We start from the raw sequence: 57,671 nt of genomic DNA, 5'->3' as shown, positions 1-57,671 counted from the left end.
GCGCCGACGATCACGCTCGTCACCACCTTCTGATGCAGCAGCCATGCAAGCGCGATCTGCGCGACGGACACGCCCTTGCTTTCCGCCATGCGGCGCATCACGTCGATGCAGTCGTACGCACGTTCGACGTTCACCGGCGGGAAATCGAACTTCGTGCGGCGGCTGCCTTCTTCCTTGCCGCCTTCGCGCGTGTACTTGCCCGACAGAAAGCCGCCCGCGAGCGGACTCCACACCATCAGGCCGACGCTTTCGCTTTGCAGCAGCGGCACGATTTCCCGTTCGAGGTCGCGGCCGGCGACGGTGTAATACGCCTGCAATGATTCGAAGCGCGCAAGGCCGAGGCGCTCGGAAATCCCGAGGGCCTTCATGATCTGCCACGCCGCCCAGTTCGACACGCCGATGTAACGCACGTGACCATGCTGCACGAGCGTATCAAGTGCGCGCAGTGTTTCTTCGATGGGCGTCGCGGGATCGAATCCGTGAATCTGGTACAGGTCGACGTGATCCAGTTGCAGACGCTTCAGGCTTTCCTTCACGCCGTCGATGATGTGAAACCGCGACGCACCGCGCGAGTTCACGCCCTTGGTGCCCGCCTCGCCGAAAATCTTCGTCGCCACGACGACGTTCTCGCGCGGCACCTTCAGGTTCTTCAACGCCTGACCGGTGATGATTTCCGAGCGGCCGTCGGCGTAGACATCGGCGGTATCGATAAAGTTGATGCCCGCGTCCAGCGAGCGGCCGACGAGCGTGTCCGCATCCACTTGCTGAAGCTGACCGATGTTGTCCCAGATGCCGCCTGTACCGCCGCCGAACGTCATCGTGCCGAGGCAAAGCTCCGAGACGAACAGACCGGTATTGCCGAATTTCTTGTAGCGCATGCTTGCTCCTGTGTCCGCGTTGAACGTCAGCGTAAAGCGCCCGCGAAAATTGACGAGCGTTCGCCAGCTCGTGCAGTATCGTCCGGCAACGCGGACCGTTCATAGCCTGATCCTGTCGGATCATTGCCTTTTCCTGCAAACGGTGGCCTCTCGTGCGCGCACGATCGCGCTTGCGCGAGTAAGCTATCGACACTCTTCCACGCTTACATTTCCGCGGACATCATGGCGCTGAACGACACGCCCGGCCTCGCCGGCAGAGATGCTCACGATCCACCTCGCGACACCCGCCACGGCGGTTCCCTCGACGCTGCGCTCGACCATGCGCGCGTCGACCTCGTCTCGCTGCTCGACCGTTTAACGGCCGGTTGCGAAGGCTCGCTCGAAACGCCGGTGCCGGGCGTGTACCTTCATCGCATCACGAATCCGGGCGGGCCGAAGCCCGGCATGCAGACGCCCGCGCTCGCGCTGATCGCGCAAGGCAGCAAGCGCGTGATGGTCGGCGACGATGTCTACGTCTACGACCCGATGCACTATCTCGTTTCGTCCGTCGATCTGCCGGTGATCGGGCAAGTCACGGCCGCGAGCGAAACCGAGCCGTATCTCGGCATGCGGCTCGATCTGGATGTCGACGAAATCACCTCGCTGATTCAGGACCAGAACCTTCCGCCTGCAACGCAGACGGAAGCCTCGCGCGGCCTCTATGTGAACCGTCTCGGCAGTTCGATGCTCGACGCCGTGCTGCGGCTGCTGCGTCTCATCGATACCCCCGAAGACGTGCCGATCGTCGCGCCGCTCGTGAAGCGCGAAATCCTGTATCGCCTGCTGATGAACGGCTCCGGCGCACGCCTGCGCCAGATTGCGCTGCAGGACAGCCAGACGCAGCGCATCGCCAAGGCCATCTCGCTGTTGCGCCGGAACTTCGATCAGCCGCTACGCGTGGAGGACATCGCGAAGGACGTGCATATGAGCGTGTCGTCGCTGCATCATCACTTCAAGGCGGTGACCGCGATGAGCCCGCTCCAGTATCAGAAGCAGTTGCGCTTGCAGGAAGCGCGCCGGCTGATGCTGCTCGATATCGCCGATGCCGCGACCGCGGCGCATCGCGTCGGGTATGAAAGCGCCTCGCAATTCAGCCGCGAATACAGCCGCCTTTTTGGCGCGCCGCCGCTGCGCGACACGCGGCGCTGGCGCGATGCCGCAGCCGGCGCATAGGGTTATATGAAGCGCGCAGGACGCCGCAAATTATTTCATCGCTCGTGGAATAGAACGGCAACGCCGAACGTTCCACGAACACCCCACCGTAGCGCCACGAAAAGGAAGATGAGATGAACAGGCAAATCGTGCTGGCCCTGACCGCGGTCGCGGCCGTCGGCTGCTTCGCGTCGCAAGCGTTCGCGGCGGCGCCGAAGGAATCGAATGGCGTCTTCGTCGACGAAAACGGCATGACGCTCTATACCTTCGACAAGGACACCAAGGGCAGCCCGAGCGCATGCACCGGCGGCTGCGCCCAGGCGTGGCCCGCCGCGATGGCGGCCGGTTCTGATCAGCCAAGCGGCAAGTGGACGCTCGAATCCGCCGACGGCGGCAAGCAGTGGGCGTACGACGGCAAGCGCGTGTACCGCTTCGCCAAGGACACGAAGCCCGGCGACAAGAACGGCGACAACTTCCGCGACGTGTGGCACGCGGTCAAGCCCTGAACGTCGTGATGCCCGCGCGAGACGGTTCGGCATGACCGCAAAGAGCTTCGAAAGCGATCTTCTCGCGCATCTTCCCCAGTTGCGCCGCTATGCCCGCGCGCTGGCCGGCGATCGCGCATGGGCCGACGATCTCGTTCAGGACGCGACCGAACGCGCACTGAATCGCGCGAGCGCCTTTCGTCCGGGCACGAACCTGCGCGCGTGGCTGTTCACGATCATGCGCAATCTCTATATCGACCAGTTGCGCGGACGCCGCGACATCGCCGTCGACGATGAAACCGCGCCATGGCGGCAGATGGCCGCGCCGCGCGGCGAAGTCGACGGCCTCGTGCTGCGCGACGTGCAGCGCGCGCTCTATTGCCTGCCGGTCGAGCAGCGCGAAGTCATGTTGCTCGTTTGTGTCGAGGAAATGAGTTATCAGGAGGCGTCGCAGGTGTTGAACGTGCCAGCGGGCACGGTAATGTCGCGTCTTTCGCGAGCACGCGAGCACATGCGCGTGATGCTCGGTGAAGATGCGGGACGCAAGGCGTCGTCGCTCAAGGTAGTGAGCCGGTCATGACGAATCACGAGCACGCATATCACGGCAACGAGCGCGACCTTCAGGCGCTGTCCGCTTATATCGACGATGAACTCGGCGACGCCGAACGCGCCGCCGTCACCGATCGCCTCGCGAGCGATCCCGCCAGCCAAGCGGCGGTCGCCGCCTATCGCGCGCAGGACGGCGCGCTGCGGGCGCTGTTCTCAGCCGATGAACCGGAGCCGCAAGTCATCGTGATGCGGCCGCATGCGCGCGGGCGCTATCTGCTTGCGGCGTGCTTCCTCGTCGTCGGCATTGCGTGCGGGTATCTCACGCATCTGCTGTTGCCGAATCTCGACGATACGCGCCCGCGTTTTGCCGAACGCGCAGATATCGCGTATGCGGTGTATGCACCCGAGCAGCGTCATGCCGTGGAAGTTGCGGCTTCGCAGCGCGATCATCTCGTGACCTGGTTGTCGAAGCGCCTGAACCGCTCGCTCACGATACCGTCGCTCGCGGAATACGGTTTTCAGCTCGTCGGCGGACGCCTGTTGCCGGGCGAGAAAGGACCGGCTGCGCAGATCATGTATCAGAACGCGGCGGGTGAACGCCTCACGCTGTACATGACGACGGTCGCGCGCAACGACGCGAAAATCCGCTCGTTGCGCGACGGTCCGCGCACTACTTACTACTGGACCTACGACAGCGTGGGCTATGCGATATCCGGGCAACTCGGCGAAACAAAGCTGCAGGCGATCGCCTACGACACATGCAAGGAACTCGGCGGCGATCCGGCGAAGTGGTAGCGCACGGTTCGATAAAAAGCCGCAGCGGACCCGACACGCTGCGGCTCGTGCATCAACGATGCGCCGGTTCCATGTGACGCGGATGATGGCGCTCCCACTCCGTCCGCTGCCAGTAGCGATGCCCGTCCCAGTAACGCTCGCCGTGCCAGCCTAGCTTGACCGCATGATGCGGTTCGTGATGCATTGCCGCCGATGCGACGTTCACGAGGCCAAGCCCCAGCGATGCGGCAACCGATGCGACCAGCAGGCTCTTCTTTGTCTTGTCGAACATGATCTTTCTCCTTCGATGGTCATGCGTTTTCGTGCGTGAGCGCATTGCCCGTCTTAGCGGTAGTAGTCACGATGATGGTGATAACCGCCGCCATCCCCCGGCAGAATGATGCAGCCCGACAACGTGCTTCCCAGCAGAACGCTCAGTACTGCAAGAATCGCTATCTTCTTCATGGGTTTCTCCCTGTGAATCCATGAAGCGAAATTTAGCCGCTCGCCAAATGACAAGCCGTGTTCCTTTGTAAGCAAACGTGTAGCGTGAAATATTTACGAAGGGAGACTGTGAGCGACAAGGGCGCACATGTGGACAGCGCCCACATTGGAGCGGGCGCAGAGAGAGGCGATACGGTAACCGGCTCGCTAGCGAACGATCTTCGGCTTGAGATTGGGCGTGAGCGCCACGCCGACGACATGACCATCGCGCACGCCGCATCGGCTATCGACGCGCGTCCATTGCGCCTTGCCGCGCGCTTTCGCAAACGCGCGCATCACGATGACCTGATCGACGGGAATCGGATTGCCCGCATCGAAGATGGGCGTTTGACTATCAATCTTCGCGGACAGCACGCGCCGGTCGGGAACGATCAACGTGTCGTACTTGGGCGCGTCTTCGACCCAGCGGTCGAATGCAGCGACGCATTGCACGACGGTGTCCGGAACATGGAGACGGGCGAGATACGAATAGTCTTCCGATGCGTCAGGCGTTTCTTGCGCCTGAACGAGCTGAAACGCAGAAGCCGAAAGCAGGAGCGCGGCAAGCGCCGAAGCGAAAGAGATTTTCATGCGATGGCGATAAGGATAGGCGGCAGGCCGCGCGGCGGAACGAGGCGCGCATCGCGGCAGCACGGCGATGACGACGACTGGCTCACGAAGCCACGCGTCTTTTCGAGATAGCGCGAAGTGTACCGCGCGATGTTTTTATGCGTCGAGTGAATCATGCATTCTGAATGCAAAACGAAAGCCCGCGCGGCGCGTGCTCGAAGTGCGCGTTGTATCCTTTCCGGCTGATGACGCAAGCCGGACTCTTCCATGAAAACAGTGCGATGGTCGCAGCAGGACGGGGCAGGGCTGGAGCATTTGGTATTCGACGCACGGCCCGACGGCGTACTCGTAGAGAGCGCGGTCGTGGGCGAGGACGATGGACAGTCCTTCGGGCTCATGTATCGCATTGAATGCAATATGCAATGGCAAGTGACGCGGCTCGCGATTCGGCTTGCCGGCAGCACCGCGCTCGATCTGCGCCGCCAGGCGGACGATCACGCCGTCCTGCACGCATGGACCGACGCGGACGGCGCGCCGCAACCGATACTTGACGGCTGCATCGACGTGGACATCACGGCTACGCCTTTCACCAACACGCTGCCGATACGCCGCCTGCGCTTGCAACCCGGCGAGCGGCGCGTGATTCGCGTCGTGTATGTGAGCGTGCCGTCGATGACCGTTCGCGCTGTCGAGCAGGCTTATACGTGTCTCGAAGCGCGGCGGCGGTATCGCTTCGAAGGACTCGATACGGGTTTCGAAGCGGAGATCACGACCGACGGCGATGGTCTTGTCATCGACTATCCTGGCCTTTTCAGGCGCATCCGGTAAAGGCGCACGAAGCCGAGAGCGGCGATAATGCAATACACCGACCGAACTTCTCGCGCGACACACACGATGAACACCACGCACGACACCACGAACGCCCCGCGCCTCACGAGCCTTTCGCATGGCGGCGGCTGCGGCTGCAAAATCGCGCCCGGCGTGCTTGCCGAACTGCTGAAGCGCACGACGCCGATGGCCGCGTTCCCCGATCTGCTCGTCGGCAACGATACGGCCGACGACGCCGCCGTCTACAGGCTCAACGACGAGCAGGCCATCGTCGCGACGACGGACTTCTTCATGCCGATCGTCGACGATCCGTTCGACTTTGGCCGCATCGCGGCGACGAACGCGCTCTCCGATGTCTATGCGATGGGCGGCAAGCCCATCCTCGCGCTTGCGCTCGTCGGCATGCCGATCAACGTGCTGCCGCATGAGGTGATCGCGCAAGTGCTGAAGGGCGGCGAAGCCGTTTGCGCGGAGGCGGGCATCCCGGTCGCGGGCGGTCATTCGATCGATTCCGTCGAGCCGATCTACGGACTCGCCGCGCTTGGCATCGTGCATCCGTCGCGGGTGAAGCGAAACGCAGCGGCGCGCCCCGGCGATGTGCTCGTGCTCGGCAAGCCGCTCGGCGTCGGCGTGCTGTCGGCGGCGCTGAAAAAGGACAAGCTCGATGCGGTCGGCTATGCCGCGATGATCGCCGCGACGACGAAGCTCAATCGTCCGGGCGCGGACCTCGCGCAACTCGACGGCGTTCATGCGTTGACCGACGTAACCGGCTTCGGCCTGCTCGGCCACACGCTGGAACTTGCGCGCGGTGCAGGTTTGACGGCGCGCATCCGTTATGCGGATCTGCCGTGGCTGCCGCAGGTGCGTGACTTCGTGAGCGAAGGCATTTTCACTGGCGCATCGGGGCGCAACTGGACGGCGTATGGCGCGGATGTCTCGCTCGCCGAGTCGATCGGCGGTTCGCTCGAAGCGGCCCGCGCATTGCTTACAGATCCGCAAACATCCGGCGGGCTGCTCGTCTCGTGCGCCCCCGAATCCGTCGACGACGTGCTCGCGATCTTTCATGCCGATGGCTTCGACCATGCTGCGGTGATCGGCGAAATGACAGACGGAGCGGGCCGCGTCGAGGTGCGATGAGCCGTCAACATCGACGACCAAGGTGGACATGAAGGAAGAATCGCCGAAAGCCATTTTTTACGCGCTGGCCGCGAACCTGGGCATTGCCGTCTGTAAGTACGGCGCGGCTGCGTATACCGGTTCGGGGTCGATGTTCGCCGAAGCCATCCATTCCACCGCGGATTGCGGCAATCAGTTGCTGCTGCTTCTGGGCCTTAAGCGGTCGCAGGCGCCGGCCAGTGCGCTGCACCCGCTCGGTTCGGGGCGTGAGGTCTATTTCTACTCGCTGATCGTTGCGCTGCTGCTGTTCTTTGTCGGCGGGGCGTTTTCGGTGTACGAGGGCGTGCATCGCCTGATGCATCATGAGCCGTTGTCGAATCCGATCGTCGCGCTGGTGATATTGGGCGTGTCGGTCGTGCTGGAGGCGCTTTCGCTGGCGGGCGCGTTGCGGGAGATTCGCAAGGGCGCGCCGAACAAGACGCTATGGCGATGGTTCCGCGAGACGCGCGAGTCGGAACTGCTGGTCGTCGCGGGCGAGGACGTGGCGGCGCTGGCGGGACTGGCAATCGCGTTCGCGGCGGTCCTTATGACGATGCTCACCGGCAACGCGGCCTACGATGCGGCGGGTTCCATCGGCGTGGGCGTGCTGTTGATGGTGATTGCGTTCCTGGTGGCGCGTGAAGTGAAGTCGATGATCGTCGGCGAATCGGCGAGTCCGGAAGTGCGCAAGGCGATCGACGCGCACTTGAGAGGACGGCCGGAGGTGACGCGCATCATCAGCCTGATCACGTTGCAATGGGGCAAGCACATCGTGGTGGCGGTGCAGGCCGAGATGATCGACTATCCGAGCGGCCGCGCGATGATCGATGCGATCAACGTCATCGAGGAAGATTTGCAGAATGCGTTTCCGCAAGTGCGATGGGTATTTTTCGAGCCGGACGTGGCGAATGAAGCGAGTAAGCGCGCGGCGGCGTGAATGTTCCGCAACGTCGTCTCAGAGTTTCGTGCTTCGGCCCCGATAGGGGCTTTCCAATGAACCGGCGCGATCCAGCGCCCAGGTGCGGTTAGTGCTATACCGACACAAGCGGTCACGGGCCGCCTCGTGCACCGCACGATGAACCTTCAATCAAGTTGACCCTTACAGAAGCTCACCCGGAGTTCGCGCGAAAGCGCCTCCGTGCATGGCGACACCCATCGCGTTAGCCTGCAGCATGCACACCCTCGCATCGAGTCCCCGAAATTTCGAGATCTTCATCCGGCCCATGCGCAAACTATTTCTTGCTTTCTATTTGATCGTCGTCGCGATCAACTTTCAACAAGCCAACGCAGCCACATCGCAACCGGCCTCGCAGCCCGCTGTCGCGCTGACGCCGCAGCAAGCCCGCGATGCGCTCTCGGTGCTCAACGATCCGCAACGCCGCGCTCAAGTCGCCGACACGCTGCGTGCTGTCGCCGCAGCCGGCGCGCTGGCCGCACCCGCGAGCGCAGCGCAGCCTGCATCGGCGGCAGCGCCGGCATCCGGTGCATCCGGCGTGCTCGCCAGTTCATTGACCGCGAACGGGCTCGCGTCGCAATTATCGCGTCAGGCGGGCAACTGGCTGGTGCATTTCGGCGCCGGTCTGCGGCACTCGGCGAGCGCGTTGCTCAACGTACGCTCAGTCGTGTACTGGTGGCGTGACCGCATCAATACGGAGCAGCAACGCGCGCTATTGGTCCACGTCGTATGGACCGTCCTGTTGTCGCTCGTGCCCGCTCTGCTGATCGAATTTTTCGCGTCGAGGCTCCTGCGCAAGCCGCGTGAGAAAGTCGCGGCACGTGGAATCGCGGATACCGAAGCGAACGAGCCGCAACTCGTGCACGAACAACGCGTGGCCGAGCGCGCCGAAGACACGGCGCAGCGCACCGGCGATGAAGTCGCGATGCACGTCGCCGAGCGCAAGGTCGACGCGGCGCGCGGAAAGCGTCATGCCGCGCATCACTGGACCTTGCTGCAGCGCCTGCCGAACGCGCTTTTGTATCTGCTCTACAACGTGATTCCGCTCGGCGCTTTCATGGGCGCGGTGGCGATCCTGATGTCCATCTTCATCGACGACAACACGACCGAAGCCCACGTCGCAGGCGCGCTCATCGACGTCTATCTGGTTTGCCGCGCCGTGATGATCGTCTGCGCGTTCCTCGTCGCACCGCGTGCGCACGGGCTGCGCCTGATACAGATGCGCGACCAGTATGCGATTTACACAACGCGCTGGCTGCGGCGCATCGTGATCGTCGGCGGGGCGGGCATTGCGCTCGCGAACGGCTGTGAGCCGCTCGGGCTGTCGGATGCGGCGCATATCGCCATCCTCAAGATAGTCACGCTCGTCGTGCATGTGATGATCGCGTGGGTCATCTTCGAATCGCGCAATGTCGTGGGCGAGAGCATCCGCCAACGGATGTCGGCGCATCGCTCGGTGGCGCTCGTCGGCAGTTGGGTCGCGGATGTGTGGGCCGGCGTAGCGATCTTCTTCGTGATGGCGATGTGGTTCGTATGGGCGCTCGGCGTGGAAAACGGCTACGCGACGCTGTTCCATCTGGGCGGCGTGTCGCTGCTGGTGCTCGTCGTGTCGCGCGTTGCGGCCATCGTCGCGTTCGGCGCGCTCGGACGCCTCTTCCGCGATAACGACGAAGAGGACTTCGCCAGCAAGTCCATTGCGCATCGGCACGCGTACCGCTACTACCCGGCGCTGCGCCGCATCGTGCAGACGGTGATCGGCGTGGCGACCGTGATCGCCCTGCTCGAAGTGTGGGGCGTGCACATCTTGCGCTTCTTTACGTCCGGCGGAGTGGGCAACCGGCTCGCGTCTGCACTGCTGACGATCGCGGTCGCCGCCGTTTTCGCGGTGCTCGTGTGGGAATCGGCCAACGTGTTCGTCGAACGGCGTCTGGAGCAATGGAACACAACCGGCGATCGCGTGCGCGCGGCTCGCCTGCGCACGCTCCTGCCGATGATGCGTACTGGTCTGTTCATCATCATCGCGATGGTGGTCGTGCTGACCGGTCTTTCGGAGATCGGCGTGAACACGGCGCCGCTTCTCGCGAGTGCCAGCATCTTCGGCGTGGCGCTTGGCTTCGGCTCGCAAAAGCTCGTGCAGGATTTCATCACCGGCATTTTCCTGTTGATGGAAAACGCGATGCAGGTCGGCGACTGGGTGACGGTTTCGGGCGTTTCGGGAACGGTCGAGTATCTGTCGATTCGCACGGTACGCCTGCGTGGCGGTGACGGCTCGCTCTACACGGTGCCGTTCAGTTCGGTGACGACGGTGAACAACACCAATCGCGGCATCGGCAATGCGGCGGTGCGTGTGTCGATTGCGCTTGGCCAGGACGTCGATCTCGCCATTTCGACGCTCAAGGAAATCGGCGCGGCGCTGCGCGACGACGAAGCGTTCCGCGACGGCATCCTGTCCGACTTCAGCTTCTGGGGCGTCGACGCCGTCGACGGTTCGACCGTCACGCTCGCCGGTCAGATCCAATGCCGGGATAGCTCGCGCTGGCCGGTGCAGCGTGAGTTCAACCGCCGCATCCTGAACGAGTTCACGGCGCGCGGCATCGAGATCGCGAATCCGCAGCGCAATTTCGTGATCGTCAACGGCAGCGGGCAGGATTCGACACTGGACATCCAGGACGACAGCGACAAGGCGGGCGCGGATCAGCGCGCGGAGGCGTCGAAGGCGGCGCAGCATCCGACGAACGAAGCGGCGGCCGGCAACGATGCCGCGTCGAGCGCGCCGCCGCCGCGCGGCGCTCAGAGCGGGACGTGAGTCGATGGACGCGCCGTTCGATTGAACGGCGCGGTTTGTACGGGCCGTAAAAGTCCGGTACACACGCTTCGATCGCCGCCGGTATCGGCGCGTTGCCGGCGCTCAGCGAATCAGCGTCAGGCCCGGTTCACCACAATTTCTCGCTTCCAGCTCGTCTAGCTAAAACAAGAAGCGCACTACGCACATTTTGCTGAACCGCTGCCGCGCAACGCGGCTTCGCGCCCGCCATTCGGAATTTGTAACTGGCGGGCAGTCGCCTCACACATGAAATCGTCATGTATGGCGAAGCGGCGTTCCAGTGCACGGAGTCTGCCGAAACACTTGGCATGGAACACATGTAACGCGCACACCGCAAAAATTACTCAATCACGCATTAGTCGGTAAAACAGGTTTTCACGGCGTTTTTACCTGTTTTTCACCGTCGATTTGCCTCTCGAAAATACCCGCGATACCTGTCAACCGAATCCGGCAATCCCTCGTTGATGCAGGCGTCAGGCGATTACTCCCATCAAAAACCAGCCTGTATCGCGCCGTCCTGAAAGTCCCATCATCCGACAAAACGACGCGGTCAACTTTGTAGGTCCAAAACTTACCGAGTCGAAGTGTTGTTTGCAACAAAATATTATTGAGATGGCCTTGCGTTCATTTCAGGCCGTACTTAGAATCCGTTTCACAGAGTTTGTTACGAGTTGTAACGGGTTGTATCAAAGTACGTAGCCGGTCGAAACCGGCACGGCGACGGAATAAAAAAGAAAGCGGCAACAAGCCGGCGGGATATTCGGGGATTTACTGGAAGCAGCAACCATGAACGGTCGCGAAACGCTGGAATCAATCCGGGAAATCAACTTGTCTTACATCATGCTCGCTCAGCGTCTGCTGCGCGAGGACCGGGCCATCGGCATGTTCCGGCTCGGGCTGTCGAAGGAACTGGCTGACTTGCTGTCCGGGCTCACGCTCGCACAGGTCGTCAAGCTCGCGCAATCCGACAACCTGCTGTGCGCTTTCCGCTTCAACGATCACACGATGCTGTCGGCACTGACGCAGCCGGCGAAAAACGCCGACATCGCGCCGACGCATGCAGCAATCCTGCTGGCTGGCCAGCCGGCTGAACAGTTCGCTTAAGTGATGACGGAGCGAGCCATGCTTAAGAAGAGCCTCACCGAAGACGCCCAGGAAGTATTCCGCGCCATCGCGCTGATCGAGCTTGGCGCGCGTATGCAAGTGCTGGAGAGTGAACTGACGCTCTCGCGCGATCGCATGATCCGTCTGTATCGCGAAGTGAAGGGTGTATCGCCGCCCAAGGGCATGCTGCCGTTTTCGGCGGACTGGTACATGACGTGGCTGGCCAACATCCACGCATCGCTGTTCTACAACACCTATACGTTCCTCAAGAACGAAGCCGGTTGTTCGCATCTCGATGCATTAACCAAGGGGTATCGGCTGTATCTCGAGCACTGCAAGCATAGCGGCGCCGAGGCGGTACTCGATCTTACGCGGGCCTGGACTCTTGTGCGCTTCTTCGACGCGGGCATGCTGCAGATGACGCCCTGCTGCCGCTGTACCGGGAAGTTTGTCGCACACAAGCATGATTTGCAGAACAACGTGGTGTGCGGGGCCTGCCAGCCGCCGTCACGCGCGGGGAAGACCAAGAAAGCGGCGGCCGCTAAACAGGCCGTTCAAGAAGCCGCTCTGGAGGGTGTGTCCATCAAGAACGAAGTGCCGCAAGCGCCGGATCATCCGGAGCAGATCGCACTCGAGAACGTTGCGGCTATGCAGTCGCAGCACGCGAGCCTGGTCGCACAGGCTGCTTAGGCGGTAGCGGCGCCGGTCGCCCAGCGAGGGCCATCCGCTGGATGGTGGACGACCGGCATGCCGCTACCGTTTTTTAATTCTCTTTGCAACGCGCCATTCGTGCGCGGAGCAGACATCTTCCGGCCCCAAGTAAAATGCTTCGACAGCACGCGCTATCGAAGGAAACGCCTTGGCTCAGGCCGCACAGACATCAAAGCAAGGCTTCTTGCTGACGCGTCATTGGCGCGATACGGCAACCGGCACGGAGGTCGAGTTCTGGCTCGCCACCGATGACGGCCCGCGCAAGATCCGCATTGCCCCGCAAACGCCAGTCGCATTCATCCGCGCGGAAGATCGCGAGCGAGCCGAGCCGCTCGTTCGCACTGTGCGCGATGCGCAACTGCGTGAACTGCCGCTCAAGGACTTTCGTCAGAAGCCGGTGCTTGGGCTGTATTGCCCTCAGTATCGCCAGTTGCTTGGGCTCGAAAAGACGCTGAAGAATGCGGGCGTCAATGTATTCGAAGCCGATATCCGCCCGACCGAACGCTATCTGATGGAGCGCTTCATCACCGCGCCCGTTTCATTCGATGGCGATGCGAGCGGCGGTGTCGTTCACAGCGAACTGAAGCCTGCTGCCGCTTATCGTCCGTCGCTAAAGCTGGTCTCGCTCGATATCGAAACCAGTGCGAAGGGCGCGCTCTATTCGATTGCGCTCGAAGGCTGCGGCGCGCGTCAGGTTTTCATGTTCGGACCGCCCAATGGCGATACCGAAGCCGCACGCGATTTCGCTCTCGACTATTGCGCGACCCGCGCCGAGATGTTGCAGCGTTTCAACGCGTGGATAGCGCAACATGATCCGGATGCGATCATCGGCTGGAACGTCGTGCAGTTCGATTTGCGCGTGCTGCAGAAACATGCCGACGATTACGGCGTGCCGCTTGCATTTGGCCGCGATGGCAGCGTCGTCGAATGGCGCGAGCACGGCATGAAGCGCAATCATTTCTTCGTGTCGATTGCGGGACGGCTCGTGATCGACGGCATCGAGGCGTTGCGTTCGGCGACGTGGAATTTTCCGTCGTTCAGCCTCGAATACGTGTCGCAGTCCCTGCTCGGCGAAGGCAAGGCGATCGACAGTCCCTATGCCCGCATGGACGAGATCGAGCGGCGCTTTCAGGAGGACAAGCCCGCGCTTGCGCATTACAACCTGACCGATTGCGAACTCGTTACGAAGGTCTTCGAGAAGACGGAACTGCTGCCGTTCCTGCTCGAACGCGCGACCGTCACGGGACTGGCGGTCGATCGTAGCGGCGGATCGGTGGCCGCGTTCACGCATCTGTACATGCCGCGCATGCATCGGCTCGGCTACGTCGCGCCGAATCTCGGCGACGTGCCGGAAGAAGCGAGCCCCGGCGGCTTCGTCATGGACTCGCGGCCCGGTCTCTATGACTCGGTGCTCGTGCTCGACTACAAGAGCCTGTATCCGTCCATCATCCGCACGTTTCTGATCGATCCCGTTGGTCTCGCGCAAGGCATGAGCGAAACGGATGCGACGCGCACCGTGCCCGGCTTTCGCGGCGCGCTGTTTTCGCGCGACAAGCATTGCCTGCCCGCGATCGTCGAGCAGGTATGGCAGGGACGCGAGGCCGCGAAGCGTCAGCGCAACAAGCCGCTTTCGCAGGCGCTCAAGATCATCATGAATTCGTTCTATGGCGTGCTGGGATCGAGCGGATGCCGCTTCTTCGATCCTCGCCTCGCGTCGTCGATCACCATGCGCGGCCATGAAATCATGCATCGCACGCGCGAACTGATCGAAGCGCGAGGCTATGGCGTCATTTACGGCGACACGGATTCGACCTTCGTCTGGCTGCGCCGCGCACGCGATGAAGACGACGCCGCGCGCATCGGCCGCGCGCTCGTCGAACACGTGAATGATTACTGGCGCAAGCATCTGCATGAAACATTCGGACTCGAAAGCGCGCTCGAACTGCAATTCGAAACGCACTTCACGCGCTTTCTGATGCCGACGATCCGCGGCACGGAAGAGGGCAGCAAGAAGCGCTACGCCGGTCTCACGCAACGTGCGGACGGCAGCGAAGAAATCATCTTTAAAGGGCTTGAGACGGTACGTACGGACTGGACGCCGCTCGCGCAGCGTTTTCAGCAAGAGCTTTATATGCGCATCTTCAAGGGCGAGCCGTATGCGGACTACGTGCGCGATTACGTCGACCGCACGCGGCGCGGCGAACTGGATGCGCTGCTGATCTATCGCAAGCGCCTGCGCCGCAGCCTCGCCGAGTATCAACGCAACGTGCCGCCGCATGTGCGCGCCGCGCGCAGCGCCGACGAGTTCAATGCACGGCAGGGCCGCCCGTTGCAATATCAGAACGGCGGATGGATAAGCTATGTGATGACGCTCGGCGGTCCCGAGCCGGTCGAAGCGCGTTCCGCACCGATCGACTACGAGCATTACGTGAGCAAGCAGCTGCAGCCCGTGGCGGATGGCATCCTGCCTCTCATGCGCGACGATTTCGCCGCGTTGATGTCGGGACAGCAAGAGCTGTTCTGAGCGTAGCCGTGGCTCGCCCGAAAACGCGGGCGCGGCATTTGCTGCCGCATCTCACGTTGCCTGCATCGGGAAAATCGACAATGGAAGCACGCACATGATGATGGCGTCCACGGAAATCAGCCGCTCGCAATTGCGCAACCGCATCGTGAGCGATCTTGCGCAGGCGATCTGGAAGTATCGCCTTCAAACGCTTGCCGCCGTCACGCTGATGATCGCATCGCGGCTCGCCGTCGTGTCGGTCCCGCTGATGCTGAAGCATGTGATCGACGAATTCAGCCGGCCGACGGCCAACGCCGTGTTTCCGGTGTTCGTGATCCTGACGTACGTGCTGATGCGCTATCTCGGCGACGTGCTCAACGAAGCACGCGACATCATATTCAGTATCGTCACGCAGCGCACCGTTGCATCGTTCACCGAACGTACGTTCTCACATTTGCACGGCATGGGTGCGCGTTTTCATGCGCAGCGCGAAACGGGCGGCGTCGTGCGCGACGTGCAGAAGGGCGCGGATGGCATCGGCTTTCTGCTGGGCGTCGCAATCTTCACCATCGTGCCGACGTTGATCGAGATCGCCACGGTCGTCGCGATCATGATGAGCCAGTATGCGCGCACGTTCACCATCGCCATCGGCATCACCTTCGTGTGCTATGCGGGCTATACGCTGATTTTCACGCGCTATCGCATGCGCTTTCAGCGCGCAGTGAACCGGCTCGAAGCGCAATCGGACAGCCGTCTCGTCGATAGTCTGCTCAACTATGAAACGGTGAAGCTTTTCGCGAGCGAAGACGTCGAGCGCATGCGCCTTTCGACGGTTCTCGACAAATGGGTCACGGCGCGCACCGCGAATCAGCGCGCGTTGACCATTCTGCACGTGGGGCAGAGCACCGTGATTGCACTCGGCATTGCCGCCGTCATGCTGCTGGCTGCACAAAACGTGGTGGCGGGCACGATGAGTGTCGGCGATCTCGTGCTGGTCAACGCTTATATCGTGCAGGTCTGCGCGCCGCTCAATACGCTCGGCTTCGTATTTCGCGAGACCAACGATGCGATCGTGAATGTCGAACGCATGTTCGAAATACTTCTTGCGCGGGGGCGTCGCGGCGAGGACGTCGACGAAGTCGATGCCAAGCCGCTCGAAGTTACAGCGGGCGAGATCGAATTTCAGCACGTCGATTTTGGCTACGATCCGGCGCGTCAGATTTTGCGCGATATCGATTTTCGCGCGCATCCGGGCAAAAAGCTCGCAGTCGTGGGCGGTAGCGGCTCCGGTAAATCCACGCTGATGAAGCTGCTTTTCAGGCTCTATCAGCCGACTTCCGGCGTTATCACCATCGACGGTCAGGACATCCGGCACGTCACGCAAAGGAGCCTACGCGAAGCAATCGGCATCGTGCCGCAAGACACCGTGCTCTTCAACGATACGATCGCGTACAACATCGCGTATGGGCGTCCGTCGGCCACCCGTGCGGACGTGGTGCGCGCGGCGCGTGCGGCACAGCTCGACAGCTTCATCGAACGCCTGCCCGATCACTACGACACGCGCGTCGGTGAGCGTGGCGTGCGGCTCTCGGGCGGCGAACGGCAACGCATCGCCATTGCGCGCGCCATCCTGAAAGACCCGCGCATCATCGTGTTCGATGAAGCGACTTCCGCGCTGGATACACGCTCGGAGCGCGCGATTCAAAGCGAACTCGACAGGCTTGCGCAAGGGCGCACGTCGATCGTGATTGCGCATCGGTTATCGACCGTGGTCAATGCGGACTGGATCCTCGTGATGGAACACGGGCGCATCGTCGAGCAGGGGCAGCATTCGGAACTGATCGAACGTGGCGGCGTTTATGCGCGCATGTGGTCGCTGCAATCGCAACAGGGCGAACTCGCGCAAGTGCAGCGCAAGGTGTCGGCGCAACCGGTTCATCTGGGCGCGCTGATCGCGGGCGTCGTCGATGGCTTGCACGAAGAGATCGTCGAACATGGCGTGCATCTCTACACGATGCTGCCCGAAGACGATCTGCGCGTGACCGGTGATCCGGGCGTGCTGCAACTCGTGATCGCGGACCTGTGCCGCACGGAAATACATGCGGCGGATCGCGGCGAACGCGTGGAATTACGCGTGGAGCGTGAAGCGAATCAGGTGCGGGTATGCGTGCTCGGGCGTCGCGCGCAGCCAGCGCCGCTATCACAAGAGCAGGCGCGCAGGCTCGAAGAAGCGTTGAGCGAAATGGGCGGCACGTTCACCGTCGGCTATGTCGACGGTCACCTCGCGTATGTCGCGATGATGCCTCTGCGTCCCGTCGTCGACGCAGATGGGCAGGCAAGCCCGCAAGCCGATGTCACCGGCAATCTCGACGGCCTCTGCGTGATGGTCCTCGACGATCAGGAAGCCGCGCGGGAAGCACTCGGCGCGGTGCTCGAAACGACGGGAGCAGGCGTGCGCCTCGTGGCATCGGGCAAGGAAGCACTCGAATGGCTCGCCGCTACGCCGACCGAACAGTGGCCGGATGCGTTTCTATGCGACATCGTGCTTGGCGAGGAAGACGGCTATCAGGTGTTGCGTCGCGTGCGGGAACTGGAGGCGAGCCGGCGCGTATCGCTCGATCAGCGCATGCCTGCCATAGCCTTGACGGGTCACACGCAGACCGAAGACCGCCTGCGGGCGCAGATGGCCGGCTTCCAGATGCATATGACGAAGCCAGTGCCTGCGGAACGGCTGATCGCCGCGATCAGGCAGGTCGCCGTCCGTACCGAAGCGTGAAGGATGACGAGGGCGCATCACATGGACGAGAAGACATCCGCACGCATCGATGAACTCAAGCCGACACAAGGCGCATTAGGGATGGAGCATGTGCGCGAGAAGATGCGTTTGACGAGCGAGCAGCCTGATGACAGGCGCGCGGCCTTCATGGACGAACATGCGCTGCGCCTCGTGCGCGGGCCGGGCGGGACGCTCCATGTGATCGATCATCATCACTGGGCGCGCGCGTGGCATGAGCTTGGCATCGAAGTCGTGCCGGTATCCATCGCATGCGATTTCAGCGATCGGGACCACGATGCTTTCCTTGCGGCTATGCGCGAGCATGGCTGGATTCATCCGTTCGATGCTCAGGGTAACGAAATATCGGTGGAAGCGTTGCCGCCTTCCATCGCCGCGATGCCCGATGATCCTTATTTGAGCCTTGCCGCCTTCGTGCGCATGGCGGGCATGTTCGAAGATTCGCCGGAGTTCAACGCGAAGTTCGCATGGGCCGATTACTTCCGCGAGCGCATACAGGGCGATTTCGCATCGACTGCGGGCTTCGCCAAGGCGCTCGCTCAGGCAGTCGCCGCTTCGCGTGAGGACGAAGCGCGCGAACTGCCGGGCTTCAGAGCGTAGCCATCGCGGAGCGCGTCTGCTGCGCCTCGATGATCTGCCGAAAGTACGCGGCGGTGCGCCGCAAGCCTTCATCGAGCACGGTCACGGGCTGCCAGTCCAGCAGCGTGCGCGCCTGCGTGATGTCAGGCTGACGATGCCACGGATCATCCATCGGCAGCGGACGGAACACGATCTCCGACTTCGACCCCGTCAGCGCCACGATGCGCTGCGCGATTTCCAGCATCGACAGCTCATGCGGATTGCCGAGATTGACCGGGCCGGTAATTTCATCGGGCATGTTCATCAGGCGAATGAACGCATCGACCATGTCGTCGACATAGCAGAATGAACGCGTTTGCGAGCCTTCGCCATAGACGGTGATCGGCTCGCCGGCGAGCGCCTGCATCATGAAGTTGGACACCACGCGGCCATCGCTCGGATGCATGCGCGGACCATACGTGTTGAAGATGCGCGCGATCTTGATGTTGAGTCCATGCTGCCGGCGATAGTCCATGAAAAGCGTCTCGGCGCAGCGCTTGCCTTCGTCGTAACAAGAACGCGGACCGATCGGGTTCACGTTGCCCCAGTACGCTTCCTGCTGCGGATGCACGCGGGCATCGCCATAGACTTCGCTCGTCGATGCCTGAAAGATTTTCGCCTTCACGCGCTTGGCAAGCCCCAGCATATTGATCGCGCCGTGCACGCTGGTCTTCGTCGTCTGCACCGGATCATGCTGATAATGAACCGGTGATGCGGGGCACGCGAGGTTATAGATTTCGTCGACTTCCACATACAGCGGGAACGTCACGTCGTGGCGCATCAACTCGAAGTTGGCGCTGTCGAGCAGATGCGCGATGTTGTCCTTGGTGCCGGTATAGAAGTTGTCGACGCACAGCACGTCGTGCCCTTGCGCGAGCAGCCGCTCGCATAGATGCGAGCCGAGAAAGCCCGCCCCGCCAGTCACCAGAATGCGCTTGCGAAATGCTTCTTTCATGACGATTCCCTTTGATGTGATTGCATCCTGATGCCCTAATTGCAGACGTGCCGCAACGTTGCTTCCCATTCGGCGGCGAAGCGGTCGATATGAAAACGCTCGAGCGCGAGCTTCCGCGCGCCTTCACCCATGCGTCGCGCCTCGGCGGGATCGCGCAGCAGGCGCTGCATCGCATCGACGAGCGCGTTCGTATCGGTATGGATGAAGCCGCTTTCGCCATTGCGAACGACGGTGGCAAGCTCCGTCGTCGCCAGGCCGATGATCGGCATGCCGATGGTCATCGCTTCGACGATGGCCAGGCCGAGACTCGTCCAGCGAATCGGATTGAAGAAGAAGCGGTATTGCGCGGTGAATGCCGCCAGTTCCAGATTGCCGACTTCACCGAGACCGCCCGCCGATTCGGCGTCCATGCCAACGAGATCGAGCGGAACGCGTTGGGCCGCATCCGCGAACACGTCGTTACCGAGCCTGCGCCCGCGTTGCCGCAAATGATTGATGACGACGATGCCGCGTTCCTTCTCGCCGCTATAACGTACGCCTTCGGGCACGACGACGCCATGCTCGATCACGCGCGTGGGCGTCTCGCCGCTGTCCCACATCAGGCGGTTGAAGTGCGTCACGTGCACGAGTAGGGTATTCGGATCGTTCACCCAATGGCGCTGCTCGAACGGATTTTCTTGCGGCGGATCATGTTCGATATAGACGCGCGGCAAGCGCCGTTGCGTATCGGAAAGAAGATTGATGCGATCGTTGTCCCAGTGTGTGCGATGCTGAAACAGCACGACATCGAACTCCTGTGAAGCCACTTGATCGGCGGGCACCTCATGCACGTTGTCGCCCCACGGCAGCACGCCGACCTTTCCCGCATAGCCCGGCGGATGACCGGGCTTCGTCACGAGATAGAAGTCGTGCTTCGCCTGGCTCAGGTAATACATGTAATTGCCGTGGACATGCCACGTAAGCACGCGCAGGCGTTTTTGATTAACAGTGGGCATCGGTTTCCAGTTTTTCTGCGGGCAATTGGATTCGAGCAGCATCGAGCACTTGTCCGACGCTGATGTTCAGTGCGCAGGGATGCCCATACGGGCAGTCCCGGAACGCACAGGGGCGGCACGGCGGATAGTCTGCGAGCACGCGATGACGTTCATGATCGAGCGGCGCCCAGCGTCGCGTGTCGCTGCCCGATGCAATGACGACGCTCTTCGTGCGCATCGCCGCCGCGACGTGGGAAAGGCCCGTGTCGTTGCACACGATGAGCCGCGCACGCGCAACCAGCGCGGCGAGTCCGCCGAGCGATGTCTTGCCGGTCAGATCGATGGCGTGAACGCCAGGCGTGTTGGCGATGCTCGCCGTGATGTCCGCCTCACCCGCGCTGCCGGTGAGCGCAACCTGCCATCCATCGTTTGCCAGCGCGGCCGCAACTTGCGCGAATCGTTCGGCCGGCCAGCGGCGCGACGGCAATTGCGAACCCGCATGAACGAGCACGAGGCGGGATGGCTCGAGTGCGTATCGGTCGATCAGCGCGTCGCACTCGCGCGTGTCGTCTCGCGTCAGCGGAATTTCAAGCTGCGTATCGCTTGCATCGATGCCGAGCGCATCCATCAGCGCGTTATAGCGAGCGACCTCCTGCAACGCATCGGGCCACGCAATGAACACCCCTTCACGCGCCGCTTCGTCCGGTTTCAGAAAGCCAGCGTTGAGGCGCGCATTCATCTGCTCGACGATGTCGTTGGCCACGCCGCCGCTGCCGTGCAACTGGATCGCCAGATCGAAGCGGCGCGCACGCATCGCATCGTAAAAGGCGGGCAAGTGCGCGTCCGTTTCCTCTTGCTCGGGAAAACCGATCGCGCCGGGAAACACGATCAGTTCATCGAGCAGATGCGCATATCGTTCCACGAAGCTGCGTGCCCAGGGCAGGCCGATCAACGCAATATGCGCCTGCGGATACGCACGACGCAACGCGCGCAACGCAGGTACGGCGCACAGCATGTCGCCAAGCTGAAGCGCCCTGAAGATGGCGATGCGTTCGACGTTCGCGGGTCTCATACGAACAGCACGCGGAATTTCACCGCGCCATAAAGCCGCCAATAGATCGAGAGGAATGGAATCCATAGGGACGTCCACGCCATTTCGAGTATGTGCGCGCGGGTCAGCGCCGTTGTTTTGAGGCGCTTCAGGCAGAACCACGCGCTCAACGCTAACCACACTTCCAGACCCAGCAGCCCCAGTGTGGCGTTGCCGTTGACGAATGCGAGCAAGGCGATCACGACCACCGCGAGTATCGCGTAGTAGAGCAAAGGCGGCGTGCTTCTGATGCGTTCCTTGAAGAGCGTGCGATGCTTCTTGTAAAGCAGCGCGTCGAACTGGCTCTTCTTCTGCTGCGAAAGACTCACGCCCCAGCGCGCGGGACGCACGGGATGCAGCACTATCGCGTGTTCGGAACGGACGATGTCCGCGCCGGTGCGCATCAGCTTGAACTGGAGATCGGAGTCTTCGCGCCACGCCGACGTGAAGCGCGCATCGAAGCCGCCGACACGCTTCAACGCCGATCGCGTAACGAAAGTATTGGCGGTCGCGAACTCCGTATGCGCAAGTCCCGCGGCGTCCTGTTCGTAATCGGTCGGTCGGGGGCCGAGCGGCACCACGATCCGCCCGGACACCGCATCCGCGCCCGCGCGCAGTTCTGCAACGCCACTGGCGAGCCACTGCGGATCGGGGATCGTGTCGTCATCGGTGAATGCGATCCATGCGGCGCCCGATGCGCGCCATCCCGCGTTGCGTGCGCCGGCCGGTCCCTGCGTCGCCGTCACCGGCACATAGCGGATGCGCGGACCCTGCTCGCATTCGCGTGCAAGCGATGCGACGCGCGAGCGCGTTGCATCGTCGGGACCGTCGTCGCACACGATGATCTCGTAGCGCGTCTTGTCATAGTCCTGCGCGATGATCGCGCGCAAACAACGCTCGAGCATGTCGGGCCGCTGATACGTCGGCACGACGACGGACACGTCGAACGCAGCACCCGTCCCAGTGCTCGCATCTTGCGCTGCGGCGTCGCGTGCAGCATCGCCTGCGCCGTCGTAGGAAAACGAGCCTGCGATGGTGCTCATGCAGGCACCCCCGGCTTCTCGATGAGGAACGGGCCGATCACGAGCGCATCGAGCGGCGACGTCCAGAACGATTCCACCGCATCGCGCGGCGAGTTGACCATCGGCTCGCCACGCGTGTTGAACGACGTATTCACGAGCACCGGCACGCCGGTGCGCGCCTTGAACGCGGCGAGCAGGTCATAGTAAAGCGGATGCTGCGAGCGATTGACGGTCTGCACGCGAGCAGTGCCGTCGATATGAGTAACCGCCGGAATGCGCGCTTTCATGTCCTCGCGCACATCGAAGACGAAGAGCATGAACGGCGCGACGCGTGCATCGACAAACCAGTCGGCTGCGTGCTCTTCCATCACGACGGGCGCGACCGGGCGAAAGTCCTCGCGGTCCTTGATTTCGTTGAGACGCGCCTGCATCGACGGATCGATCGGCGAAGCGAGAATCGAGCGCGCGCCCAATGCTCGCGGACCGAATTCCGTGCGGCCCTGATACCAGCCGATCACGCGGTTCGACGCAAGAATGTCGGCTGTTTCAGCGGCGATGTCGTTGAGCCTGCGATACGGCGTCTTGGACCACTTGAGGAATGATTCAATGTCCTCTTCGCTATAGCACGGTCCGAGATACGCATGATTCATACTCCAGCGGCGGCTACGATCACCTTGCTTCACGCGTTGCTGATAGTCGGTCCAGAGCGCGGCGCCCAGCGCGGTGCCTGCATCGCCCGCGGCCGGCTGGACCCAGATGTCTTCGAACGGGCCGCGATCGCGCAGGCGTGCGTTCATCACGCAGTTAAGAGCGACGCCGCCCGCCATCGCAAGATGCTTGAGACCGGTGCGTTCATGCAGCCACCGCGCCAGTTCCAGAGCGGTCTCTTCGAGCACGGCCTGCAGCGAATGCGCGATATCGTAGTGATGCTGCGTCAGCGGTCCGCCGCGCTCCCGTCGCGGGCCGAAGCGTTCGACGAGACGCGGTGCATCGACGGTATAACTGCCGTCATTGCGATATTTGACGATCTCGCGGAACTGATCGACGTACGCGGGCTTGCCGAAAGAGGCGAGCGCCATCACCTTGTACTCGTCGGACGAGTGCAGAAAGCCGAGATAGTCCGTCACGGCCTCATAAAGCAGCCCAAGCGAATGCGGCAATTCCACTTGTTTCACGCGCTGATATTCGCCATCGACGAACTGACCAAGGCTGGTTGTCACGCCTTCGCCGCGTCCGTCCATCGTCAATACAGCGGCATTTTCATAGGGCGCGGCGAGAAACGCGCTGGCTTCATGCGAAAGATGATGATCGACGTGATGCCACTGGAAGCGCGGCGCACGGCCGCCGCTGATGAAGCGCTTCTTCAAATGATGCGGCGCGCCGTCGATTAACTGGCCGCGCGCATTGGCGATATAGCTCAGAAACAGCGGGTCCCACGGCGACTCGGAAGGATTGGTGCTGACATGCTCCGACGGCATGAAGGGCAGCGTGATGGTTGCCTTCGCCTGCTTCGGCATGCCCGAGAACAGATGCGGATCATACGAGTAGGCAATGTGATCCACGTCCGCCAGTTCGATGCCCGCTTCCTTGAGGCAGTAGTCGATGGCGTCGAACGGAAGCTGCCAGGTCGAGAAGGGCACAGGACGCTTTGCGTGCTTCACATGCGTGAAGCGCTCGTCTTCCGCTGCCGCGATCACGACGCCGTCGTGAACCAGCGCCGCTGCGCTGTCGTGATAGACCGCATTGATTCCGAGTGTGTACATAAGGCGCGTCTCTCAGGGTAATGTCAGATGAGCAGGATGGTGTTCGGTGCGGGCATCGAGGAGCGAGAGGGCGGCATCGACGACTTCATCGACACTCACGCCAAGCAGGCAAAGATGATGCCCTTCGGGACATACGCTGCGATAGCACCAGCGGCAAGGCACATCGTGATAGAGCACACGATGCGTCGTCTGCCACGGCATGTGCTGCGGATTCGTCAGCGCGTAAAGATCGACGACGGGCGCGCCGAGCGCCGACGCGATATGCACCGGACCACTGTTGTTCGAAATCAGCACGCGGGCCTGCTTGATGAGCGCGGCCAGTTCGCCGAGGTGCAAGGCGCCCGCAAGATCGACGATGCGCGCATCGCCCGCACTCACTGATTCGCACAGCGCCGCTTCGCTCGACGAGCCGGTGACGAGCACGGGCCAGCCGGTTCGCGTTGCGAGCTCGCGTGCGGCTTGCGCAAAACGGTCCGGCGGATAGCGGCGCGATGCGGCGGTCGCGCCGGGATGCATGACGAAGTAGGGCGCGTCGATATCGATGCCGCGCTCGGCCAGCTTGCGTTGAAGCGAGGCTTCATCGGCTGCGCGCAGGTCGAATCGCATGCGCGTATCGCTCGCATGTGCGCCGACGCTTGCAACGAGCGCAAGTTGCCGTTCCACTTCATGTCGTGTGCCTTGCTGCGGCTCGCATTCCGCAACCCAATCGGTCAGGAGCCCGTATGGATTCTCCCGGCAATGCGCCAGCCTTCGTGGAATGTTCGATAGATGGCACAGCATCGCAGCGGGCAGCGGATTCTGGCTATAGACGCTGAAGACCACCGCGGCATCGAAGCCAAGCGATTCAAGACGCTCGCGCATCGCGAGATCGGCGGCTGCGTCGATCGGCTTGTCGTGCTTGACCCACGGCGCGTGATATTCGATCACGTCATCGATATCGTCGATGAAACGCGCCGCCTGCGCGCCTGAACCCGACGCAAGCAGAGTGAGATGCCGTCCCGGATACGCATGCTTCAACGCATGAAGCGCGGGCGTGGTCATCAAGACATCGCCGAGGTTGTCGGGACGGATGCAGAGAATGCGACGCACATCCTCGCCCCACACGCGCTGCGCAGACGTGGCCGGTGCGCGTGCATGAGCGATGGCGGGCTGGATCGTGACCGGAACCTCGCGCTTCATGTCGACAGCTCCGTCTCGCGCCACGCTCGCTCGATGAGGCGCGCGGCTTCGTGCATGTCGCTCGCGATCGCATCCGGCTCACGCAGCGGGCCGCGCTGCCACACTGTCTCGTTGCCGTTATCGATGAGCACCGCGCGGCAGCCCGCGCGATGTCCCGCTTCGATATCGTCGAGGATATCGCCGACGAACCAGCTTCGTTCGAGATCGAGTCCAAGCTCACGCGCGGCGCGTTGAATCATGCCGGGTGCAGGCTTGCGGCAGTCGCACGCAAGCGCATAACGCGCCACCGTCCCTTGCGGATGATGCGGACACCAGTAGACGCCCGCGAGCGTCGCACCCGCCTCAGCGGCAAGCTCATGCAGTTTATGTTCGACATCGATGAGTGCGGATGCATCGAACTTTCCCAGCGCGACGCCGCTTTGATTGCTGATGACGACGATCGGCGCCTTCATTCGCGCGAACGTCGCGAGCGCATCGAATGCGCCGGGCGCCAGATGCATCCTTGTGGGATCGACGTTATAGGGCACGTCGTCGAGTAGCGTGCCATCCTTGTCGAGAAAGACAGCGGGTTTCATGCGCTCGCGCCGCCGTATGCCGCGCGGCGGCTTTGCACATCGCTGGCCGTATCGACATTCGCCACGCGCGCATAGACACGCTCCAGCGATTGCGCAACGCTCGCCCACGTGAACATCGCACGTGCGCGTTCGAGTCCGGCCTCGCCCATGCGTTCGGCGAGCGCGGCATCGCGTTTGATGGCGGCGAGCGCATCGGCAAGGGCGGCCGGGTCTTTCGGCGGCACGAGCAAGCCCGTCTCGCGATGCGCGACCGAATAGCGAATGCCGCCCACGTCCGCGCCAATCACGGGCCGGCCGCAAGCCATCGCTTCGAGCGGGGTGATGCCGAACGGTTCATACCACGGCGTCGTCACGAATACGTCCGCCGCGTTATAGAAGATTTTGAGGCGTTGCCGTCCATGACGGCCAAGGAAGTTGACCTTGTCGGCGACGCCGCATTCGTCGGCGATGCCGCGCAAGCGGCCGATCTCCGGCGTCGCGATCTCGTTCGCTTCGTCGGAATTTCCGCCGATGACATACAGATGCGCTTCTTCGTTCAGCTCACGATTGCATATGCCGATGCCCCGCACCACGTTATCGATTCCCTTGCGCGGAACCATGCGCCCGAGCTGCAGCACGATGAAGCGATCCTGCGGCCAGCCTAGGCGTTCGCGGGCTTCGGCTTTCTTCATCGGATGAAACTCGGTGCTGTCGAAACCACACGGCACCAGATCGATGCGCGAGGCATCGGCGTGATAGAGCGAGAGCAGATCGGCTTCATCCTGCGGGCATTCCGCGATGACCGAGTCCGACTCGCGCACGAGCGCGTCTTCGATATCGAAGCGTTCATCGGGAAAGCCGTCGCCCGCGCCCTGATGAATGCGGCGCACGCGGCCAAGCGCATGGAACGTCGTGACGAGCGGCGTGCCGAGCGCTTCCTTGATGCGCATGCCGACGAGCCCGGACATGAAGAAGTTCGCATGCACGACGTGATAAGGCGTCGCCTGCTTCTTGAAGTAGCCGATCATGAACCGCGCGAATTCGTCCATGTGCGGCAGAAGCTGCTCTTTGGGCAACTGCACCGGCGGTCCCGCCGGGACATTGATCACGCGGATATTCTGGATGCCTTCGAAGCGTGATACGAGCGGCAGCAGCGAGCGGTCGCGGCGCGTAAAGACATCGACTTCATGGCCGTTGCGCGCCAGATGACGCGCGACGTGCGCGACGTATATATTCTGCCCGCCGCTATCGACACCGCCCGCCACCGCAAGAGGCGACGCATGCTCACTGATAAGTGCGATCTTCACGTGATGGCCCCTTGATCCGCGTTGTTTGGAATGAGCCTGGAAGCGCTCGCGGCTCAAGGATTGCGGCGCGCTTCGAAGCCTTCACGGCATTGAGCATTCGTTGTGCCACGCTCGGAAAAATGCGCAGAATCGTTTGTTCGTCGCGAGACGAAAGCAATTTCGTTGAAACGCTTCTCAGCCAAGGCGGCGGTTTTACACGCTGCTTGTAGTTATGCGTGCTTTCGTGCGATGGCGCTCATCGTGCGTCCCGGCGGCGGTCGTCATCACGAACGATCGCGCGCATCGTCTGAACATGGCGGCCTACCACACGCCGCCGCGTCAAGGCCCAAGGCAGCGCGCGCAGCATGTCCAGCGCATCGCGCAACAAGGTGCGTTCACGATGCATCACGTTCAACGCACGCAGGCTTGCGCCGATGGCTTCACGCAACGGCAGCCGCAGCCATGCGACCCACGCGGCGTTTCGCGCAAGCAGCCGTCGACGCAACGCGCTGTCGCGTATCGGCGAAGGATGATGATGAAGTACGAGCTCATCGGCATACACGAGCGCGTGACCATGATCGAGCATGTCCAGGGCGAGCAAGGATTCCTCGCCGCCGATGAAGAGGCGCGGTTCATAGCCGCCCATCGCTTTAAATACGCTCGTGCGAAAGACGCTTGCGCCGGCCATATAGCCGACGAGCGAAGGCCCCGGCAAACCACGCGCGCCGAGCGGACTCGCACGCATGCGTTTGCATGTTTCGTCGGCGGCGCCGTCTTCACCGACGACCACGCGCGCACTCAGCACCGCGACGCGCGGCGCCGTATCGAGCATCTCGACTGCGCGAGAGAGCGAACCCGCGCCCCACCATGTATCGTCATCGCAGAAGGCGACGTATTCGGTGCGCACGCGGTCCACGCCCAGATTGCGGCCCGCGGCGCCCATGTTCGACGGTGCGACGACGAGTTCTACGAACGGAAAGGCCTGCATGATGCGTTCGACCGTGTCATCGGTGGAAGCGTTGTCGACCACGATGATATCGATGCGGTCGGGCAGCGCGGCGAGTCTCGCCAGCGTGTCGAGCACCTGATTGACGCGGTTATACGTGAGCACCACGACGCTGATGCGGGCTGCCCGCGCGTCGTGCGAAAGCGGCGACGGCTGCGGGACCGCACTCATCGGCGGTCCTCTACGAACTTCAGTGTCCAGTAACGTTCGGGCATGAAGACGTCGTCGTAGCCATCGTCGCCGAAGGCCTTCAACTGGCTAACATAGACGCTCACCGCTTCGCGCTTGAGTACATCGCGGCGCTGCATCTCGGCCGCTGCGGGAAGCGGCGGATTGAACGGCGTGGCTTCGATGCCGCGTTCGAGAAGATCGGCCATGCGCTGCTGAACGATGCCAGGCATCCGGCGATACAAGCCTTCCTCATAGCCATAGCACGGTACATCGGGGCGCTTCAGCCAGGCATCGCAAGCGGCTTCATGCACGAGGATATGGTCAGAATGAAAGAGGCCGAGCGGCATCAACAGTGCATCCGGGCGATGCTCGTCGATCGCATCGATCAACGCCTGCGCAATCGCGTCGCGCGTCGGCCTGGCGGATTCGGACGCATCGGGAACGTATTGCGAATCGAGAAAGCCGAGATGAGACGGCGCGGCGCCGAGAATACCGAGGGCACGCTTGTCCTCTTCGATGCGCGCCGTCATCGCTTCAAGCGCGCCGGTGAAGCCGCATTGCGCGTCCCAGTCGGTATGGAGGTCGGTGGCAGGAAAGGCGGTGAACACTGTGCAGACGCGCGGCCGGGACGCGCCCGCGAGCGACGCGCCGCAACCGAATACGGCGTCATCGAGATGTGGGGAAATCACCAGAAGTCTGGGCGTGGCTTCGAACATGGGCGAGCGTCGAGTGCTGGGAACGGCTCGTTCCTTTGCAAGTAACGGGCCACGTCCCGTTGCACGCGGAAGCTGGTGCGTTAGAAGCGCATGCCGACGCCCGCCTCGATGATGTCCGCATCGCGGTCGTATCGCGTCACCATACGGTTCCACGTGACGCGCGCGAGCCAGCGGTTCGTGAAGCGATAACTCGCCGACAGCGATACCAGCCCCGCGAAGCGTCCGTCGCCCGTACGATTCTGCGGAAGATCGTCGTTCTGCGTGATGGACAGATACGGCCCCGCGCCGACGCCGAGTGTGAGGCGGTCGTCGAAGAATGCGCGCGTCGCCCAGAGTTGCGCCGCCACGCCATCGCGCCGCGACTGCACATGCCCGCTTTCATGCAGATACGACGCGGTGAAATCGACATAACGCCAGAGCCCGCGACGATACTCGATGCCTGCCGCGAGATTCGTTTCCGAGTCGAGGCTGTTCAGCACGGTTGTGCCGAGCATGACGGTGACTTCGTTGCCGGTGACGTTGGTCGTGCGCGAAGGCGCACCATCGCGCGGGCCGTGACCGTTCGGCGCATCGAGCTGATAGCCGATGCCGAAGAGCAGGGCCGTGGTGTCCGGGCCGCCGAACGCCTGCACGTGATTGAGCTTTACTTGCGCGATCCATCGATTATCGAAGTAATACGCCGCGCGCAGCGTCAACATCGCGCCCCAGCCGTGCGTGTTCGAATAGTCGCCGCCCGCCTGCGCTTCGCTGGTATCGAAGTACCGATACGGCCCCGCGCCCGCCGACAACTCCAGCCGGTTGTTCATGAGCGGCAGCCGGCCCCACAACTGCACCGCCTGACCATCCCGATGATGATTCGGAATGTGGCCTTCGTTGAGCCACGAGAAGCTCCACGCGGCATAGGGCCCGAGCCCTTCGCGATAGTTCGCCTCCCATGAATACGTGTTCTGACTACTGCTCTTGAGCGGCCCGGCGAGGACGGAGAATTCCTGAGCGTGCGCGTTGGCGCTGATGAATGTGACAGCGGCGCAGGCGAGTGCCCAGCCGGTAGTTTTACGTTGTCGTTGCGGTCGAATTGGTGTCATCGAGCAGGATTCATGGCGTAGGTGGAGCGTCCTCGTCCTGGGAGGGCAGGTCGAGCTTACCCGCTAAATGAGAAGCATGCACAAATGCGCCTATCTGGTCGCGGCGAATGTTCGTCGACGCACGGGCGGATCGCGCGATCGGCGCTACAAATGAGGCTTACCGGCCCGCTTCGCCGAACCGCGCAGGCACGCTCGACCGACGAGCGGCCTTCGCGTCGAATGCCTGCATGGTTCGGCCACATCAATCCTAACGAGGTCAGCAATGGATTCCATTCCAGTCGACTATCAAGGCTGCGAGTTGTCGGCGGTCGTCGTGCATGCGGCGGGCGAATTCGTATCGACGGTATTGATCGAGCGGCCCGGCGGCGTACGGCGCGCGGTTGGTCCGTTTCGGCCTTTCGACACGGCGCGGGCGGCCGAGCAGTTCGCCATCCAGTATGGGAAGGATGAACTGGACGGCCGCCACGTGCCGAAAGAGCTGCAAATGGCGGCGGGGTGATCGCGGCGTCCACGTTCAGGCTCGACGGCCGCTGCCAAGGGCGCTGTCGAGCCACGCCATCAGCGCGACAGCCGAGCAGTCGCCGCTTCTGAAGCCGATATGTCCGTCGGGCCGCACGGCCCACATCATCCCGCTTCGCGCGCCGAATGCGCCGGCGAATTCTCCAGCCGAATCGGTGAGCACGCGATACTCCTCGCTCGCGCCGCACGCCGTCCGCGGCGCTGCGATCAGCACTGCATTCGATGCCGCACCGAGCGCGCCGCGCCACGCATCGGCGGCGTTGGCGAACGAGGCAGGGGCGCGATCGCCGGTATCGTCCGCGCAATAGCCGATGAGCGTATGTCTTCCATGGCCGATATGCGCCGCAAGCCGCTGTCGATGGCCGATGAAATCCTCCGACAAGCCGCCGATCTCCGGCACGCGATCGCCCGGCGCGGGCAACTCTGGCGCGAGGTGGTCGCACGCATCCGCGACGATCGGGCTGCCGCGATAGCCAACGAGCAATTGCGTCTCGCGCATCGCGGGCCTCACTTCGCCATGAGCGAGCACGGTGTTGAGCGCGCGGCTCGTCGATTCCACCACGTCCAGCCCGACCGGACGCCGTTCCGCCTCGTAACTGTCCAGTAGCGACCGGCCCGCGAGTCCGCGCGCCACGAGCGTCAGTTTCCACGCGAGGTTGTGCGCGTCCTGCACCCCCGTGTTCATGCCCAGGCCGCCGACCGGCGGATGAATGTGCGCGGCATCGCCGGCAAGGAAGACGCGTCCTTGCACGTAATGCGCCGCGATCCGATGACTCACGCGATACACCGATGACCAATGCATCGACGACAAGCGCGTGCCGCCGGGCAGGATCGGCAGCATGATGCGCTCGATCTCCGCGAAATCGGGCGGGGCGACGGCTTCGAGGCGGGCGGCGTCGTCGGGCGGCAGCACTATTGACATGCGATACCGGCGCGGCGACCCGCGCACCGGCACGGCTGCAAGCGTTGCCGCGCCGCGACCGTCGGCAGCCGCCGAGTGACTGATGCGGATCATCGGGCCGCGCGGCAGATGCCAGTCGACATCGAGATCGGCGAGCATGAACGTCTGCGGATAACGGTCGCCATCGAATGGGACATTCAGATGCCGGCGCACGGTGCTGCGCGCGCCGTCGCAACCGACGAGCCATCGGCAGCGCAACGCATTCGCAGCGCCATCGGGCGATTGCAGGTTGCATGTCACGCCGTCCGCATCTTCTGCGAAATCGACGAGCGTCGTGCCGTACTCGACGCGCCCGCCATGCCGCTCGAGCGCGCGCTCGAGGATGCGCTCCGTCTCATGCTGTGCAAGCGACAAGGCTCCATACGGCAGACCTTCGCGCGGCACCGGCGTGCTCGACGCAAGCTCGCCGTCACGATAGGCGTCAACGCCGGTCAGCCAGACGCCTGCATTGATCGCCTCGTGAACGACGCCCAGATCCTCGAACAGTTCGAGCGTGCGCGCAGTGACGCCCAACGCCTTCACGAAGAAGGTGCGCCCGGTATGGGCTTCGATCACGCGGACATCGACGCCATCGCGGCGCAACTCAGCGGCGAGCATCAGGCCGACCGGGCCTGCGCCTGCAATCAACACGTCGGTCGTATCGGGCATGCGCGGGCTCCTTGTCGAATGGAGAAGGATGTCGTGTTCGAAGGATAACCGCGCGGCGGACAGGCGTGGGCGCTTTTTGATAGCCGGGAGGCAAGGCGCGGCGCAGGCTCGCGTCCGTTACCATGCGTGCGCCGCAAGATGCGACGGAGAGGTCAGCGTGATCGCAGGAAATGGAAGAAGGATGAAGACGCAATGACGCTGCTTTGCGCGCCGCACCGCGCCTACAATTCTGTGCGGGACGATTGCGCCGCTGACTATCAATGCTTCGAATGACGCAATAATTTGCAAGTCGGTTCACGCTGACGGATATGCTGAGTCCCTCTTGCGCGGCGGCATGCGCCGCGCGTCACGCTTTCGCCCATCCGATCCTGATCCGACATGGTCACACTCCATAGCTGCTTCTCCAGCCGCCACGCGATCCATTCTCGCGACAATCACGTCGAGTTCTGCCGCAGGACGCATGCGGTCTACGTCGAAGAACTCATTTCCAGCAGCGCCGATTCGCTCGAACTGTGCGTGCTTTTCAAGTATCAGATGATCAGTGACCGTCTCGACCGCGCGGCAGACGGCGAGATTCTCATCTTCGCGACCGAGCACGCGCTCTTTGTCCGATTCGAGGATTTCGCGCGAATCATGGAAGGGCGCGACAGTCTCGTGACTCAGGGTCACTTCGGCATCAATACGGAAGTATTCGTTATCCGAAGCAATGATGAAACGCGGCGCATTGCTCGCGACATGGCCGCAAAATGCCGCGCGTACTTTGAGTTCGGCAAGTTCGTGACGGAGAAGGAACTGCTCGAAGCATTTCCTACCGTGCCGGACTGGGACTATCTCAACGGCGTGATTCCGCTTGCATCGATGTGGTCGGGTCAGCATCCGGATCTTGCTGGCATGCCGGTCGTTGCGGTGTCGCTGATTTATACGCCGCAGCTCTACAGCAAGTTTGGTCCGCGCTGGCGTGCCGTGTTCGCGCGACACCTTAACGAGTGCCATGCGGCGGGCGACCGGCGGCTCTTCGACATGCCGCCGCTCGGGCACGTGACCGATGAGCCATTGACGGTATATCAGCCGGGGAGACCGATTGCGGTCGTCTCGTTGTATACGCCGAATATCGCGAGTTATGCGCGCTATGGAGAGGCCAGCCTCCGCGCCTATTGCGAACGAAACGGCTATACGCTCTATCAGCATCGCGATGTTCCCGCTGATTTCCCGCGCGAGGCATGCGGCAACTGGTCGAAGCCATTTCTGCTGGACAAGTATCTGCCACATCATGAGTGGGTTTTCTGGGTGGACGCCGACATTCTCGTGACGGACCCTGCGGTCAGGCTCGAACGGTTCACCGAAGGCCGCGACCGCATCTTGACGGCCGATATCTGCGGCTGGCGTTTCAACTCCGGCGTGATGGGTTTTCGTCGCACGGAAGCCAATCAGAACGTCTTGCAAAGCGTGCTCTCACGCGTGCTTCAAATTGACGACGTCAAATACACCTTCTCCAGCCACGGCGACCAGTTCATATTTCTCGAGGAAACGCTCTCTCACGGTCTATGCCCGGAGCCGGACTCGCCCGACCTTCTGAGCTTCCACGAACTGAATACGCCGTGGTACTTCGCCAATCCGCGCACCTTCATGTGCCACTTTCACGGATTGAGCACGGAACTGCGGACGCTGTTCATGTCGATGGGCGCGGTGCCCGAGGGCGGCTTCGAAGCAATCGAGGACCGCGGTCGATAACGACGGGACCGAGGCTTGCTGCGCTTCGGAGAACGTTGTCTCAACCGAAGGAGGCCAGCATGACTCGAACGCCGGGCGAAAACCCCGTGCCCCGCACGACAGCCGATGACATGGACGAACCGCTCAACGAAGCGACTCCCAGCGATACGCGTCAGGAGAACCTCGACGCCGAAGAGAAGCGCAAGCACGAAGCCAGCGAAAATGCGCTGCCGTCATCGCAGGACAAGAATCCGGTCCCGCCAGATTCGACGCAGCGATAACGCAAGGAGTGAATGATGAGCGAATACATCGACTGCATCGAGAAGCTGGATCGCTGCGCGGCGGCCTGTCACAACTGCGCATCCGCGTGCATTGCGGAAGGGCATCTTCCGGAGATGGAGAAGTGCATTCGGCTCGATCTCGACTGCGCTTCACTGTGCCGCTTCACGTCAGAAGCGCTTGCACGCGATACGCAGTTCATGCGCGATTTCTGCGACCTGTGCGCGCGAATTTGCGATGCTTGCGCCGACGAATGCAGCCGTCATCCCGCCGATCACTGTCAGGCGTGCAGCGACGCCTGCCGTCAGTGCGCGGAAGCCTGCCGCGCGATGTAGCAGGCGGGACGCGGCCGCAGTCCCGTCATACTGCTTGCGCGATGTCTTTCAGCGCGGCGTCGGATGAGCCTTCGAACGCATGGCTGCGGGCGCGCACGCGTCTCGTCGGCCGCAAACTCTGACGCTTGCGCACGAGCGTTCGAACCGCGCGGGCGAGAGCGAGATCGATCGCGCCTCGCCAGTCCCGTGCGATGGACGTCGCCACGACCTTGTGGTCGCGAGTCACTTGCAGTTCGACCTGGCATCGCTTGTCGATGCCGCCGCGCGGTCCATTGATGTCCGACAGGCTGACTGTGGCCCGCGAGATGAGCCACGCAAGACGGCGAAACACGAATTCGCTGCGCGCCTTTGCGAGGTCGTGCATCGAAATGGCTTCGGGATCGCGCGATTTGAACAAGACTTTCATGTGTGCCTCCGTGTTGAACGTGAGTCCAGCGTAGAGGCAGATGCGAATCGGAAAAAGCAGAGGCTTTCGAAGCGGTACTTCGAGAAAACCGAAGTCATCCATCCACGCCTGCAAGCACGCGCTGCGTCAGCGGATGATGCCGCCCACGGCGTGACACGATCGCATGCACTTCTTCCTTGACTTCCGGCGATCGTCCGAGCCAGCGCAGGCCGCGTAGCAGCGGGACATCGCCGGCGCCGAATTCCGCGAGTGGAAAGACGCCGAGACCGCGCGCGCCGAAGACGGCCATGAGCGCGCTATCTTCGAATTCGCCGACGACGCGCGGCGCGATGCGCTGCGTTTCGAGCCATCGATCGAGCCGTGAGCGCAGCGATGAATGTCCCGTTGGCAGGAGAATTGGCAGCGAGGCGAGGCTCTTCGGGAAGTGATCGATGGCGCTCTTGCGCACGATCGACGCAGGGCCATACCAGTCCACGGGCGACGCAACGAGTCTTTCGCTCGTTAACCGCATGTTCTGATTATGCGGCGCGGGCTGGCTGGCGAGCACGAGATCGAGACGATGCAGCGCCAACTCACCGAGCAGTTCGTCCGTCTCGCCTTCGTGACACAAGAGACGCAACGATGCATCGCCGAGAACGGGCGCGAGCAGGGCTTGAGCGGCGAGTTTGGAAATGCCATCGGAGAGGCCGACGGCGAAGCGCGCGAGCGTGCCGCTTGCCGCTTCGCGCACTTCGTCGTGGATGAGCTGGCCGATCTCGAAGATTTCTTCGGCACGCGCGAACGCGGCCTGGCCTGCTTCGGTCATCGTCACGCCGCGCCCGGCGGGCTTGAGCAGTTGATGACCGAGAGATTTTTCGAGTTCGCGGACTTGAGCGCTGATGGTCTGGACGGCCATGTCGAGGCGCTCTGCGGCGCGGGCGAAACCGCCTTCCTTTACGACGACCCAGTAGTAGTGGAGATGGCGGTAGTTGAGCATTATTTGCGCGCCTTGGCCGGCTTGGATTGGCTCGGAGAAACCGAAGTTTTGAGGCGATTATCGCTGATTTTTCGGGGGCGCTGGATGATGTGGTCGTGGTTTAGTGCACGGCAGGTTTTCTTCTACCGGGTTATCAACCAGACCATTCGGTATGACTCGTCGTGCTCGATCGGTTTGCACAAAAGCGAGGAGCGACAGTACATAGACGTAGGCATTGCGTCGCGTGATCTCGAGTGTGTCCGCCACCTTACGCGACGGGTCTTCACTGCGAGGCGACTTCTCCTCGACCATGCAGGCTTTGAAGCGCTCGGTGAGCGTCGGCACTAGAACGCTCAGGTCTTTGATGGACTCACCGTCTGTATGTTCGCGAAGAAGGAACCACAACGTCATTGAACGCTTGCGGTAAATGTTGGCTCACGCTACGTGCTTGCCATGTTTCCGCTTGTTCTTCTTCCGCGCGGGGTGTTCAGAAACAACTGTATGGCGATGGCGAGCCGTGTACGACCGGTCTGAAGCGTCGAGCACGGCAAACTATCCACAGTTTCTGTTCACAAGCCTGTGGACAAACCGGGGACCCGGGCGCTATCCAATTGAACCGACAGCGAAACTTCGAAGCGCACTCCAATGCGCGCCCGCACACCGACAGTCTCACGTTCCGCTGATACAGTCACGCGCCTGGGCCAGGTCCAACAGCATCGAAGGAGCAAGCATGAAAAGCAAATCGTCGGGCGTGGCAGTGGTCGCGGTGCTGATCGGCGTCGCGGTGGCAGTCACGCTCTATATCGCGAGCTACGGCAAGTCGTCGGTACACGCGGACATACCGCCCGCTTCGAGCCAAGCTTTGGCGACACAGGATTCGTCCACGAGCGACGCCGCATTCAGCGCCGCGCCGATGCAGCCAGCATCCGGACCGCACGAACAAACCGCGGGCCGCTAGTTTCAGACGGACATCGACGGGTATAGCCCTTGCTTGACCGCTTGCCAAAGTCAAGCCGGAGCACGTCACTATGGGCCACCCGTCTCAGCAAGTCTCACAAGCCGCATTGCCCGTCAATGCGCGCGGCGTGATCGGTAACATGAAGACGGCTGCGCTCGTTTCGCTGCGCGGTGCGATTGACTTCATGTGCTATCCGCGCATCGATTCCCCGACCGTTTTTGCGTCGCTCCTCGATAACGAGCACGGAGGCGCCTTCTCCATCGCGCCGCAAGACGCCGGGGCGAACGTCAAGCAGATGTATCTGCCCGAAACGAACGTGCTGCTTACACGCTTCATGACGGGCGACGGCGTATGCGAGCTGCTCGACCTGATGCCGGTGCCATCATCCGATGCACGGGTAGAGGATGTGCCGAACTGCGTGATGCGCATCGTAAGAATCGTGTATGGTCGCATGACGGTCAATGTGCGATGCGATCCGCGCTTCGACTATGCGCGTGCGAGACATACCGCCCATGCAGTGGAGAAGGGCGTCGAATTCAGACAGACCGGTGACGCCCCGCCTTTGCGGTTGCGAGCGAGCGTGCCGTTGTCGATCGAAAACGACGGTGCACGCGCGACGCTCGAGATGAGCGAAGGCGACTCGGCGTGCTTCGCGCTTGGCGCCGTCGATGAAATGTCGAAGCTCGACTCGAAAGAGAAGTTCGACGGCATGCTGCAGGAGACGATCGATTTCTGGAAGGCATGGTCGTCGCAATCGACGTATCGCGGACGTTATCGCGAAGTCGTTCTGCGATCGGCGCTTACGCTCAAGCTGCTCAGTTCGGACGAGTTCGGCGCGATCGTCGCTGCGCCGACCTTCGGCTTGCCCGAAGCGCAGGACGGTTCTCGACGCTGGGATTATCGCTTCACGTGGATACGCGACGCCGCATTCTCTGTCTATGCGCTGCTGCGGCTCGGCTACACGGGCGAAGCAGAGCGCTTCATGCGATGGATCGCCGAGCGAAATCGCGATTGCAGTTCGGACGGCTCGCTTAGCGTGATGTATGCGGTGGACGGCGAGCCGCCGATGGAGGAAACGGAGTTGTCGAGCCTCGCACCATCGTCGTCGCCGGGTAAGGTTTTTATCGGCAATGGTGCGCGTGACCAGACGCAGCTCGATGTCTATGGCGCGCTGCTCGATTCGGTCTATCTGTACAACAAGTACGGCGCGGCCATTTCTTATCAGGGCTGGCGGCACGTGACCCGCACTGTCGATTATGTCGTCGCCCATTGGCGAGAAGCGGACCACGGCATCTGGGAGTTTCGCAACGGCACACGGCCGCTGCTGCATTCACGGCTGATGTGCTGGGTGACGGTGGATCGCGCGCTGCGGCTTGCGCAGAAGCGTTCGCTGCCCGCGCCGCTCGCCACGTGGTTTCAGACGCGCGATGACATCCATCGCAACATCCACGAGCAATTCTTCAACGAAGAACTGCAAGCGTTCGTGCAGACGCCGGGTTCATCGACGCTCGATGCATCCGCCTTGATGATGCCGCTCGTGCGCTTCATTGGGCCGAAAGATCCGCGCTGGACCGGCACGCTCGATGCAATCGGCCGCGACTTGCGCGTCGATCCGCTGGTATTCCGGTACACACGCGGGGACGGGCTGGATGGCTTGCCGGGTATGGAAGGCGGCTTCAGCGCGTGTTCGTTCTGGTATGCAGAAGCGCTGGCGCGCGCGGGGCGCGTCGATGAAGGGCGGCTCGTATTCGAGAAGATGCTGGCGTATGCGAATCACGTCGGGCTTTTCTCCGAGGAAGTCGCGACGAATGGCGAGGCGATGGGGAATTTCCCGCAGGCCTTGACACATCTCGCGTTGATCAGTGCTGCGTATCAATTGGATAGGGATCTGGATCGGACGCACGTGGCTTGGACTTAAGGTGGTTCGGGCAAGTGCAATAGTAGACATCGCTTCTTACCTCGTTTCCGCCGTACTTGGAGAGAAAGCGGGACACGCCACGAAACCGTTCTCCGGGTAAGTTTGAGTGAGCTTCAGCGCGTGCAGTTTCTGTTGTCCTCGTAAAGCGCTACTCGGCGCGCTAATGGAGGGGACAAGAGACAACCGCCGTCGTCCTTTGCTGCGTTCTGACTAGACACCGGAAACAGAGAGCCTTGCTTGACGCTTCAATTTCCGACGTCTTACGTATGCACGGACCTCGCTCACGCATCCGATGGTCATAAGGCGGCGAAACCGCGACCACATCACTACGAATAACCACGTTTCCTGGCGTCGTGCCGAGTTAGCCGTTGAATGACGTGTGCGTCTTTGCGCGCGATTGCTGCCTTCTTGGCCGCCGAGGGCAACGCACACGCCTTCCGCTAATGGCAGACCCGGGATAATGCCGCTTAGAACTGGCTGCGCGCGTTGCCAAAGCTGGCTCGTGCCTGAATACGCTTTCCCCCGTTCCTCCGCGCCCGATTGTTAGTAGAAGGCGATCCGTCATCCCGTTTCCCGGATTGCACAACCCGCCGCGCGTACAACATGCGTCTCCTGCAATAGATCAGTATTGTCTAGGGCAATGACCGTATTAAAGCCATTGCATTGCCGACATGTCTACAGCGTCGTATCTTCGTCTCCAGTTCAAGGAGACGCAAATGAAGATCGCATTTCTGGGCGCGGGCGCGCTGGGTTGCGCCATCGGCGCCGCGCTGACCGAAGGCGGCCATGAGACGTGGCTCGTCGACCGGTTTGCCGCGCACGTCGAGACCATGTCCCGCGACGGCCTGCAAGTCGACGACGAGCGCGGCACGCGCCGCGTCAACGTGCGGGCGACGATGAACCCGGCCGAAGCCGGTCCTGTCGACCTCGTCATCGTGCTGGTCAAGTCCTTTCACACCGATCAGGCGATGCGCGGCGCACTCGATCTCGTCGGTCCTGAAACGGTCGTGCTGTCGTTGCAGAACGGCCTCGGCCACGAAGACGTGCTGAGCGGCATCGTCGGACGCGAGCGCGTGCTCGCGGGCAAAACGTATGTCGGCGGGGTGCTGCGCGCGCCCGGACATATTCAGTCCGGCGTGACCGGCAAGCAGACGATCATCGGCGAACTCGACGGCCGCATCACGAACCGTGCGCGTGCGATCGCGGACGCGTTCAACAGCGCAGGTCTGACGACTTCCGTCAGCGACAACATCATGGGCACGATGTGGGACAAGCTGCTGATCAACGTCGCGACCGGCGCGATCACGGCTATCACGCGCCTCACTTACGGCCAGCTCTACGACGAGCCGGTTCTGAAAGCGACGTCGCTCGCGGCGATTGAAGAAGCGATGGCCGCCGCCAAAGCCGCCGGCGTCGCGCTGTCCATCACCCATGCGGAAGACGCCTGGAACATGGCCGCCGAAGGGCTTTCACCCGCATTCAAGACATCGATGCTGCAAAGCATAGAGAAGTCCTCGATTACCGAAATCGACTTCATCAATGGGGCCGTCGTGCGCTGGGGCGAACGACTCGGCGTGCCGACGCCGGTGAATTCGACGCTCGTCGCCTGCATCAAAGGCATCGAGCGCGCAATGACGGATCGTCAGAAAGAAGAAGGAGCCGCAGCGTGAGCCCGCCGAAAGCCTATCTCGAGCACGTCGCCATCTGGGTGAAGGACATCCACTGGCATATCCGCTTTTTCGAAGACGTGCTCGGCATGACGATGCGCGAAGTCGACGGCACGCGCGAAGAGCCGCGTCAGTATTGGACGCTCGGCGGTCTGCAGTTCATCAGCGCACCGCAGCACGAAGAGCCCGAGGGCCGGCTCGCGCATCTCGGCGTCATGTGCGAAGACCTGGAAGCCGCGCTTGCCGCCGCGCAAGCCTTTGGCGTGACGGAAATGCCACAGGGACGCAACTGGCTGCGTCTGCCCGACGGACTCGCGGTTGAACTCATTCAGGCCAAGCCTGCCATATGCGTCGCGCAGGCGCTGGCGATCAACCCACGCGCGGAGGCGTGAGCATGAGCACCATCACCACCACTGAGAAATACTGGGACGATGCGCGCGAAGGGGACGAGTGCGTCAGCCCGACCTACACCGTCACCAAAGAACGCATTCTTGCTTACGCAGATCTCACGGGCGATCACACGCCTGTGCATGTCGATGAGGAATACGCGAACGCGAGCCACTTTGGTTGCATCGTCGCGCACGGTCTTTTCGGATTGTCGATTGCCGATGGCCTCAAGACGCAGAGCGACTATCGCTTCCTGCCCGGCATGTCGCTCGGCTGGACATGGGACTTTCTGCTGCCGATCAAGGTCAACGACGTGCTGCACGTAAAGTTTCGCGTCGGCGCGATGCGCGCAAGCAAGAGCAAGCCCGAGTGGGGCATCGTCGTGTTGCCTTCCGAGTTGATCAATCAGAACGGCGATGTCGTTCAACGCGGGGAGCATCGCCTGATGATCCCGCGTCGGCCGGGAGCGAACTGATGCAAGCCCGCCCTTTGGAAGGTATCCGCGTCGTCGATTACAGCCACTTTCTCGCCGGTCCCTATGTCGGACGATGCCTCGCCGCACTCGGTGCTGAAGTCATCAAGGTCGAGCGCCCCGGCAGCGGCGATGCAGGCCGTCAGCACGCCACGATCCTCGACGATCAGCAAAGCGCCTATTTTCTGCAGCTCAACATGGGCAAGCGCGGCGTGAGCGTCAACATGAAAGATCCGCGCGGCAAGGCGTTCATGCAGCGTCTGTGCGATTCGGCGGACGTATTCATCGAGAACTATCGGCCGGGTGCGCTGGACAAGCTCGGGCTCGGATATGCCGCGTTGTCCGAGCGCAATCCGGGCCTCGTCTATTGCTCGATCTCGGCGTACGGACACACTGGACCGGACGCGCATCGCGCGGGCTTCGGTCTCATAGCCGAAGCGAAGAGCGGCATCATGCAGATGATCGGCAACCCGGGCGAGCCGCCGCCTCTGATGCGCATTTCGCTCGGCGACATGTACACAGGCATTCATGCCGTTGCCGCCATCAACGCAGCGTTGCTTGGCCGTGTGAAAAGCGGCCGCGGCCAGCATATCGACATGGCCTTGTACGACACCCTCGTATCGATGCACGAATACGCCGTGCAGTGTTACACGATGCAAGGCGTGGTACCCGAGCAGACGGGCCATGACATGCCGACTTCCACCTTATACGGCGTATTCCGCGCAGCCGATGGCGATCTCGTCATCGCGGCGCAAGTGGATGATTCGTGGAAGCGCTTCGCTGCGCTCGTCGAGCAACACGGCGGTCCGGCTGGCTTCGGCAACGACGAGCGCTTCCACAGCCTGAACGGACGCAATGCGAATCGCGAGGCCATTCTTGCGGTCGTCAAACCGTGGGTGGCGGGGCGGCCCGTCGCGGATGTGCTGGCTTTGCTCGACAGTGTCGATGTGCCTTGCGCCAAGGTGCAGCGCATCGACGAGGTCGTGGCCGATCCGCAGATCGTCGCGCGCGGCATGGTGATCGAGCAGGAGCATCCGCGCTTCGGAAAACTGCGTCTGCCGAATCTGCCGTTCCGCTTCTCCGACTGTGATACGTCGATCCGCGAAGTCGGACCCGACCTCGGGCAGCACAATGAGGAAGTGGCGCAATCGCTGGGCTTCAGCGCAGCCGAAATCGACGCGATGCAGACCGACGGCGTGCTCTTCTCGAAGCAGGGTGCGTGATGAACGATCGATACGCGGTAATTGGCAATCCAATCGGGCATACGAAATCGCCGCTGATTCACGGTCTTTTTGCGGAGCAGACCCAGCAGGACATGACGTATGTTGCCATCGAAGGCCCGCTGGAACCGGCCGATGCCTTCGACGATACGGTGAGAACCTTCATCGCAGACGGCGGCAAGGGCATGAACGTCACCGCGCCCTTCAAGCTGCGAGCGTTCGCCATCGCCGACGAACGCAGCGAAAGAGCGGCGCTGGCGGGCGCCGTCAACGCGATGAAGTTCGAGAATGGCCGCATTGTCGCGGAGAACTTCGACGGCGTCGGCCTAGTGCGTGATATCGAAAGTAATCTGCATCAGCCGATGGCGGGCAAGCGCGTGCTCGTCCTCGGCGCGGGCGGCGCGGTGCGCGGCGCGCTGCTACCGTTCATCGCGGCTCGGCCTGCAGAAATCGTTATCGCAAACCGGCACGTCGATAAGGCCAGGGCGCTCGTCGAACAGGTTGGGGCCGAAGGCTCGCTCACTGCGTGCGGTTATGCGGAACTCGAATCGATGGGGCAGTTCGATCTCGTCGTCAACGCGACGTCCGCGAGCCTGTCGGGGCACTTGCCGCCCGTTCCGCCGAGCGTTTTCAGCGCGAACGGCACAGCCTATGAACTCGCCTACGGAAAGGGCCTCACGCCGTTTCTGCGGCTCGCGCGCCACGCGGGCGTGCAAGGTATCGCCGATGGCGTCGGCATGCTGGTCGAGCAGGCCGCCGAAGCGTTCGCATGGTGGCGAGGCGTGCGTCCGCGCACGCGCGCCATCATCGACCAGCTCACCGTTCCGCTCGATTGACGCGACGAGGAAGCGCCGGATGCAAACCGAGACTTATCGCTATTGCCGCTACGAAGTTGAAGGGCCGTTGCTCACGCTGACGATCGACCGGCCCGAGGTTCTCAACGCGCTGCATCCCGATGCGCACCGTGAACTGGCCGATGCCTTCGACCGCTACGCCGCCGATCCGACATTGCGCGTAGCCATCGTGACCGGCGCGGGCGAGCGGGCGTTTTGTGTCGGCACGGATCTGAAAGCACTCGATGCCACCGGGGACCACACGAAGCCATCGACAGGATTCGCGGGCATCACGCATCGCTTCGATTTGTGGAAGCCGTTGATCGCCGCCGTGAACGGCCTCTGCCTTGGCGGCGGCATGGAGATTCTCGCCGCATGCGATCTCGCGGTTGCAGCCGATCATGCGCAATTCGGCTTGCCTGAACCGCGCGTCGGTCTCGCCGCGCTGGGCGGCGGCCTCTTGCAGCGCTTGCCGAGGCAGATCGGCATGAAGGACGCCATGGCGCTCGTGCTGACCGCGAAGCGTATTCCTGCCGAAGAAGCGAGGCGCATTGGATTGATCAACGAGACTGTGCCCGCTGGTGAACTGATGACCCGTGCGCGGGCGCTCGCCCAAGAGGTTCTGGCGTGCGCGCCCCTTGCGATTCAGGCATCGAAGCAAGTGATGTTGACGAGCCTCACGCACGCGAATCTTGCATCGACGATGCACGAGGACTATCCGCTCGCGCAACGCATGCTCCGAAGCGACGACGCTCGCGAAGGCCCGAAGGCATTCGCGGAGAAGCGCCCGCCGAAGTGGACCGGGCACTAGGCACCCATTCCTTTATCGAACCGCTCGAAGAAGCGGCCTATGACAGACAGGAGACGCAATGACGCCGCAAGAAAACACGATGAACGGCGATGCCGCCGTTCGCGCGCAGCATTCCAACGAGAAGCAAATGGCGAATCGGGCGGCGCTCAGCAGCATCGCCGGTTCCGCGCTCGAATGGCTGGATTTTGCTGCTTACGGGGCCATCGCGGCCACGGTTCTGCCTCAGCTATTCTTCTCCAGGACAGACGCGACGACGGCCGCGCTCGCTGCGTTCGCGACCTTTTCCGTGGGTTTCATCGCGAGGCCGCTCGGCGGTCTCATATGCGGCTATCTGGGCGATCGTGTCGGCCGCCGCAACATGCTGGTCTTTACGTTTCTGCTGATGGGCATTTGCTCGTTTCTGATCGGCATTCTGCCCACTTATGCGTCGATCGGCGTGCTCGCGCCCATTGCGCTCGTGGTGTTGCGCTTCATGCAGGGCTTCGCGCTCGGCGGCGAAGTAACGGGAAGCCAGTTGCTCACGATGGAGCACGCGCCCAAGAACCGGCGCGGCTTCTATAGCTCGTTCATCGCGATGGGCTCGCCGCTCGCACAAGTGCTGGCGAATGGGGTGCTCTTCGGCGTCGCCGCGCTCGTGACCAATGAGCAGTTCCTTCGATTCGGCTGGCGCGTCCCGTTTCTCTTCAGCTTCTTGCTAGTGGCGATCGGCCTGTTCATCCGTATGCGCATCTCCGAGACGCCCGCCTTCGAAGCGCAACTGAAGCAAAGACGTTCGGGCCGAGTGCAACCGACGTCGGGTTTCTCCAAACACACCGGAACGATTCTGCGCCTTATGATGGTATGGGCCGCTGTGTCGATCGCGTACTTCATCGCGACGGTGTTCATCCTGTCGTACGTGACGGGCAAGCTCGGCGTATCGAAGCAGACGGCGTTTGCGATTCTGATCGTCGCGCATCTCTGCTCCATGGTCGCGATGGGCTTCGGCGGGGCACTGTGTGATCGCATTGGACGCCGTCGCGCTATGCTCGTCGGATCGCGTTCGATGCTCGCTGCGTTCATCGTGTTCTTTCCGTTGATCCTGAGCGGGCACGTGGTGTTGATCGGCGTCGCCATCGTGTTTCTGCTTTGCGCGGCGCAGTTTCATGCGGGCGTGCAGCCTGCCTATTTTGCCGAGGCTTTTCCGACGGAATTCCGTTATCGCGGGTCAGCCGTGGCTTATAACCTTGCAGTCGTCATCGGGAGCAGCGCGCCGTTCGCCGCGACGTTGATTCAGGCGCATACGAATGGCGCGACCTGGCCGATCGTCGCATTGGGTATCGTCTTCAACCTGATTTCGATGTGGGCGATTCACGCTGGTCCCGAAAGCCGTGGAGAGTGACATGGAGAATACGCGTATCGCCGTGGCGGGTGCCGGCTACATCGGTCTCGAACATATTCGTGTCCTCCGCGAAAGCGCGACGTGCGTCTTGTCGGCGGTGGTCGATCCTTCCGATGCGGCGGCCGGCATTGCCGCGAAAGCACACGTGCCGCATTACCGCTCGCTCGATGAACTCTTCGAGAAAGACCGTCCTGACGGTGTGGTACTTGCAACGCCGAACACCCTTCACGTGGACCACGCTCGCTTGAGCATGCAGGCAGGCGTGCCGATGCTGCTGGAGAAACCCATCGCGCCCACGGTGGAGCAGGCGGAAGCACTCGTGGCCGATGCGGATCGCTACGGCGCGAGCGTGCTGATCGGTCACCATCGTGCGCATAGTCCGATCATGGCGCGCGCGAAGGCGATCATCGACGAAGGCCGGCTCGGCTCGCTCGTCGCGGTGATGGGCAGCGCATTGTTCTTCAAGCCCGACCAGTATTTCGCGGACGCGCCCTGGCGCAAGCAGCCGGGCGCAGGCCCAATCTGCTCAACATGATTCACGAGATCCACAACTTGCGGATGCTGTGCGGCGATATCGTGGCGGTGCAGGCGTTTTCGTCGAACGCGACGCGCGGCTTTTCAGTCGAGGACACCGTCGCCATCAATCTGCGTTTCGCGAGCGGCGCACTCGGCACATTTCTTCTATCCGATACCGCTGCCAGCGCGCGCAGCTGGGAACAAACCTCGCAAGAAAACAAGGCCTACACGTCTTATTCCGACGAAGACTGCTATGTGATTGCCGGCACGTTCGGATCGTTGTCCATTCCGACGATGCGCCTCAAAACCTACGGGAACGCCGAGGACAGATCGTGGTGGAAGCCGTTCGATGTCAGCGTGGCGGACGTGACGCGCGACGATCCGCTCAAGCATCAAATGGAACACTTCGGGCAAGTCGTGCGAGGGGAAGCGAAACCGATCGTCACCGCGCGCGACGGCTTGCAAAATCTTCGCATCACCGAAGCGATCGTCAAGGCCGCTAAAACCGGCGCAGTCGTCGAAACGGCTTCCTCCTGAACATCATACGGATAACTGATGAAAACCTTCCTCATGCTGCACGGCGTCAATCACAACATGTTCGGCAAGCGCGATCCGGTTCAATACGGAACGGCGACGCTCGCGGACATCGATGCTCAACTTCAGGCACTAGGCAGGGAGCTTGCCGTCACGGTAGAGAGTTACCAGACAAACAGCGAAGGGGACATGTGTGCGCGAATCCATCAGGCGTTCGTCGATAACGTCGATGGCGTGCTGATCAATGCCGGCGCATGGACGCACTACAGCTATGGTATTCGCGATGCGCTCGCCATATTGACGGTACCCATCGTCGAGATTCATATGTCGAACATACACGCGCGTGAAGCGTTTCGCCATCATTCGGTGTTCGCCGAAATCGTGAAGGGACAGATTTGCGGCTTCGGTATCGACAGTTATTCGCTTGGACTGCGGGCGGCAGTGTCGGCTGCTTCCTGATAACTCATGCGTCGGCCAGTGACGGGATGCATTTACACGCGCGATGCAATGAATAGAATGGCGATATTGCCTCTTACAATACCGCCATGAACCGGTCCGAACTGCCCGATCTCAAGCTGCTTCAGCTTTTCGACCTCCTGTATGACCTGCGCAGCGTGACACGCGCGGCAGAGCAGCTTGGACAGAGTCAGCCCACGGTCAGCATCTGGCTAGGGCGTCTGCGCGAGCACTTGCAGGACCCATTGTTCGTCCGCACGCCGGGCGGCATGACGCCGACGCCCCAGGCGGACGCGCTGATCGGACCGTGCCGGGAAATTCTGGAATCGATTCGCCGGTTCTCAGCATGGGAAATTTCATTCGATCCGACTACGGCAAAGCGCCGCTTCCGCATCTGCATGACCGATGCGAGCCACATCACGCTGCTGCCGAGGATGCTGGCGCACGTGCGCTCACATGCACCGGGCATTCGGCTGGAAGCCGCAAGAATCGATGGAAACACGGAGCGCGCGCTCGAATCCGGCGAGGCCGATCTGGCGATCGGACATGTGCCTTGGCTCGGCAGCGGCATGTATCAACAACAACTCTATATGCAGGATTGGGTCTGTCTCGCCAATCCTGATCATCCGCGAGTGCGTGCTAGGCTTAGCATAAAGCAGTACGGTAGCGAGGGGCACGTGATCATCGCCGCCGGGACGGGCGCGCAATTGCTCGAGCAGGCGCTGTTGCGCGAGAACATAGAACGCGACGTCGTGCTCGAGCTTCCGGGCATGCTCGGGCTTGGGTCGATCATCAAGTCCACTGACTTGATCGCCACGTTGCCGCGAAACATCGGGGAAACGCTGGCGAGAGTGAACGGCCTCTCGGTCCATTCGTGTCCATTCCCTGTCGACAGATTCGCAGTGCGGCAGCATTGGCATGCGAAGTACCATCACGAGGCAGGGAATCGCTGGTTGCGATCCGTTGTGGCCGATCTGTTCTCGACCAGAAGCTAGTGTCGCGCTTTCCGCACACGACGTGGCATGTCGTGTTCGGGCAGCCGCCGCTTCGCCAAAAGGCAGGCGGCGGTGATCGAAGTCATTCCCTTGGGGAATGGGCGGCGGGGGCGATTAATTTTTTATCAGCGTTGACAAGCAAAAATTCGGCGCTTTAGACTTAGTCATCCCACGTGGCCTGACAAAGATGTCCGCCCGAGGACCCGGCACAGAAGCCCCCTGACGAACCAGCGGTTCGTCAGGGGGCTTTTTTTTGTCCGCGTTTTTCCCCTTGTTCTAGCGCTCACTTCTGGAGAATCCGCATGTTGCTGAAGCCGTCGGGCTGGACGCGTCTCGCCCTTACCGCAGGACTTGCACTCACTTCGCTCGCATCGAGCGCCGCTGATCCCGTGAAAATCGGCCTGCTCGAAGATGCATCGGGAAACTTCGCACTGGCGACCATTCCGAAGATTCACGCGTCGCAGCTCGCAGTCGATGAGATCAACGCCAAGGGCGGCATTCTCGGACGTCCCGTATCGCTGATCGCCTACGATACCCAGTCCGACAACACGAAGTTCCAGGAACTCGCGCGGCGTCTGGTTCAGACGGACAAGCCGGACGTGATCTTCGGCGCCTTCTCGAGCGCCTCGCGCGAAGCGATCCGGCCGATCATGGACCGCGCGCATCAGCTCTACTGGTACGACAACCAGTACGAGGGCGGCGTTTGCGATACCAACACCTTCGTGACGGGCGCCGTCCCCGAGCAGCAATTCTCGACCCTGATCCCCTGGATGATGCAGAAATACGGCAAGAAGGTGTACACCATCGCCGCCGACTATAACTTCGGACAGATCTCGGCGGAGTGGGTGCGCAACATCGTCAAGGAGAACGGCGGCACGATGGCCGGAGAGGAATTCATTCCGCTTTCCGTATCGCAATTCGGTCAGACGATCCAGAACATCCAGAAGGCGAAGCCCGACTTCGTGGTCACGTTGCTGGTCGGCGCGAATCAGGCGTCGTACTACGAGCAGCAGGCTTCGGCGCACCTGAACCTGCCGATGGCGAGTTCGGTGAACGTCGGTCAGGCGTATGAGCACAAGCGTTTCAAACCGCCTGCATTGAAGGACATGTATGTGACGGCGAACTACGTCGAAGAGGTCGATTCACCGGCGAGCAACGACTTCAAGAAGCGCTTCCACGCGAAATTTCCGAACGAGCCGTATATCAATCAGGAAGCCGCGAACGCTTACGACGCCATCTATCTCTACAAGGCCGCCGCTGAGAAAGCGAAGACGACCAATCAGGATGCGGTGCGCAAGGCGCTCGAAAGCGGCATCTGCACCGAAGGCGCGCAGGGCAAGGTCTGCATCGATCCGAAGAGCCATCACGCAAGCCACACCATCTACCTGGTGCACGTGAAGGAAGATCATTCCGTCGAGATCCCGAAGGTCTGGGACGATGTGCAGCCGTACTGGCTCGGCAAAGTAGGCTGCGATCTGCCCAACAAGCCGGATCATCGCCAGTACACGCCGTCGAACCTGCCCAAGAAGTCCTGATCCGGGTCTGCGCGCTCGCTGAACGCCGCGAGCGCGCGGTTGCCCTTCGAACGTGGAGCATGCATGGCCACCTTTTCGGTTCTTTATTCGCTGATCTATCAGTTCGGCGACAGCTTCGCCTATCTGGTGCTCGCGGCGCTCGGTCTCGCGGTGATCTTCGGCATGATGGGCGTCATCAATCTCGCACATGGCGAGTTCATCATGTGCGGCGCGTACGTCACGATCATCACGGCCAAGCGCGGTGTGCCGCTGCCGCTCGCGATGCTGCTCGGCGCGGTCGCGGCGGCGCTTGCGGGTGTCGTGATCGAACGGCTCGTCATCCGTCATCTGTACAACCGCCTGTTCGATTCCGTCGTCGCGACCTGGGCGATCAGCCTCATCGTGCAGCAGACGATGCTGCTCGTCGCCGGACCCTCGATAGAGGGCATCGGAACGCCGTTCGGATCGTTCTCGCTCGGCGACTACTCGTTCTCGACGTATCGCGCGGTGCTGCCGGTCATCGCGCTGGCGATCCTGTTCGGCCTCTATCTGCTGTTCTTCAGGACGAACTACGGCGTCTGCGCACGTGCGACGATCCAGAACGCAAACATCGCGCAGTGCCTTGGATTGCGCACGGACCGGCTCTATACGCTGACCTTCGCCCTCGGCGCGGGACTGGCCGGGCTGACCGGCGCGCTCTATGCGCCCACCATGACGGCGGTCCCGACGATGGGCAGCAACTTCATCGTGCAGGCGTTCGTGTCGGTGGTCGTCGGGGGCGCGAACGTGATCGCGGGAACGACGCCCGCCGCCGCGGTGCTCGCCGTCATCCAGACCGGGCTCACGGCATCGTACGGCCAGTTGTTCGGGCAGATCGGCTTGCTGGTGACGGTCATCGTCGTCATTCGGCTGATGCCGCAAGGCCTCGGCAATCTATTTTCCCGCTCGCGCTAGGAGGCAGACGTGAAGCAAACGAATGTGTCCCCTAACGGCGCTGCCGCGCGTGCGCTGCATTGGGTGCCCTGGCTCGTGGCGCTCGGCCTGCCGCTCGTCGTCGATGCGAACACCAGCGGCAACCTCGCATACTGCCTGCTGTGGGCGTTCGGCGCAGTGGGGCTCGCCGCGATGTGGGGTTATGGCGGCATCCTGTCGTTCGGGCAGACCGCCTTCTTCGGCCTGGCGGGTTATAGCTACGGCATCTTCACGCTCAACTACGGCGATGCCTGGTTCGATTCATGGCTCGGTCTCGGCGCGGGGCTGGCCGTGAGCGTCGTGGTGGCGGCGCTGATCGGCTACATGATTTTCTACGGCCGCATCAAGGGCGTGTTCATCGGCATCGTCACGCTGTCGGTGACGCTCGTGCTCGAAACGTTCATGTCGCAGACGGCAGGACCGCAGTGGGCCATCGGCGAGGCGCGGCTGAACGGCTACAACGGCATGGGCGGCATGCCGCCGCTGACGATTCCCTGGCCGGGCGGACCGCTCACGCTCGAGAACGCGAGCTTCTATTACCTCGTGCTGATTCTGTTGATCGTGGTGTACGCCGTGATGCGCAGGCTGCTCGACGGCCCCTTCGGCCTGACGCTCATCGCCATTCGCGAGAACCCGCAACGCGCGGAGATGCTGGGCGTCGACATCCGCCGTCACCAGTTGCTCGTGTTCGTGCTCGGCTGCACGCTCGGCGGGCTGTCGGGGGCGCTGTACACCATCTGGGGTTCCTACATCACGCCGTCGACGATGGGCCTCACGTCTGCCGCGATGCCCGTCATCTGGGTGGCGACGTCGGGCCGCAAAAGCATCGGCGGGACGATGATCGGCACGGCCTTGCTCGTCTGGCTCTCGCAGAATCTCGCGGTGTACGGCAGCCAGTACGCGCTGATCCTGCTCGGCGCAATTCTTCTGATCGTCGTGCTCGCGGCGCCGGAAGGCCTGCTGCCGTTCGTCACGCGGCATCTGCGGCGGGTTCATCGCGGGGCGAACGAAGGCGCGCATCGAGGCGGCGCATGTCTCAAGCGAGAGGAGGGCAAGTCATGACCACGCTGCTCGAAACGCGCGGACTGAAGAAGCATTTCGGAGGCGCGCATGTCATCAACGGCATCGACTTCAAGATCGATGCAGGCGAGATCCGCTGCGTGATCGGCCCCAACGGTGCGGGCAAGAGCACGTTCTTCAAGCTCATCACGGGGGAACATCGGCCGTCGGAGGGCAGCGTGATGTTCCTCGGCCAGGACATGAGTCATGTGCTGCCGCACGAACGCATCCGCATGGGCATGAGCACCAAGTTCCAGATTCCGGGCGTGTTTCCGGATCTGAGCGTGCGCCAGCATCTGCAACTGTCGCTGCATCGCGCGAAGGACGATCGCCCCGAAAGCCTCGACGAGCTGTTGCATCGGTTCAATCTGGAAGACGAAGCGCCGGTGCTCGCGCGCAATCTCTCGCACGGCAAGAAGCAATGGCTCGAGATCGCGATGGCCGTTTCTCTTCGTCCGAAGCTGCTCTTTCTCGATGAACCCGTGGCGGGCATGTCGGTCGAGGAAACGCATGCGACCGGTGAACTCATCAAGCGTCTTTCGGCGGCCGGTCTCACGATGATGGTGGTCGAGCACGACATGACCTTCGTCAAGCAGATCGCGTCGCGGGTGACGGTGCTGCATGGCGGAAGCCTGCTCGCCGACGGCCCGCTCGACGAGATCCTCGCACGCGACGATGTCGCCGAGGTCTATCTGGGGAAAAAGAAATGAGCGCGTTGCTTCAGGTGTCGGGCGTGGAAGCGGGTTACGGCGGCGGACGCGTCCTCAACGGCGTGTCGTTCGACGTCGAGCGTGGCGAAGTGCTCGCGCTGATCGGACGCAACGGCGTCGGCAAGACAACGCTGATGCGCGCGTTGATCGGCCTCGTCGGACTCGATGCGGGCAGCATCGAACTCGAAGGCGATCCGATCGGCCACGAGAAGCCCTATGTGCGTGCCCAGAAGGGCATGGGCTATGTGCCTCAGGGCCGCGAGATCTTCGGCGCATTGACGGTCGCCGAGAACCTTCAGGTCGGCGCGCAGGCGAATCGCGCGCAGGCGGCGCACATGAGGGATAAGGTGGTCGGCTACTTTCCCATTCTGAAAAAGCGCTACGAGCAGAAGGCGGGAACGATGAGCGGCGGCGAACAGCAGCAGCTTGCCATCGCGCGGGCGCTGATCAGCTCGCCCAAGGTGTTGCTGCTCGACGAGCCATCCGAAGGCATTCAGCCTTCGATTGTCGATCTGATTGGCGAGACGCTGCAGCACATCGCCCGCGAGACCGGCATCGGCGTGGTGCTGGTCGAACAGGACATGGGGATGGTCGAGCGCATCGCGACGCGCTGCTGCGTGATGGACAAGGGCCGTATCGTCGACACGCTGACCCCGGCGCAACTCGCCGACGAACAACTGATTCGCCAGTATCTGGCACTGTGACGGAGAACGGAAAGATGAAATGGCTCGAAGACTCGATCATGATGAAGCGCGGCGTCGGCGCCGGTCGTGAACCCACGGAACATCATCTCACCGAGGAGATGCAGAAGACCTATCACTACACCATCGGTCCGTATTCGCAGCCGGTGCTGCACGTGAAGCCGGGCGATCGCGTCGTGGTGGAAACACGCGACGCCTTCGAAGGCAAGATCAGGGAAGAGACGGACAAGCCCTCCGAAGTTTTGCAAGTGCCGTTCCTGAATCCGCAGAACGGGCCCATCATGATCGAGGGTGCGGAGAAGGGCGATGTGGTCGCTGTCTACATCGAAAAGATGGCGCCGCGCGGCGACGATCCACATGGCTTCTGCTGCATGATCCCGAACTTCGGCGGACTGACGGGCACGGACTACACCGCGCTTCTAAACGAGCCGTTGCCCGAAGTGGTGCGGAAGATCAAGATCGACGAGGAAAACGTCTACTGGAGCAAACGCAACACGCTGCCGTACAAGCCGCATATCGGCACGCTGAGTCTTTCGCCCGAGATCGATTCCATCAACTCGCTCACGCCCGACAATCACGGCGGCAACATGGACGTGCCCGACATGGGGCCGGGCAGCATCACGTATCTGCCGGTGCGCTCGCCCGGCGGGCGGCTTTTCATCGGCGACGCGCACGCCTGTCAGGGCGACGGCGAAGTCTGCGGAACGGCCGTCGAGTATCAGAGCACGACGACCGTGCGCGTCGATCTCATCAAGCAGTGGCGCATCGACTGGCCGCGGCTCGAGAACGAAGATGCGCTGATGAGCATCGGCAGCGCGCGGCCCCTGGAAGACGCGACGCGCATCGCCTATCGCGAACTGGTGCTGTGGATGGCCGCGGAGTACGGCTTCGACAAGTGGGACGCCTACATGATGTTGAGTCAGGTCGGCAAGGTCCGCCTCGGCAATTTTGTCGATCCAAAATACACCGTTGGCGCGATGGTCGCGAAGCATTACCTGAAGTAACGCACCAGCCGGCAAGAAGCGAAAACAGTACAACCCGCGCGGGCGTCCGTTCCCCGCGCATTCGAGAGCGTGTTACCCATGGCTTTGTCCGATCCCATCCGAGTGGGTCTGCTTTGCTCGACGAGCGGCTCGACCGCCTTGCTCGAGCAGTCCCAATGGCGCGGTGCGCAACTCGCCATCGCGGAGATCAATGCGCGCGGCGGCATCGGCGGCCGGGAGCTGGTCGCGATTCACTACGATCCCGCCTCGGACCCCGCCGCGTTTCGCGAACTGGCCGAGCGTCTGATCGTCAAGGATGGCGTGAACACCATCTTCGGGGGATACACGTCGACCAGCCGCAAGGCGATGCTGCCTGTCGTCGAGAAGCACAACCGGCTTCTGATTTACGGGCAGATGTACGAAGGCTTCGAGTATTCGGACAACATCATGTACAGCGGCGCGTCGCCGAACCAGAACGGCGTGCAGCTCGCGGACTTCATGACCGAGACCTTCGGCGCCCGCGTGTACTTCGTTGGTTCGAGCTATGTGTATCCGTACGAATGCAATCGCACCATGCAGGAGTTGCTGCTTCAGCATCCCGAAGGCGCGATCCTCGGCGAACGCTATCTCGCGCTCGACGCCACGCGCGAGCAATTCGAGCAAGTGGTCGCGGATATTCGCCGCAAGTCGCCGGACTGGATCTTCAGCACGGTCATCGGTGCGACCGTGCCTTATCTCTACGATGCCTTCGCGCACGCGGACCTCGATCCGTCGGGCATGCCGATCGGCAGCCTCAATACGTCAGAGACGGAGATTCACGCGATGCAGCGCGGCATCGCGGCGGGGCACTATACGGCAGCGCCTTACTTCCAGAGCCTCGACACGCCAGAGAATCACCGCGCGGTCGCGCATCATCAGTCGCGCTTCGGTTCGGACACCCCGACGGACATGAACTGGGAAGCTGCGTACTATCAAGTGCACATGTTCGCTGAAGCATTCGCACGCGCGGGCTCGGACGAGATCCGGACCATCATGCCTCAGCTCCTCGGCTCCGAGTTCGCCGCGCCGCAGGGCCGGGTACGTATCGATCCCGTCAATCATCACATGGCGCTTTATCCGCGCATCGGCCGCGCCAATGCGGACGGACAATTCACGATCCTGCGCGAATCGAAGTTCGCCGTTGGCCCCGACCCGTACATGACGCGTCAGACGCTCGGCGACTGGGTCACGAAGTTGAGCACGCGAGATTACTGACGTGAGCGCGCGCACGGACAGAGGCCAGCGAAGCCTCACGAGCTCCATCCTCGAGCGCAATGCGCGGGTGGTCGTCTTTCATCCGGACGACGACGACGGGCTGACGCTCACCAATCACCTCAGACGCATGGGTTTCGACGTCGAGCGATGCTGGCCGCCGACGGACACGCTGCCCGAAAAAACCGATCTCGTGTTTCGCGCATTGCTGCCCGAGGAACGCGCGCCGAAGGGCGAATGGTCCGGGCCGGACGCGCCGCCCGTCATTTGCGTGGTGGCCTACGAGAATCCGACCTTCATCGATCAGGCCATCAAGATGGGATGCGACGGCATCGTCACGACGCCGATCCGCGCATCGGGTCTGCTGTCCACGGTGGTGATGGCGCTCTATCACGCGAAGCGCGCCCGCCAGCACGTGCAGCGCATCGCGAAACTCGAACAGAAGCTGCTCGACAGCCGGCACTTGCAGGAAGCCAAGAACATTTTGATGACGATGCATCGCGTGAGCGAGCGCGAAGCGTATGACATGTTGCGCGCGCAGGCGATGGAAAAGCGCGTGACCATCGACGATATCTGCCACTCGGTCATCCAGGCGGGGGAAGTACTGCAGATTGCACGCGGCATGCCGCCGGAGGATGGCCGCGAGAAGGGATGAGCGCCGCCGCGCGGCCGCGTTTTCGAATCATCGACATACAACGGAGCAACGGACATGGACCTGCAACTGAAGGGCTTGAAGGCGATCGTGACCGGCGGAACGAAGGGCATCGGCCTCGCGATCGCGCGGACACTGGCGGCAGAAGGCGCGGACGTGGCCATTTGCGCACGCGACGAAGCGGCTGTCCGGTCGACCGCGAGCGCACTGGCGCAACTGAGCGGCGCGCGGGCGTCGGGTGAGCGCGTCGATGTCTCGGATGGCGCTGCGTTGAAGGCGTGGGTCGGGCGCGTCGGGGCGGAGTGGGGCGGGCTCGATATCGTCGTGGCCAACGTCAGCGCGCTCGCAATCGGCAACGACATCGAATCGTGGCGCAAGGAGTTCGAAACGGATCTACTCGGCACGGTCAATCTGGTCGATGCCGCCATGCCGTATCTCACATCGAGCAAGGCCGCTTCCATCGTCGCGATCTCCAGCGTCTCGGGGCGCGAGATCGACTTCGCGGCCGGACCTTATGGCGTATTCAAGGCGGCGCTCGTGCATTACATGCAGGGTCTCGCGAATCAACTGGCGTCGAAGGGCATCCGCGCGAACACGGTCTCGCCGGGCAACGTGTATTTCGAAGGCGGCGTGTGGGACTGGATCGAGCATAACGATGCGGCGCTGTTCGAACGGGCGCTGGCATTGAACCCGACGGGCCGCATGGGCACGCCGCAGGAGATCGCCAATGCGGTGGCCTTCGTCGCGAGTCCGGCGGCGAGCTTCGTGAGCGGCGCGAACATCGTCGTCGATGGTGCGCTCACGCGCGGCGTGCAGCTTTGAGAAACAGGTCAACTCGACAAGGGGCATCGAATGAATACTGGCAGCGCAATGGACATCGATCTGGCGGAGCTCACGGTCGAAGCCGTGCAGGAAGGCTTTCGGACCGGCAGCTTCACGGCGGAGCAATTGGCGCGCGCCTGCTTCGAGCGGATCGAGCGCTACAACGCGAAGTACAACGCGCTGATCTTTTTGAATCCGGCCGCCATCGACGATGCGCGCCGGATCGACGAGCGGCGCGCAGCCGGCGAAACGCTGGGGCCGCTCGCTGGCGTGCCGGTCGTCATCAAGGATCCGATGGACATGGTCGGCTTCCCGACCACTGCGGGATGGGCGAAGCTGTACAGCAAGACAGGCGGCGTCGACCTGATGCCCGAGCGCGATGCGCCGGTCGTCGCGCGGATGCGGCGAGCGGGCGCGATCCTGCTCGGCAAGACGAACGTTCCCATCCTGAGCCATACCGGTTCGCACGCGAACGACAGTTGGGCGGGTCCCACGATCAACGTCGCGATGCCGGACCGCGTGCCGGGCGGCAGCAGCGCGGGGACGGCCTCGGCGGTGGCAGCAGGCATGGCGGTGCTCGGACTCGCGGAAGAGACGGGCGGCTCGATTCAGAATCCCGCATCGGCGCAGGATCTGGTCGGCATCAAGCCGACGATCGGGCTGGTGCCGAACGCGGGTGTCGTGCCGTTGTCGGCCAATCGCGATGTCGTCGGGCCGATCGCCCGCAACGTGCGCGATGCCGCGCTGTGCCTCGACGCGCTGGCAGGCTATACGAGCGAAGATCCCAAGACGCTCGCGAGCGTCGGCCGGCAACCGGAAGGCGGCT

55 protein-coding genes and 1 pseudogene (2 of these 56 cut by a window edge) are annotated in these 57,671 nt (G+C 62.3%); 39 read left to right on the top strand and 17 right to left on the bottom strand.

The features are described 5' to 3' along the window. A protein-coding gene (locus tag LDZ21_RS16795) for an aldo/keto reductase (RefSeq protein ID WP_244794927.1) crosses the window boundary here: on the bottom strand, positions 1-878 show its 5' portion. It extends 175 nt beyond the left edge of the window; 878 of the gene's 1,053 nt are visible here — the first part of the coding sequence; it begins with the start codon at positions 876-878; the stop codon falls past the left edge of the window. Between the two features lie 222 nt (positions 879-1,100). Here LDZ21_RS16795 and LDZ21_RS16790 point away from each other — a divergent pair, with 222 nt between their 5' ends. The 4 genes from LDZ21_RS16790 to LDZ21_RS16775 all read left to right on the top strand — a co-directional run bounded on the left by LDZ21_RS16790 (position 1,101) and on the right by LDZ21_RS16775 (position 3,898). Further along, positions 1,101-2,090, top strand: coding sequence for an AraC family transcriptional regulator (locus LDZ21_RS16790; protein WP_244794926.1), 990 nt, complete (start codon positions 1,101-1,103; stop codon positions 2,088-2,090). Positions 2,091-2,203: 113 nt separating this feature from the next. Continuing rightward, positions 2,204-2,575, top strand: coding sequence for a COG4315 family predicted lipoprotein (locus LDZ21_RS16785; RefSeq protein ID WP_244794925.1), 372 nt, complete (start codon positions 2,204-2,206; stop codon positions 2,573-2,575). A gap of 31 nt (positions 2,576-2,606) precedes the next feature. Beyond that, the gene (locus tag LDZ21_RS16780) at positions 2,607-3,134 is read left to right on the top strand and encodes a sigma-70 family RNA polymerase sigma factor (RefSeq protein WP_244794924.1); all 528 of its coding nucleotides are present in this window, start codon (positions 2,607-2,609) and stop codon (positions 3,132-3,134) included. Beyond that, complete coding sequence (locus LDZ21_RS16775; RefSeq protein WP_244794923.1) at positions 3,131-3,898, top strand: anti-sigma factor family protein; 768 nt, start codon at positions 3,131-3,133, stop codon at positions 3,896-3,898. The genes LDZ21_RS16780 and LDZ21_RS16775 overlap by 4 nt, the downstream gene beginning before the upstream one ends. Positions 3,899-3,950: 52 nt before the next feature. Here the strand turns inward: LDZ21_RS16775 and LDZ21_RS16770 are convergent, their stop codons facing one another. Then, a complete protein-coding gene (locus tag LDZ21_RS16770; protein WP_244794922.1) occupies positions 3,951-4,169 on the bottom strand; it encodes a hypothetical protein in 219 nt (72 codons plus the stop codon). A gap of 359 nt (positions 4,170-4,528) precedes the next feature. After that, positions 4,529-4,951: a BspC domain-containing protein gene (locus LDZ21_RS16765; RefSeq protein ID WP_035964025.1), complete on the bottom strand. Its 423-nt coding sequence runs from the start codon at positions 4,949-4,951 to the stop codon at positions 4,529-4,531. 246 nt (positions 4,952-5,197) lie between these two features. Between LDZ21_RS16765 and LDZ21_RS16760 the strand changes: the two genes are divergently transcribed. The 9 genes from LDZ21_RS16760 to LDZ21_RS16720 all read left to right on the top strand — a co-directional run bounded on the left by LDZ21_RS16760 (position 5,198) and on the right by LDZ21_RS16720 (position 18,404). Further along, the gene (locus LDZ21_RS16760; RefSeq protein WP_244794921.1) at positions 5,198-5,758 is read left to right on the top strand and encodes a putative glycolipid-binding domain-containing protein; all 561 of its coding nucleotides are present in this window, start codon (positions 5,198-5,200) and stop codon (positions 5,756-5,758) included. Positions 5,759-5,824: 66 nt separating this feature from the next. Beyond that, the gene (gene selD / locus LDZ21_RS16755; protein ID WP_244794920.1) at positions 5,825-6,895 is read left to right on the top strand and encodes a selenide, water dikinase SelD; all 1,071 of its coding nucleotides are present in this window, start codon (positions 5,825-5,827) and stop codon (positions 6,893-6,895) included. 28 nt (positions 6,896-6,923) lie between these two features. After that, positions 6,924-7,850, top strand: coding sequence for a cation diffusion facilitator family transporter (locus LDZ21_RS16750; protein ID WP_244794919.1), 927 nt, complete (start codon positions 6,924-6,926; stop codon positions 7,848-7,850). 286 nt (positions 7,851-8,136) lie between these two features. Next, on the top strand, positions 8,137-10,674 hold the full coding sequence (locus LDZ21_RS16745; protein WP_244794918.1) for a mechanosensitive ion channel domain-containing protein: 2,538 nt from the start codon (positions 8,137-8,139) through the stop codon (positions 10,672-10,674). An 804-nt stretch (positions 10,675-11,478) separates the two neighbouring features. Beyond that, entirely contained in the window at positions 11,479-11,796 is a 318-nt protein-coding gene (gene flhD, locus LDZ21_RS16740) for a flagellar transcriptional regulator FlhD (protein ID WP_035963774.1), read from the top strand. 18 nt (positions 11,797-11,814) lie between these two features. Beyond that, positions 11,815-12,486: a flagellar transcriptional regulator FlhC gene (gene flhC / locus LDZ21_RS16735; RefSeq protein WP_244794917.1), complete on the top strand. Its 672-nt coding sequence runs from the start codon at positions 11,815-11,817 to the stop codon at positions 12,484-12,486. Between the two features lie 169 nt (positions 12,487-12,655). After that, positions 12,656-15,031: a DNA polymerase II gene (locus LDZ21_RS16730; RefSeq protein ID WP_244794916.1), complete on the top strand. Its 2,376-nt coding sequence runs from the start codon at positions 12,656-12,658 to the stop codon at positions 15,029-15,031. A gap of 97 nt (positions 15,032-15,128) precedes the next feature. Further along, positions 15,129-17,786, top strand: coding sequence for an ATP-binding cassette domain-containing protein (locus LDZ21_RS16725; protein ID WP_244795885.1), 2,658 nt, complete (start codon positions 15,129-15,131; stop codon positions 17,784-17,786). A 21-nt stretch (positions 17,787-17,807) separates the two neighbouring features. Continuing rightward, a complete protein-coding gene (locus LDZ21_RS16720; protein ID WP_244794915.1) occupies positions 17,808-18,404 on the top strand; it encodes a ParB/Srx family N-terminal domain-containing protein in 597 nt (198 codons plus the stop codon). On the opposite strand, the gene LDZ21_RS16715 is transcribed toward LDZ21_RS16720, so the two are convergent. From LDZ21_RS16715 to LDZ21_RS16665, 11 genes are all read right to left on the bottom strand, one after another. Beyond that, positions 18,394-19,377, bottom strand: coding sequence for a UDP-glucuronic acid decarboxylase family protein (locus tag LDZ21_RS16715; protein ID WP_244794914.1), 984 nt, complete (start codon positions 19,375-19,377; stop codon positions 18,394-18,396). The genes LDZ21_RS16720 and LDZ21_RS16715 overlap by 11 nt on opposite strands. Positions 19,378-19,412: 35 nt before the next feature. After that, positions 19,413-20,372 carry a glycosyltransferase family 4 protein gene (locus tag LDZ21_RS16710; protein WP_244794913.1) on the bottom strand — a complete coding sequence of 320 codons (960 nt, stop codon included), beginning with the start codon at positions 20,370-20,372 and terminating at the stop codon, positions 19,413-19,415. Continuing rightward, the gene (locus LDZ21_RS16705; protein WP_244794912.1) at positions 20,359-21,423 is read right to left on the bottom strand and encodes a glycosyltransferase family 9 protein; all 1,065 of its coding nucleotides are present in this window, start codon (positions 21,421-21,423) and stop codon (positions 20,359-20,361) included. Before LDZ21_RS16705 ends, LDZ21_RS16710 begins: the two co-directional genes overlap by 14 nt. Continuing rightward, positions 21,420-22,484, bottom strand: a complete 1,065-nt coding sequence (locus tag LDZ21_RS16700; protein WP_244794911.1) for a glycosyltransferase family 2 protein — start codon at positions 22,482-22,484, stop codon at positions 21,420-21,422. The genes LDZ21_RS16705 and LDZ21_RS16700 overlap by 4 nt, the downstream gene beginning before the upstream one ends. Beyond that, the gene (locus LDZ21_RS16695) at positions 22,481-24,226 is read right to left on the bottom strand and encodes a carbamoyltransferase family protein (RefSeq protein ID WP_244794910.1); all 1,746 of its coding nucleotides are present in this window, start codon (positions 24,224-24,226) and stop codon (positions 22,481-22,483) included. Before LDZ21_RS16695 ends, LDZ21_RS16700 begins: the two co-directional genes overlap by 4 nt. Positions 24,227-24,238: 12 nt before the next feature. After that, positions 24,239-25,405 (bottom strand): lipopolysaccharide heptosyltransferase II, encoded by a 1,167-nt coding sequence (gene waaF / locus LDZ21_RS16690; RefSeq protein WP_244794909.1) that lies wholly within the window; start codon positions 25,403-25,405, stop codon positions 24,239-24,241. Next, positions 25,402-25,980, bottom strand: a complete 579-nt coding sequence (locus tag LDZ21_RS16685) for a D-glycero-alpha-D-manno-heptose-1,7-bisphosphate 7-phosphatase (protein WP_244794908.1) — start codon at positions 25,978-25,980, stop codon at positions 25,402-25,404. Before LDZ21_RS16685 ends, waaF begins: the two co-directional genes overlap by 4 nt. Continuing rightward, entirely contained in the window at positions 25,977-27,266 is a 1,290-nt protein-coding gene (locus LDZ21_RS16680) for a glycosyltransferase family 4 protein (protein WP_035963755.1), read from the bottom strand. Before LDZ21_RS16680 ends, LDZ21_RS16685 begins: the two co-directional genes overlap by 4 nt. 235 nt (positions 27,267-27,501) lie before the next feature. Then, positions 27,502-28,422: a glycosyltransferase family 2 protein gene (locus LDZ21_RS16675; RefSeq protein ID WP_244794907.1), complete on the bottom strand. Its 921-nt coding sequence runs from the start codon at positions 28,420-28,422 to the stop codon at positions 27,502-27,504. Next, positions 28,419-29,138, bottom strand: coding sequence for a PIG-L deacetylase family protein (locus LDZ21_RS16670; protein ID WP_244794906.1), 720 nt, complete (start codon positions 29,136-29,138; stop codon positions 28,419-28,421). Before LDZ21_RS16670 ends, LDZ21_RS16675 begins: the two co-directional genes overlap by 4 nt. Positions 29,139-29,218: 80 nt before the next feature. Next, positions 29,219-30,223 (bottom strand): hypothetical protein, encoded by a 1,005-nt coding sequence (locus LDZ21_RS16665; protein ID WP_244794905.1) that lies wholly within the window; start codon positions 30,221-30,223, stop codon positions 29,219-29,221. A gap of 262 nt (positions 30,224-30,485) precedes the next feature. On the opposite strand from LDZ21_RS16665, the gene LDZ21_RS16660 reads away from it, so the two are divergent. Continuing rightward, on the top strand, positions 30,486-30,722 hold the full coding sequence (locus tag LDZ21_RS16660) for a hypothetical protein (RefSeq protein ID WP_052005795.1): 237 nt from the start codon (positions 30,486-30,488) through the stop codon (positions 30,720-30,722). Between the two features lie 15 nt (positions 30,723-30,737). Here LDZ21_RS16660 and LDZ21_RS16655 read toward each other — a convergent pair whose 3' ends face one another. Beyond that, complete coding sequence (locus tag LDZ21_RS16655) at positions 30,738-32,351, bottom strand: FAD-dependent monooxygenase (protein ID WP_244794904.1); 1,614 nt, start codon at positions 32,349-32,351, stop codon at positions 30,738-30,740. Positions 32,352-32,729: 378 nt separating this feature from the next. On the opposite strand from LDZ21_RS16655, the gene LDZ21_RS16650 reads away from it, so the two are divergent. The 3 genes from LDZ21_RS16650 to LDZ21_RS16640 are packed head-to-tail and all read left to right on the top strand — an operon-like array spanning position 32,730 to position 34,675. Continuing rightward, positions 32,730-34,082: a glycosyltransferase family protein gene (locus tag LDZ21_RS16650; RefSeq protein ID WP_244794903.1), complete on the top strand. Its 1,353-nt coding sequence runs from the start codon at positions 32,730-32,732 to the stop codon at positions 34,080-34,082. A 59-nt stretch (positions 34,083-34,141) separates the two neighbouring features. Continuing rightward, entirely contained in the window at positions 34,142-34,342 is a 201-nt protein-coding gene (locus tag LDZ21_RS16645) for a hypothetical protein (RefSeq protein ID WP_244794902.1), read from the top strand. Between the two features lie 12 nt (positions 34,343-34,354). Further along, a complete protein-coding gene (locus tag LDZ21_RS16640) occupies positions 34,355-34,675 on the top strand; it encodes a four-helix bundle copper-binding protein (RefSeq protein ID WP_152562583.1) in 321 nt (106 codons plus the stop codon). A gap of 25 nt (positions 34,676-34,700) precedes the next feature. On the opposite strand, the gene LDZ21_RS16635 is transcribed toward LDZ21_RS16640, so the two are convergent. Together LDZ21_RS16635 and LDZ21_RS16630 are read right to left on the bottom strand one after the other, a co-directional pair. Next, a complete protein-coding gene (locus tag LDZ21_RS16635) occupies positions 34,701-35,081 on the bottom strand; it encodes an HPF/RaiA family ribosome-associated protein (protein WP_244794901.1) in 381 nt (126 codons plus the stop codon). A 94-nt stretch (positions 35,082-35,175) separates the two neighbouring features. Continuing rightward, entirely contained in the window at positions 35,176-36,057 is an 882-nt protein-coding gene (locus LDZ21_RS16630; protein ID WP_244794900.1) for a LysR family transcriptional regulator, read from the bottom strand. Positions 36,058-36,766: 709 nt separating this feature from the next. Between LDZ21_RS16630 and LDZ21_RS16625 the strand changes: the two genes are divergently transcribed. The 22 genes and pseudogenes from LDZ21_RS16625 to LDZ21_RS16520 form a co-directional block, all read left to right on the top strand. Beyond that, entirely contained in the window at positions 36,767-36,994 is a 228-nt protein-coding gene (locus tag LDZ21_RS16625; RefSeq protein ID WP_244794899.1) for a hypothetical protein, read from the top strand. Between the two features lie 70 nt (positions 36,995-37,064). Beyond that, positions 37,065-38,912: a glycoside hydrolase family 15 protein gene (locus tag LDZ21_RS16620; RefSeq protein ID WP_244794898.1), complete on the top strand. Its 1,848-nt coding sequence runs from the start codon at positions 37,065-37,067 to the stop codon at positions 38,910-38,912. Positions 38,913-39,628: 716 nt separating this feature from the next. After that, positions 39,629-40,582, top strand: coding sequence for a ketopantoate reductase family protein (locus tag LDZ21_RS16615; protein ID WP_244794897.1), 954 nt, complete (start codon positions 39,629-39,631; stop codon positions 40,580-40,582). Next, a complete protein-coding gene (locus LDZ21_RS16610; protein WP_244794896.1) occupies positions 40,579-40,971 on the top strand; it encodes a VOC family protein in 393 nt (130 codons plus the stop codon). The genes LDZ21_RS16615 and LDZ21_RS16610 overlap by 4 nt, the downstream gene beginning before the upstream one ends. 2 nt (positions 40,972-40,973) lie before the next feature. Further along, positions 40,974-41,441, top strand: coding sequence for a MaoC family dehydratase (locus tag LDZ21_RS16605; protein WP_244794895.1), 468 nt, complete (start codon positions 40,974-40,976; stop codon positions 41,439-41,441). Further along, positions 41,441-42,661 carry a CaiB/BaiF CoA transferase family protein gene (locus tag LDZ21_RS16600; protein ID WP_244794894.1) on the top strand — a complete coding sequence of 407 codons (1,221 nt, stop codon included), beginning with the start codon at positions 41,441-41,443 and terminating at the stop codon, positions 42,659-42,661. The genes LDZ21_RS16605 and LDZ21_RS16600 overlap by 1 nt, the downstream gene beginning before the upstream one ends. Beyond that, entirely contained in the window at positions 42,661-43,494 is an 834-nt protein-coding gene (gene aroE / locus LDZ21_RS16595; protein WP_244794893.1) for a shikimate dehydrogenase, read from the top strand. The genes LDZ21_RS16600 and aroE overlap by 1 nt, the downstream gene beginning before the upstream one ends. A gap of 19 nt (positions 43,495-43,513) precedes the next feature. After that, on the top strand, positions 43,514-44,302 hold the full coding sequence (locus LDZ21_RS16590) for an enoyl-CoA hydratase-related protein (protein WP_244794892.1): 789 nt from the start codon (positions 43,514-43,516) through the stop codon (positions 44,300-44,302). A 58-nt stretch (positions 44,303-44,360) separates the two neighbouring features. Continuing rightward, the gene (locus LDZ21_RS16585; protein WP_244794891.1) at positions 44,361-45,680 is read left to right on the top strand and encodes an MFS transporter; all 1,320 of its coding nucleotides are present in this window, start codon (positions 44,361-44,363) and stop codon (positions 45,678-45,680) included. Between the two features lies 1 nt (position 45,681). Further along, positions 45,682-46,733, top strand: a pseudogene (locus LDZ21_RS16580) (Gfo/Idh/MocA family protein). Between the two features lie 18 nt (positions 46,734-46,751). Next, on the top strand, positions 46,752-47,189 hold the full coding sequence (gene aroQ / locus LDZ21_RS16575; RefSeq protein WP_244794890.1) for a type II 3-dehydroquinate dehydratase: 438 nt from the start codon (positions 46,752-46,754) through the stop codon (positions 47,187-47,189). 86 nt (positions 47,190-47,275) lie between these two features. Beyond that, the gene (locus tag LDZ21_RS16570; protein ID WP_244794889.1) at positions 47,276-48,181 is read left to right on the top strand and encodes a LysR family transcriptional regulator; all 906 of its coding nucleotides are present in this window, start codon (positions 47,276-47,278) and stop codon (positions 48,179-48,181) included. Positions 48,182-48,483: 302 nt separating this feature from the next. Beyond that, positions 48,484-49,716, top strand: coding sequence for an urea ABC transporter substrate-binding protein (locus LDZ21_RS16565; protein WP_244794888.1), 1,233 nt, complete (start codon positions 48,484-48,486; stop codon positions 49,714-49,716). Positions 49,717-49,779: 63 nt separating this feature from the next. Further along, the gene (locus LDZ21_RS16560; RefSeq protein ID WP_244794887.1) at positions 49,780-50,649 is read left to right on the top strand and encodes an ABC transporter permease subunit; all 870 of its coding nucleotides are present in this window, start codon (positions 49,780-49,782) and stop codon (positions 50,647-50,649) included. A 9-nt stretch (positions 50,650-50,658) separates the two neighbouring features. Beyond that, positions 50,659-51,729, top strand: a complete 1,071-nt coding sequence (locus tag LDZ21_RS16555; protein ID WP_244794886.1) for an ABC transporter permease subunit — start codon at positions 50,659-50,661, stop codon at positions 51,727-51,729. Then, entirely contained in the window at positions 51,726-52,436 is a 711-nt protein-coding gene (locus LDZ21_RS16550; protein ID WP_244794885.1) for an ABC transporter ATP-binding protein, read from the top strand. The genes LDZ21_RS16555 and LDZ21_RS16550 overlap by 4 nt, the downstream gene beginning before the upstream one ends. After that, positions 52,433-53,140 (top strand): ABC transporter ATP-binding protein, encoded by a 708-nt coding sequence (locus tag LDZ21_RS16545; protein WP_244794884.1) that lies wholly within the window; start codon positions 52,433-52,435, stop codon positions 53,138-53,140. Before LDZ21_RS16550 ends, LDZ21_RS16545 begins: the two co-directional genes overlap by 4 nt. A 14-nt stretch (positions 53,141-53,154) precedes the next feature. Then, positions 53,155-54,141: an acetamidase/formamidase family protein gene (locus LDZ21_RS16540; RefSeq protein ID WP_244794883.1), complete on the top strand. Its 987-nt coding sequence runs from the start codon at positions 53,155-53,157 to the stop codon at positions 54,139-54,141. 78 nt (positions 54,142-54,219) lie between these two features. After that, positions 54,220-55,374 (top strand): transporter substrate-binding domain-containing protein, encoded by a 1,155-nt coding sequence (locus LDZ21_RS16535; protein WP_244794882.1) that lies wholly within the window; start codon positions 54,220-54,222, stop codon positions 55,372-55,374. 1 nt (position 55,375) lies between these two features. Next, positions 55,376-56,026, top strand: coding sequence for an ANTAR domain-containing response regulator (locus LDZ21_RS16530; protein ID WP_244794881.1), 651 nt, complete (start codon positions 55,376-55,378; stop codon positions 56,024-56,026). 54 nt (positions 56,027-56,080) lie between these two features. Next, positions 56,081-56,845, top strand: coding sequence for an SDR family NAD(P)-dependent oxidoreductase (locus LDZ21_RS16525; protein WP_035963709.1), 765 nt, complete (start codon positions 56,081-56,083; stop codon positions 56,843-56,845). Between the two features lie 30 nt (positions 56,846-56,875). Further along, positions 56,876-57,671: the 5' portion of an amidase gene (locus LDZ21_RS16520; RefSeq protein ID WP_244794880.1), read on the top strand. The gene runs 746 nt beyond the window's last position; the window shows 796 of its 1,542 coding nt (coding positions 1-796); the start codon lies at positions 56,876-56,878; its stop codon lies beyond the right edge, outside the window.

Origin of the sequence: Caballeronia grimmiae (genome assembly GCF_022879615.1) — a bacterium.
GTDB lineage: Bacteria > Pseudomonadota > Gammaproteobacteria > Burkholderiales > Burkholderiaceae > Caballeronia > Caballeronia grimmiae.
This window is presented reverse-complemented; position numbering and strand designations above follow the sequence as displayed.

Coding starts and splice junctions, on each gene's coding strand:
- LDZ21_RS16790 (WP_244794926.1), top strand. CDS start 1,101: ATGGCGCTGAACGACACGCCCGGCCTCGCCGGCAGAGATGCTCACGAT.
- LDZ21_RS16785 (WP_244794925.1), top strand. CDS start 2,204: ATGAACAGGCAAATCGTGCTGGCCCTGACCGCGGTCGCGGCCGTCGGC.
- LDZ21_RS16780 (WP_244794924.1), top strand. CDS start 2,607: ATGACCGCAAAGAGCTTCGAAAGCGATCTTCTCGCGCATCTTCCCCAG.
- LDZ21_RS16775 (WP_244794923.1), top strand. CDS start 3,131: ATGACGAATCACGAGCACGCATATCACGGCAACGAGCGCGACCTTCAG.
- LDZ21_RS16770 (WP_244794922.1), bottom strand. CDS start 4,169: ATGTTCGACAAGACAAAGAAGAGCCTGCTGGTCGCATCGGTTGCCGCA.
- LDZ21_RS16765 (WP_035964025.1), bottom strand. CDS start 4,951: ATGAAAATCTCTTTCGCTTCGGCGCTTGCCGCGCTCCTGCTTTCGGCT.
- LDZ21_RS16760 (WP_244794921.1), top strand. CDS start 5,198: ATGAAAACAGTGCGATGGTCGCAGCAGGACGGGGCAGGGCTGGAGCAT.
- selD (WP_244794920.1), top strand. CDS start 5,825: ATGAACACCACGCACGACACCACGAACGCCCCGCGCCTCACGAGCCTT.
- LDZ21_RS16750 (WP_244794919.1), top strand. CDS start 6,924: ATGAAGGAAGAATCGCCGAAAGCCATTTTTTACGCGCTGGCCGCGAAC.
- LDZ21_RS16745 (WP_244794918.1), top strand. CDS start 8,137: ATGCGCAAACTATTTCTTGCTTTCTATTTGATCGTCGTCGCGATCAAC.
- flhD (WP_035963774.1), top strand. CDS start 11,479: ATGAACGGTCGCGAAACGCTGGAATCAATCCGGGAAATCAACTTGTCT.
- flhC (WP_244794917.1), top strand. CDS start 11,815: ATGCTTAAGAAGAGCCTCACCGAAGACGCCCAGGAAGTATTCCGCGCC.
- LDZ21_RS16725 (WP_244795885.1), top strand. CDS start 15,129: ATGATGGCGTCCACGGAAATCAGCCGCTCGCAATTGCGCAACCGCATC.
- LDZ21_RS16720 (WP_244794915.1), top strand. CDS start 17,808: ATGGACGAGAAGACATCCGCACGCATCGATGAACTCAAGCCGACACAA.
- LDZ21_RS16715 (WP_244794914.1), bottom strand. CDS start 19,377: ATGAAAGAAGCATTTCGCAAGCGCATTCTGGTGACTGGCGGGGCGGGC.
- LDZ21_RS16710 (WP_244794913.1), bottom strand. CDS start 20,372: ATGCCCACTGTTAATCAAAAACGCCTGCGCGTGCTTACGTGGCATGTC.
- LDZ21_RS16705 (WP_244794912.1), bottom strand. CDS start 21,423: ATGAGACCCGCGAACGTCGAACGCATCGCCATCTTCAGGGCGCTTCAG.
- LDZ21_RS16700 (WP_244794911.1), bottom strand. CDS start 22,484: ATGAGCACCATCGCAGGCTCGTTTTCCTACGACGGCGCAGGCGATGCT.
- LDZ21_RS16695 (WP_244794910.1), bottom strand. CDS start 24,226: ATGTACACACTCGGAATCAATGCGGTCTATCACGACAGCGCAGCGGCG.
- waaF (WP_244794909.1), bottom strand. CDS start 25,405: ATGAAGCGCGAGGTTCCGGTCACGATCCAGCCCGCCATCGCTCATGCA.
- LDZ21_RS16685 (WP_244794908.1), bottom strand. CDS start 25,980: ATGAAACCCGCTGTCTTTCTCGACAAGGATGGCACGCTACTCGACGAC.
- LDZ21_RS16675 (WP_244794907.1), bottom strand. CDS start 28,422: ATGAGTGCGGTCCCGCAGCCGTCGCCGCTTTCGCACGACGCGCGGGCA.
- LDZ21_RS16670 (WP_244794906.1), bottom strand. CDS start 29,138: ATGTTCGAAGCCACGCCCAGACTTCTGGTGATTTCCCCACATCTCGAT.
- LDZ21_RS16665 (WP_244794905.1), bottom strand. CDS start 30,223: ATGACACCAATTCGACCGCAACGACAACGTAAAACTACCGGCTGGGCA.
- LDZ21_RS16660 (WP_052005795.1), top strand. CDS start 30,486: ATGGATTCCATTCCAGTCGACTATCAAGGCTGCGAGTTGTCGGCGGTC.
- LDZ21_RS16655 (WP_244794904.1), bottom strand. CDS start 32,351: ATGCCCGATACGACCGACGTGTTGATTGCAGGCGCAGGCCCGGTCGGC.
- LDZ21_RS16650 (WP_244794903.1), top strand. CDS start 32,730: ATGGTCACACTCCATAGCTGCTTCTCCAGCCGCCACGCGATCCATTCT.
- LDZ21_RS16645 (WP_244794902.1), top strand. CDS start 34,142: ATGACTCGAACGCCGGGCGAAAACCCCGTGCCCCGCACGACAGCCGAT.
- LDZ21_RS16640 (WP_152562583.1), top strand. CDS start 34,355: ATGATGAGCGAATACATCGACTGCATCGAGAAGCTGGATCGCTGCGCG.
- LDZ21_RS16635 (WP_244794901.1), bottom strand. CDS start 35,081: ATGAAAGTCTTGTTCAAATCGCGCGATCCCGAAGCCATTTCGATGCAC.
- LDZ21_RS16630 (WP_244794900.1), bottom strand. CDS start 36,057: ATGCTCAACTACCGCCATCTCCACTACTACTGGGTCGTCGTAAAGGAA.
- LDZ21_RS16625 (WP_244794899.1), top strand. CDS start 36,767: ATGAAAAGCAAATCGTCGGGCGTGGCAGTGGTCGCGGTGCTGATCGGC.
- LDZ21_RS16620 (WP_244794898.1), top strand. CDS start 37,065: ATGGGCCACCCGTCTCAGCAAGTCTCACAAGCCGCATTGCCCGTCAAT.
- LDZ21_RS16615 (WP_244794897.1), top strand. CDS start 39,629: ATGAAGATCGCATTTCTGGGCGCGGGCGCGCTGGGTTGCGCCATCGGC.
- LDZ21_RS16605 (WP_244794895.1), top strand. CDS start 40,974: ATGAGCACCATCACCACCACTGAGAAATACTGGGACGATGCGCGCGAA.
- LDZ21_RS16600 (WP_244794894.1), top strand. CDS start 41,441: ATGCAAGCCCGCCCTTTGGAAGGTATCCGCGTCGTCGATTACAGCCAC.
- aroE (WP_244794893.1), top strand. CDS start 42,661: ATGAACGATCGATACGCGGTAATTGGCAATCCAATCGGGCATACGAAA.
- LDZ21_RS16590 (WP_244794892.1), top strand. CDS start 43,514: ATGCAAACCGAGACTTATCGCTATTGCCGCTACGAAGTTGAAGGGCCG.
- LDZ21_RS16585 (WP_244794891.1), top strand. CDS start 44,361: ATGACGCCGCAAGAAAACACGATGAACGGCGATGCCGCCGTTCGCGCG.
- aroQ (WP_244794890.1), top strand. CDS start 46,752: ATGAAAACCTTCCTCATGCTGCACGGCGTCAATCACAACATGTTCGGC.
- LDZ21_RS16570 (WP_244794889.1), top strand. CDS start 47,276: ATGAACCGGTCCGAACTGCCCGATCTCAAGCTGCTTCAGCTTTTCGAC.
- LDZ21_RS16565 (WP_244794888.1), top strand. CDS start 48,484: ATGTTGCTGAAGCCGTCGGGCTGGACGCGTCTCGCCCTTACCGCAGGA.
- LDZ21_RS16560 (WP_244794887.1), top strand. CDS start 49,780: ATGGCCACCTTTTCGGTTCTTTATTCGCTGATCTATCAGTTCGGCGAC.
- LDZ21_RS16550 (WP_244794885.1), top strand. CDS start 51,726: ATGACCACGCTGCTCGAAACGCGCGGACTGAAGAAGCATTTCGGAGGC.
- LDZ21_RS16545 (WP_244794884.1), top strand. CDS start 52,433: ATGAGCGCGTTGCTTCAGGTGTCGGGCGTGGAAGCGGGTTACGGCGGC.
- LDZ21_RS16540 (WP_244794883.1), top strand. CDS start 53,155: ATGAAATGGCTCGAAGACTCGATCATGATGAAGCGCGGCGTCGGCGCC.
- LDZ21_RS16535 (WP_244794882.1), top strand. CDS start 54,220: ATGGCTTTGTCCGATCCCATCCGAGTGGGTCTGCTTTGCTCGACGAGC.
- LDZ21_RS16525 (WP_035963709.1), top strand. CDS start 56,081: ATGGACCTGCAACTGAAGGGCTTGAAGGCGATCGTGACCGGCGGAACG.